Origin of the sequence: Rathayibacter sp. AY1F6 (assembly GCF_002932035.1) — a bacterium.
GTDB lineage: Bacteria > Actinomycetota > Actinomycetes > Actinomycetales > Microbacteriaceae > Rathayibacter.
Map to the genome: position 1 here is coordinate 56716 of NZ_PSVD01000004.1, position 54091 is coordinate 110806.

Here is a 54091-nt window from a genome sequence, read left to right on the forward strand (position 1 = left end):
CGGCACCGCGTTCAGCCCGCACTCGCTCGTCCACGAGGCCTACGACAACTCGAACCACGGGGAGGAGCGCGGCACCCTGGTCGGCTTCGTCTCGGACGAGAAGGCCGACCGCGTGCTCGCGCTCGACGAGGCGGAGCGGAAGGCCGCGATCCTCGACTCGCTCGCCGCCTACTTCGGCCCGGCCGCACTCGATCCGGTCGTCTACTACGAGAGCGACTGGGCGTCCGAGGAGTGGACGCAGGGCGCGTACGCCGCGAGCTTCGACCTGGGCGGGCTGACCCGGTACGGCGCGCTGCAGCTGGAGCCGGTGGGTCCGCTCCGCTTCGGCACGAGCGACCTCGCCGCCGAGGGCTACCAGCACGTCGACGGCGCCATCCGCGTCGGCAGGCGCCTGGCACAGGAGATCATCGACGAGGACGGCGCGACCGCACCGGCCCCCCAGCGCGAAGGAGCACAGCCCGCATGAGCACCCACTACGCCGTGATCGACCCGGCCACGGGGGAGACCCTCCGCGAGTACCCGACCCTCGGCGACGCCGAGCTGACCGCGGCGATCGGCTCGGCGCAGGACGCGTACTCCTCCTGGTCGCGGACCGTGCCCGTCGCGACCCGCGCGGCGCTGATCGCCCGCGTGGCAGAGCTGCACGTCGAGCGCGCCGACGAGCTCGCGGCGATCATCGTCCGCGAGATGGGCAAGCCGCTCGACCAGGCGCAGGGCGAGGTCGGCTTCGCCGCCGACATCTACCGCTACTACGCCGAGAACGGCGAGGCCTTCCTCGCCGACGAGCCGATCGAGCTCGCCGAGGGCACCGGCTCCGCGCTGATCCGCCGCGCCGGGCTGGGCGTGCTGCTGGGCATCATGCCGTGGAACTTCCCCTACTACCAGGTGGCCCGCTTCGCCGGCCCGAACGTGGTCGCGGGCAACACGATCCTGCTCAAGCACGCGCCGCAGTGCCCGGAGTCGGCCGCCGCCATCGCCGACATCTTCCATACCGCGGCCGAGGAGCTGGGCGCGCCCGCCGGCGTCTACGTGAACCTCTACGCCACGAACGAGCAGGCCGCGACCGTCATCGCCGACCCCCGGGTCCAGGGTGTCTCCGTCACCGGCTCCGAGCGGGCCGGCGCGGCCGTCGCGGAGCTCGCGGGCCGCCATCTGAAGAAGGTCGTGCTCGAGCTCGGCGGCTCCGACCCGTTCGTGCTCCTGTCGACCGACGACCTCGACAAGGCGGTCGAGGACGCGGTCGCCGCGCGCCTGGACAACAACGGCCAGTCCTGCAACGCCGCGAAGCGCTTCATCGTGATCGACGAGCTGTACGACGCGTTCGCCGAGAAGTTCACGGAGGCGTTCACCCGCGCCCAGCCGGCCGATCCGTTCGCGGAGGGCACCCTCCTCGGCCCGCTCTCCTCCTCCGCCGCGACGGAGCGCCTCGAGGCGCAGCTGGCGGCCGCGCGCGAGCAGGGGGCCACCGTCCGCGCCAGCGGCGAGGTGACCGGAAACTTCTTCCCGCCCGCCGTGCTCGAGGGCGTCACGCCCGCGATGGACGCCTACCGCGAGGAGTTCTTCGGCCCCGTCGCCGCGCTCTACCGCGTCCGTGACGAGGACGAGGCGATCGCCCTCGCGAACGACACCCCCTACGGCCTCGGCTCCTACCTCTACACGACCGACCAGGAGCAGGCGCTGCGCCTGGCGGACCGGATCGACGCCGGCATGGTCTGGATCAACCTCGTCCTCGGCGACGCGGCCGAGCTGCCCTTCGGCGGCGTGAAGCGCTCGGGCACCGGCCGCGAGATGGGCCGCCCCGCCCTCGAGGAGTTCGTGAACAAGAAGCTCATCCGCATCGCGTGAGACGGGCGCGGGCCGGGCCCCGGAGTCGATCCGGAGCCCGGCCCGCAGCCGCTCGGCCTGCGCCCGCTCACTTCTTCGTCAGCGACGACTCCTTGTGCGCGGCCTTCGCGTCGGTCTTGTCGCTCTGCACGATCCAGTAGGGCTCGTCGTCCGAGGCGTTGAACTTCTGCCCCTCGAACTGGAACTCCTTCGTCTTCTTCTCGACCAGCTCGCCGTGGGTCTCGCCCTGCGAGGTGTTCCAGCTGATCTTGTCGCCCTTCTTCACGAGGCGGCTCCTCTCTCTCGGTCGCGCCGGAGCGCGGTGGTCCCCTCGCGCGGAAGCGCGATGGTGGTGGTGACGTCGACGATCGCCGGAGCGGCGGGCGCCGACGAGAAGCCGAACCGCACGGGCGGCGAGAGCGGGCGCAGCGGGCCGAGGTCCTCCTCCGCCAGCACCGCGTGGACGCCCTCGACGCGGCGGATCGCCCGCACGCCGTAGTACTCGCGGCGTCCGTGCCCGGCCGACCCGGCCGTGCTCACTCCGCGGACGAGCAGGGAGGCGACCGGCGAGATCGCGGTCAGCCATGCCGGGTGCTCGGCGAGCGGTCGCGGAACGATCCGCAGCAGCCGGCCGAGCGCAGTGAGACCGCCGAGCTCCAGTCGCACCGCGAGCGGTCCGGCCGAGACGGACAGGCCGCCCGCGATCCTCCGCCACGACACCGGCGCGATCCGCACCTCGTCGAACGCGTACGTCGACCCGATGAAGTCCGCGACCTCGCGGGTCGGTGCGATCAGGAGGCGGTGGCCGTCGCCGTCCTCGACCATCGCGTCGGCGAACGGGCCGAAGGGGGTGTCCTCCCAGAGGCCCAGCACGATCCTCGTGCCCGAGGACGTGCCGAACCCCGCGATGCGCCCGCCGAAGCGGAGGAGCCGCGGGGTCCGGCCGGTCATCAGGAGGCCGAGCGCAGCAGCGTGAACGAGCCGTCGCGCACGATCAGCGTGGTGACCTCGCCCTCGACGACCTGCTCCGGGTCGCTCGAGGCGGCCAGCGTCCACTCGGCGCCGGGCGCCTCGGGAACGGTGAACTCGACGCCGTTCTCCGCCGCGTTCAGCAGCAGGGCGAAGCTCGCGCTGCCCTCGTGCTCGAACACGAAGGTGATCGAGCGGGCGTCGGGGTTGTCCCAGTCCTCGTCGGCGAAGCCCTGCGCGTCGGAGCGGAGGATGTCGACCGTGTCGGGGCCGCCGTCGCCGGGGGCGCGGCGGAACCACTTCGGGCGCAGCGCCGGCTCCGCGGCGCGGAGGGCGATCAGCTCGCGGGTGAAGGCGAGCAGCTCGCGGTCCGCGTTCTCCCAGTCGAACCACGAGATCTCGTCGTCCTGGCAGTAGGCGTTGTTGTTGCCGCCCTGCGTGCGGGCGATCTCGTCGCCGCCCAGGATCATCGGCACGCCGGCCGAGAGCAGCAGCGTCGCGAGGAAGTTGCGGCGCATGCGGTCGCGGCGCTCGTTGACCGCCTCGTTCTCGGTCGGACCCTCGGCGCCGTTGTTGGAGGAGCGGTTGTCGCTCTCGCCGTCGTTGTTGTCCTCACCGTTGGCCGCGTTGTGCTTGCGCGAGTAGGCGGTGAGGTCGGCGAGGGTGAAGCCGTCGTGCGCGGTGACGAAGTTGATGCTGGAGACCGGCGAGCGGCGGTCGGCCTCGTACACGTCGGGGGAGCCGAGGACGCGCTGCGCGGTCGTGCCGAGCACCGAGTCGGCGCCGTTCCAGAAGTCGCGCACGTCGTCGCGGAACTTCCCGTTCCACTCCGACCAGTCCGCGGGGAAGCCGCCGACCTGGTAGCCGGCGGTGTCCCACGGCTCGGCGATCATCTTGACGGGCGCGAGCACCGGGTCCTGCGCGATCAGGTCGAGGAAGGCGCTGTGCACCTCGGCCTCACCGGTCTGGCGGGTGAGGGTGGTGGCGAGGTCGAAGCGGAAGCCGTCGATGTGCATCTCGGTCACCCAGTAGCGCAGCGAGTCCATGATCAGGCCGAGCGCGGCCGGGTGCGCGACGTTGAGGCTGTTGCCGGTGCCGGTGGTGTCGAAGTAGTTCGCGCGGTCCTCCTCCACCAGGCGGTAGTAGGAGCCGTTGTCGATGCCCTTGAACGAGAGGGTGGGGCCCTTGTCGTTGCCCTCGGCGGTGTGGTTGTAGACCACGTCGAGGATGACCTCGAGGCCGGCCTCGTGGAACGCCTTGACCATGGCCTTGAACTCGTCGACCTGCGAGCCGTCGTCGCCGGCGTGCGAGTACTCGTTGTGCGGCGCGAAGAAGCCGAGGGAGTTGTAGCCCCAGTAGTTGCGCAGGCCCTTCTCCTCGAGGTGCGAGTCCTGCACGAACTGGTGCACGGGGAGCAGCTCGACCGAGGTCACGCCCAGGTCGGTGAAGTGCTTGATCGCGGCGGGGTGAGCGAGGCCGCGGTAGGTGCCGCGGATGTCCTCGGGCACGTCGGGGTGCAGCTTCGTGAAGCCCTTCACGTGCACCTCGTAGACGACGGTCTCCTCGAGCGGGATGCGCGGCGCGGTGTCGCCGCTCCAGTCGAAGGAGTCGGGGTCGGTGACGACGCAACGGGGGACCGCGTGCGCGGAGTCGGCGTCGTTGCGGGTGTCGGCGTCCTCGTAGAACTGGCCGAAGACGTCCTCGGACCAGGTGTACGAGCCCTCGATCGCGGTGGCGTGCGGGTCGAGGAGGAGCTTGGCGGCGTTGTGGCGGAGGCCGTTGGCGGGGTCCCAGGGGCCGTCGACGCGCAGCCCGTAGCGGGTGCCGATGCCCATCTCGGGGACGAGGCCGTGGAAGACGTGGCCGGTCCGCTCGGTGAGGGCGACGCGGGTCTCTGCTCCGGACTCGTCGAAGAGGCAGACCTCGACGCTGTCCGCGGTCTCGGAGTAGACGGCGACGTCGGCGCCGGCGTCGCCGCGGAGGGAGACGCCGAGGGGATACGGGAAGGAACGGGGGGATGCGGGCATGCGTCCATCCTGACCGGGCGGCTCCGGGAGCTTCGCGCCCTTGTCGCCGCGCCCGCCTCCCGCTAATCTTCCAGGCCCTCCCTTCGACACGGCGCCCTCCGCGGGCATATAGTCAGCTGGCTTACTAAATCTCGGAGGAGAGCGTCGTGCGCAACCGCAAGTGGATCGGGCTGGTCGTCATCAGCCTCGGAGTGGCGACGATCATCGTCGACTCGACCATCGTCAACGTCGCCATCCCGTCGATCGTCGCCGATCTCGGCATCACCTCGACCCAGGTGCAGTGGGTGCAGGAGTCGTACACGCTCGTGTTCGCCGCGCTCCTGCTGGTCTTCGGCACCCTCGCCGACCGCTGGGGCCGGCGCCGGATGCTGATCGTCGGCGTCTCGCTCTTCGCGCTCTCCTCCGTCGCGGCGGCCCTCGCTCCGACCGGCGACCTGCTGATCCTCTCCCGGGTCGTGCAGGGCGTCGGAGGAGCGATGGTGCTGCCGACGACCCTCTCGCTGATCAACGCCACCTTCCGCGGGCGCGAGCGCGCCATCGCCTTCGCCGTCTGGGGCTCGACCATCGGCGGCATGACCGCGGTCGGCCCGCTGCTCGGCGGCTGGCTCACCACCGACTTCTCCTGGCGCTGGGCGTTCGGCATCAACATCCCGCTCGGCGTGATCATCGTGGTCGGAGCGCTGCTGTTCGTCGACGAGTCGCGGCAGCCCGACGGGCGGAGGGTCGACCTCGTCGGCGCCGCGCTCTCGATCATCGCCTCCGCCTCCCTGGTGTTCGCCCTCATCGAGGGGCGCACCCTCGGCTGGTGGGGCGTCGACGAGCGCCTGAGCGTCGGCGGCTGGAGCTGGCCGCTCGGTCTCTCGCCGGTCCCGATCGCGTTCGCCGTCGCGGTGCTCGCCGGGGTCGCCTTCGTCCTCTGGGCGCGGGCCCGCGAGCGCGCCGGGCGCTCGGCGATGCTCGCGATCGGGCTCTTCCGCCTCGCCTCGTTCCGCAACGGCAACCTCGCCGCGATGATCGTCTCGCTCGGCGAGTTCGGGATCATCCTGGCGCTGCCGATCTGGCTCCAGAGCGTCCTCGGCTACACGGCCGTGCAGACCGGCCTGGTGCTCCTCGCGCTCGCGCTCGGCTCCTTCGTCGCCTCGGGCTTCGCCGGCGCCTTCGGCAACAGGGTCGCGCCGGTGCTGATCGTGCGGGTGGGTCTCGCGGCCGAGATCGTCGGCGTCGCGGGCATCGGCCTGGTCGTCTCCGACTCCACCCCGTGGTGGGCCCTCGTCCCGTTCCTCGCCGTCTACGGCTTCGGCGTCGGCCTCGCGACGGCGCAGCTGACCGGGGTCGTGCTCCGGGACGTGCCCGTCGAGCTCAGCGGGCAGGGCTCGGGCACGCAGTCGACCGCGCGGCAGATCGGCTCGGCGCTGGGCATCGCCGTGCTCGGGACGATCCTCTACACCTCGACCGCGGGGGTCCTCACGACCTCGCTCGAGCAGCAGGGCCTCCCCGCGGAGCAGGTCGCGAGCACCGTCGACGCGGTGGTCGACTCCTCCGGCGCCGCGATCGCCGGGCTGGCCGCCTCACCGGACACCGCCGACGCGGCCCGGGCGGCGGGCGAGGCGTTCTCGGACGGCACCCGCTACGCGGCCTTCGCGGCCGCCGGGTTCCTCGCCGTCGGCTTCCTGGCCACGCTCTCGCTCGGCCGCCCGGCAGAGGAGGAGGAGACGGTGGTCAGCTCAGCGGAGCCGAGTCGTCGGCGGTGAAGACGATCTTGCCGATCGTGCGGTCGGCGCCGGTCGCTCGGCGCGACAGCACGTCGACGACGTCGCCCAGCGGATGCACGGCGCCCGGCCGGGGCCGCAGCTCGCCGGAGGTGGCGAGCGAGACCGCGCGCCCGATCCGCTCCGCCGTCGCCACCACGATCATGTTGCGCACCCGCGGGCGGTCGCGGCGGACGAGGCCCGTCGCCTGCGAGACCAGCGCCGGACCGCTCGGCACCAGCGTCGCGATGCGCCCGCCCTCGGCCAGGAGGATCGCCGCGTCGTCGACCGGCAGGTGGCCGGAGACGTCGACGACCACGTCGAAGCGGCCGCCCAGCACCCCGAGGTCGAGCGCGCGGTAGTCGTGCGGCTCGGCGCCGAGCGAGCGGAGGAGGTCGGCGGAGGCGGCCGAGCCGGTGGCCGCGACCGTGCATCCCGCCCGCACCAGCAGCTGGATCGTCGGATCGCCGATGGCTCCCGAGCCGCCGCTGACGAGGACGCGCTCGCCGGCGCGCACGTGCAGTGCGTCCACCAGGCCCACCGCGGTGCCGCCCGACATCGCGAGCGTGACGGCCTCGACGAAGCCGAGGGAGTCGGGCATCGGGACGAGCGAGCGGCTGCGCGCGATGGACGCGTCGGCGAAGGCGTCGCCGTCGCGGGTCATCCCCACCACGCGGTCGCCGATCGCGACCGAGTGCGACCCCGGGCCGAGCGCCTCGACGGTGCCGGCGATGTCGAGGCCGAACCCGTAGGGACGGGAGCGGCCGACGGCCATGATCCGCGCGGAGCCGGACAGGATCTTCTCGTCGGTCGCGTTGATGCTCGCCGCGCGTGTGCGCACCAGGACCTCGCCGCGACCCGGCATGGGCACCGGCGCTTCCCGCCACGAGAGTAGATCGGGCCCGCCGAACCTGTCGTACCCGAGTCGTCGCATGTCGCTCCCGTCGTCCGTGCCAGCCCCCCGAGCCTAGGGCGTGGCCGCTGAGCGGAGGCGTCGCGGGCGCCCGGCGGAACCCCCTCCGGTGCTCGCGGGCCCGGTGCTACCGTGGCGGCCATGAGCGCAGACGACAGCCCCGAGTTCGCAGGCTTCGAGGCCACCCCCTCCACCGATGCGGAGAAGGCCGACGACGTCCGTCCCGCCGACGCCGAGGTCGAGGAGAACACGACGGCCGACGAGAGCCGCGACCCGGACCACGGCTACGACCCGATGAGCGAGAGCGGCTCCGAGAACGCCCCCGAGGTCGAGGTCGGCCCCCGCGAGGACGAGGAGGGCCTGCTTCCCCCCGGCAGCACCGCCGAGGGAGCCGGCACCGCGCTCGGCGCCGACGCCGTCGAGGGCGGCGAGCCCCTGGGCGAGAACGCGAGCGCCGGCACCCCCGGCCAGCTCGCCGACGAGCGCTGGCGCACCAACGGCATCAACCCGCTGGGGTGAGCCTTCTTTCGCGGCGGTCCCCGCCCGCCGCGGCGCAGTCGGCTACTCGGGATGGCCGGGCGGGTGGAGCGTCCTGCGTCCGGCTACGACGGAACGCTGACACGCGTTCCGCCGGTTCGCTTCGAGGACCCAGCGGCGGTGGACGCCCGGCCGCGCGGGCCATCGACTCCTCCGTCCACGGCCACGGCGGCGCGCCGTGAGGCGAACCGTCGAAACGCGTTCCAGCGTTTCGGCGTAGCCGGACGCGACATGCTCCACCTGCCCGACCGTCTGCGGGAGCCGACCGCGCCGCGGCGGGCGGGGACCGCCGCGGGAGTGAACATCGCCGGAGGCGAACCGTCGAAACGCGTTCCAGCGTTTCGGCGTAGCCGGTCGCGACACGCTCCACCTGCCCGGCCTTTCCTGGGAGCCGACCGCGCCGCGGCGGGCGGGGACCGCCGCGGGAGTGAACACCGCCGGAGGCGAACCGACGAAACGCGTTCCAGCGTTTCGGCGTAGCCGGTCGCGACCCGCTCCACCTGCCCGGCCACTCCTGGGAGCCGACCGCGCCGCGGCGGGCGGGGACCGCCGCGCAACAAACACAGCTGGCGTTCCGGTTGCTCGGAGGAGGAGCAGGGGTGGGCGCCGTAGCGTTCCGGGAGCGCGGCACGTCGGTCGCGCGGACGGGGAGTCCCATGTCGTTGTTCCTGAACCGCACTCGTGAGGTCCGATGGACCGAGGACGAGAGGCGGGCGCTGGCCGAGGCGGTGGCGGAGGACCGGGCCGACGCCTGGCGCGGAGTGGGTGCGCTGGATCGCACCGTCGTCGTCTCGACCGAGGATCCCGGCGTCCGCGGCGGCGCGCGCTGGCCCACCGATCACCGTGCGTTCCTGCGCGTCGACCGCGGCGCCTCCGTGGTGCTCGCGACCGACGGGCTGAGCGATCCCTTCGACCGGCTCGCGCATCCCGGCACCGGTCTCGGCCTCGAGCTGTGCCTCGAGACGTCCGCCGTCCGCGGCGTCCCCACCGCCGAGCTCTGGAACCACTGGCACTTCCGCCTGCTGTACGAGGCCGCCCGACGGGCCGCCCTCCAGGGGGTGTGCTGCCGCAGCTCCCTCGACACGGCGCGGCTCGCGAACGTCGCGGCGCCGCCCGCCTGGACCGATGAGCAGGGCACCGTCGGTGTCCTCCTGGGCCTGCGCAGCCCCGGCCTGCCCGAGCGGCTCGACCTGGCGACCGGTCACGCCGACCTGGTCACCCTCACGCCGCTGCGGCCGCAGGAGCACGCCCGGGCGTCGGTCGACGCAGGCGCCCGTGCCGAGATCGCCGAGCGCCTCGGGGCCCTGCCGCACGAGGAGCTCGTGCACACGGCCCGGCCGCTCGTGGTCTGAGGAGCGTCGCGGGTCAGGAGCCCTCGGCCGGCTCCGGCACCACGGTCATCTCGCCGGTGTTGTTCGCGCTCGCGATGAACTGCTCGATCCACAGGCGGTTGAGCGACGGGCGCTTGCTGCCGTGGAACCGGAAGTGCAGCGGAGTCGTCGGGTGCACCCAGACGGAGCTGCGGCCGTAGCCGGACGATTCCGGCTCGCTCCAGGAGAGGCTGAACGACTCGTTCCGCCGCATCTTGGTGAACATCGCGACCTTGAGGTGCGCGAGGAGCCGGTCCTCGAAGTCGATCTCGAGTGATTGCGGTCCGTAGATCAGTCGTCCCATTGTCTCCGCCGTGAAGTGGTGCCGACGCGCCGGAGTCCCGGACGGCGTCGCGGGCTCCGTGAGCTCGGGAGCCGCCACGGAGAGGATACCGATCCTGCGGCCCGGAGGGGTGGCACGGGTTTCGCCTCCGCCGGCCGGGGGCGTAATCACCCCGTCAACGACGGACGCCCCGCCGACCGGATCCGGGGATCCTGGTCGACGGGGCGTCGGAAGTCGGAGATTACTCGCCGACGCCGCGGATGTTCGCGGCCTGCGGGCCCTTGCGGCCCTGCTCGACGTCGTACTCGACGTGCTGGTTCTCGACGAGCTCGCGGTAGCCCTGCTTCGCGATGGCGGAGAAGTGCGCGAACACGTCGGCGCCTCCGTCGTCGGGAGCGATGAAGCCGAAGCCCTTTTCGGAGTTGAACCACTTAACGGTGCCAGTAGGCATTTCTTTTCCTTATGTGTTAATGACGCCGACCGGGGCCCGCGTCGTCAGAGTCCGCACGAGTGTGCGGTACCCGCTCGACTCGGCCTCCGCGGGTGAAACACGCGTCTGCCGGAGTCGTCCGGGTCGTCTAGGGGCTGAGCTCGCGCCTCCGGGGGAGGGCGGCTCTGCGGGGGAGAACGTCCCGCGGACCGGGCGAGCCGGTGGAGCGGGGGTCGAACGAGGAACGGCGCGGCTTCCGCGGCGTCCTGTGAAGGGCGGTACCCGCGTGCGAGGCGGGCGTTCGAACCGGACGACCGAGGACGATGCTCTCGGTCGGTGCGGTCTCTATCAGGGGCTGAGTCTCTTCGTCGTCGTGCGACTTCTCAGCCGTGGAATTCGGGCGATCGCCCAGGAGATGTCTCGACTCTACGGGATCACGGCCCCCGAGCGCGACCGCCCGCGTCATACGGCGCGCCGATCCGCGTGCGCGAGGCGGCCGGAACCGCTGTCCGGGCGGGTCGCGTTGTGCCACGATACGACTCGGATCGCGCCGTTCCCCGCCGCCGATCCCCGCCACAGCCTCCCCGCCACAGCCTCCCCGCCACCGTCGCCCCGGAACGAGCCCGGAGCCCGTCCTCCCGAGGTCACCGTGCCCCTGCCTCCCCGGCCCGCCGACGCCGCGGTGCTGCTGCGCGAGCAGCGCGAGGTCGGCGTGCTCTGCGCCCGGCGGGCGGGCGGGGTGCTGACCGCCGCCTCCGCGCTGCACCTGCTCGCCCTGACGCCCGCGCAGCTGACCACGGTGCTGCCGAGCCTGGCGCTGCTGGTCGTCTCGGCGCTCGTGCAGCTCGCGCCCGGCCGATCGGTCGCGACCGGAACGAGGGCCGTGATCCTGGGATCCGCGCTGGACGTCGCGGCACTCGCCGCCTTCCTCTCGCCGGGCGTCGACGCCTCCCTCCGCGCCGTTCTGGGCGGGATCACGATGCTCGCCTCGATGGCGCTGCCGTGCGCGCTGCTCGCCGTCGGCTCCTGGCGGGGCATGCCGTGGGCCGCGGTCCTCGCGCTGCTCCCGGTCCTCGCCCTCGGCGCGGCGGCGACGGGCGCGTCCGGGCGCGCTCCCTTCGTCCTGATCTCGGTCGTCGTCTGCTGGGCGCTGCTCCTGACCGCCGCGCGGTGGCTCGCGGGCTGCGTCGCGCGTGCGCACGTCGGCACCGCCCGCCTCCGGACCGCCCACGACGCCGAGCGCCGCTCGAGCGAGAGCGAGTCCCGGCACCGCGCCGACGCGCGGCTGATGCACGACACGATCCTGGCGACGCTGACGCTGGTGGCGCACCGGGGGGAGGGCGTACCCGCTCCCGTGCTGCGCGACCGGGCCGCCGCCGACCTGGCCCTCCTGCGCGGTCTGGAGACGGTGGAGGAGCCGGACCCGGACGGGGCGGCCGGGGTGCCGGAGGCGCTCCTCGCGCTCGGTCGGCGGTCGGCGGCGGTGGGCGTGGAGGTGCGCTGGCACGGCGGTGCGCAGCCGCGGATCCGACCCGAGGTGCTCGACGCCGTGGTGCGCGCGACCGGGGAGTGCCTCGAGAACGTGCGGCGCCACTCCGGAGCGGACCTGGCCCACGTGAGCGTGGCGGAGGAGGCGGGCTCGCTCCGCGTCGTCGTCTCGGACGAGGGGCGCGGTTTCGACCCGGCCGCGGTGGCGGCCGGACGCCTCGGCCTCGCGGAGTCGGTCGTCGGCCGGATCGAGGCGGTGGGCGGCGAGGTCCGGGTCTTCTCGGCGCCCGGGTCCGGCGCGACCGTGCTGCTGAGCGTGCCGCTGTGAGCGGGTCGCGGCAGGAGGAGGGGACGCTCCTGGAGCTGGTCCGGGCGGCGGACAGGAGCCCGGGCGCGCTGTGGAGCATCCGCGAGCGCCTCACCCGGCCGAACCGCCTGAGCGGGAGCTACCTCGGGCTGGGCTTCCTCACGATGGCGGTGCTGCTCGACATCCGCGGAGTGATCTCGTACCTCTGGTCCCTCGACGCGCGGTCCGCGACCTGGCTGAGCGGACTCTCCTGGCTGCTGGTCGTCGCCGCGAGCGCGGTGGGGGTCTCGATCGCCCTCCGCCGCCACGGCGAGCTGCCGCGCCGGGCCTTCGCGGGCGTCCTCGCTGTGGACGTGGCCGCGCTGCTGCTCGAGTTCGCCGACCACGCCCTGCCGACACCGGCTCCGATGTACTACCCGTCGGTCTGCGTGGGAGTGGGCGCGGGCGTGATCGCGCTGATCACCTTCCAGCCGCTCTCGCGCTCGTTCCTCGCTCTGGTGGTCCTGGTCGGGCTCACGGCGCTCGGCCTCGTCGGCCAGGCGCTCCTCGGCGACGGAGGCGCCGCCCTCGCGGTGAGCAACGTCCTCCTCGCCGTCGCGCCCGCGGCCGTGTGCGTCGTCGTGCTCACCTCGCTCGACCAGTACGTGCGGCGCACGCTCGACCGCAGCCTGGCCGACGGCACCGTCCACGCCGCGGACGACGAGTTCTCGCAGGTGGACGCCCGCATCGAGGAGCTCCTCGAACGGGTCCGGACGCCGGTGCCGCTGGACGAGGAGCTGGGCGAGCGGGCGCGGGTGCTCGGAGACGAGCTCCGCGAGGCGCTCGCCCGCAGCCACGACCGCACCTGGCTGAGGATCGCGGTGGAGGAGTCGGCGCTGCTGTCCTCCGCTGTCGCGATCGACGATCCGAGCGGGGCTGCGGCGCTGCTGGCCCCGCTCGACCGCTCGCGGCTGCTCTCGGTGCTCTGGCTGCTCACCGCCCCCGCGGGGAGGACTCCGCTCGCCGTCCGCCTGGAGCCGGGCCAGGGCGGCGGGGTGGAGCTCGCCCTGGTCGCCGCGGGCATCCGCGCCCGCGACCTCGACCGCTCGGTCTGGGGCATCCTCAGCGAGCTCGGCGAGCACCGCACGACGACCGACCACGGCGCGACGAGGATCCTCGTCGCCCACCGCCCCCGGAGGAGGACGACGACATGAGCGACGAGCCCGCGATCACGCTGGCCATCCTCGACGACCACCCGATCCTGCTGGCGGCGCTGGCGGAGTGGATCCGCCGCTCGGGCACGGACATCCGCGTGGCGGCGACGGCCGGCACCTGGACGGACCTGCTCGCTCACCCGGCCTTCCCGACCGACGTGGTGCTGCTCGACATCGACCTCGGCGACGAGCTCGACCTCGCCATGAAGATCCGGATCATCGCGGCCGCCGGCGCCGCCACGATCATCATCAGCACGCACTCCGAGCCGGGGACGATCAGCCGGGCGCTCGAGGCCGGGGCGCACGGCTACGTGGTCAAGAGCGAGCGGACCGAGACGATCCTCGCGGCGATCCGAGCGGCGGCGCGCGACGAGCGCTTCCTGACGGCGCAGACCAGGGAGCTGCTCGGGGCCGATCGCCCGGGCACCCTGACGCACCGCGAGCGGGAGATCGTGCGCCTCTTCGTCGACGGGATGCCGCTGAAGCAGGTCGCGACGCTCCTCGGCATCACCCAGGACGCCGCGCGGAGCTCGCTGCGCAGCGCCCGGGGCAAGTACCGGGCGGAGGGGCTGGCCGTCGGCACGAAGATCTCGCTCCGCCGGCAGGCGCTGCGCGACGGGATCGTCGAGCGCTAGGCCCGCGCTCGACGGTCCCGGGGGCCTAGACCGTCTCGGCGCGCTTCTGCCGCGCGGGCTCGGCGGGGTCGGAGGGCCCGTTCCAGATCGAGACGATGCCCCAGACGACGGCCGCGATCGGCACGGCCAGCACGGCGCCGACGATGCCGGCGAGGACGGTGCCCACGGTCAGGGCGATCAGGACGATCAGCGGGTGCAGCTTCAGCGAGCGCGCCATCACGACCGGCTGGAGGAAGTTGCCCTCGAGCTGGTTGACCCCGATGACGACCAGGATCACGATCAGCGCGGCGACCGGGCCGTTGGCCACCAGCGCGACGAGAGCGGCGAGGATGCCGGCGGCCGTGGCTCCGACGATCGGGATGAACGCGGTGAGGAAGACGATGACGGCCAGCGGGATCGCCAGCGGCACCTGGATGATCGCCAGCGCGACGCCGATGCCGATCGCGTCGACCGCCGCGACGGTCGCCGTTCCGCGGACGTAGCCGCCCAGCACGTCGACCGTCTTGTGCCCGACGCGCTTGGCGCGCTCGTAGCCCGAGCCGGTGAAGGGGCGCAGGAGGAACTCCCAGATCTTCGGGCCGTCCTTCATGAAGAAGAACAGCACCACGATCATCAGCACGAGGCCGGTGATGAAGTTCGCCGCCGCGGAGACGCCCGCGAGCGCGCCGTTGCCGAACGAGCTGGAGGTGAGGAAGTCGACGACCGACTGGCGGGCGGACTCGATCTGCTCGTCGGTGATCTGGAACGGCAGGTGCTGCACGTAGTCCTGCAGCGAGGTGATGCCGTCGGAGGCGCTGCTGACCAGCTCGTCCCACTGGTTGCGGACCGCGACCGTGATCAGCCAGCCGACCGCGCCGAGGATCGCGAGCAGCCCGATCAGCGCCAGCCAGGTCGCGAGGATCGACGGCACGCCCTTGCGCCGCATCCACGCCAGGACCGGGTGGATCGCCGCGGCGAGGATGAGCGCGATCATCACGGGGATGAGCACCAGCGTGAGCTGCGTCATCGCGAAGACGAGCACCGAGGCCAGCAGGAGGACGATGACCACCTGGAGGCAGCGGGTGGCGAACCGGCCGAGGCCGTCGCTCCAGACCCGCCGCTGCGGATCAGGTGCGCTCGGCTGCGGCGCTGCGGCGCTGGTCGAGGAGTCGTTGCGGTCGAAGAAGCCCATGGAGGGACGGTATCGGCTCGGGCCGACCTGCCGTCCCTCCTTGACACCCCGGCCGCGCCGCGGCGATCCGGGGGTCAGAGACCGGCGGGCTTCTCCGGCGTGCGCAGCCAGGTGTCGAAGAAGTCCGCCAGGTCGGAGCCGGAGACGTTCTCGGCCAGGGCCTGGAAGTCGGCGGTCGTCGCGTTCGAGTAGCGGTTGTCGGAGGCCCAGCGCTTCAGCAGCACGCCGAACGCGTCCGCGCCGATCCGGTCGCGGAGGGCGACGAGGGTCAGGCCGCCGCGGGCGTAGACGGGCGCGTCGAAGAGGCCCCCAGCTCCGGGGTCGGCGACGGCGGTCGACCAGAACGGGTCGTCGGCGGGAGCGGCGGCGACCCGGGCGGCGGACTCGGTGACGCTCGCGCCGCCGGTGTGCTCCTCCCAGAGCCACTCGGCGTAGGTCGCGAAGCCCTCGTTCAGCCAGATGTCGGACCAGGTCTCCGGCGTGACGCTGTCGCCGTACCACTGGTGCGCGGTCTCGTGCGCGACGGTCGACTCGTCCGCGCCGCCGGAGTAGAACGAGCGGCCCTGGGTCTCGAGGGCGTAGCCGATCCGCTCGTCGTCGACCACGGCTCCGGCCGAGCGGAACGGGTACGGGCCGAAGACGGAGGAGAAGTAGTCGATGATCGCGCCCTGCTTCGCGAGGGCCGCCTCGGTGCGGGCGCGGGTGTCGCCGGTGATGTCCCGGTCGATCGCGTCGATGGTCGTCACGCCGCCCTGGGTGGAGCGGACCAGGTCGTAGTCGCCGATGTTCACCATGGCGAGGTAGCTCGCCATCGGGCTGGTCTCGACCCAGCGGGAGGTCGTCCACCCCTTCGACGTGGTGGGGGAGCCGACCGGCAGGCCGTTCGCGACCACCGTCCGGCCCTCCGGGACCGTGATGCTGAAGGTGTAGCGCGCCTTGTCGGCGGGCGAGTCGTTGACGGGGTACCAGGTCGAGGCGCCGTCCGGTTCGCTGGCGACCAGGGCGCCGTCGTCCGTCGACCACCAGCCGAAGGGGGCCCCGGTGCCGTCGACGGGGTTCCCGGTGGTCCCGGCGTAGTCGATGCTCACCAGTGCGGGCAGGCCCTTCCGGAGGGTCCGGGCGGGCGTGACGGTCAGCTCGTCCCCCGACTGCGAGAACCGGGCGCCCCCGGCGTTGACGGTGACCTTCGAGACGGTGAGGCCGGTCAGGTCGAAGGAGAGCGAGCGCAGGTCCTTCTGGGGCGCGAGGGTGACCACGGCCCTGCCGCCGAGGGCCCGGGTCGCCGGATCGTACTTCAGGACGAGGCTGTAGGTGAGGGCGTCGAAGCCGCTGCTGCCGAGGCCGGGGAAGTAGGGATCGCCGGCGCTGGTGCCCCCGTCGACGGCGCCCGCGCGGGCGGCGGGGGAGGCGATGGCGGCGGGTGCGAGGAGGAGGGAGGAGGCCACGAGCGCGCTGAGCGCGGCTGACGCACGGAATGTCATGTGCGCACGCTAGCGGGCGGGCGTTTCGTGCGCGTGTCGGCACCGTGCCGAGGAGAAGCCCCGTCGATCGACGGACGGGCGATCACGTTCCTGCCGGGGCGAGTCAGCTGCGGAATCCGTCGCGGTCACGGAGCATCGCACGGTGGAATTACCCATTCGAGCCGCCGGAGCCCCGCGGATCGTTGCGTCGGCGACGGATTCCGCACTACAGTCGCCGTGTTCATGCAGGTGCATGGGGTGCGGTACCCGAAGCCGCACTGCACCGCCCTGCTCGGAGCAGACGCCTCCGCCGGGAGGGATGACGATCCTCTCTCCCGGCGGGAGGCGGACCGGGCGGATCCGCCCGGCCGCCGCCGGCGCTACGCCGGGACGCGCACCGTCAGCCCGCCGGGCTCGATCCAGGTGCGGAACGCCGAGGTCGAGCCGAACGGATCGCCGTCGAGCTCGATCTCCTGCGCGTGCTCGAGGCGGACCGTGAGGTCGCGGCCCTTCACGTACCGCAGGGCCGACACCTCCTTGGTCAGGCCCATCAGCTTCTTGCCGACGACGCCGCTGCGGCGGAGCACGCCGTTCTCCCACACCACCTTGAAGATGATCTGCACCCAGCCGAAGAAGCCCTCGGGGCGCAGCAGCACGATGTCGAACTCGCCGTCGTCGACGGCCGCGTCCGGCAGCAGGAGGATGTTCGCCGGCAGGGCGCCGCAGTTGCCCACGATGATCGTGTGCGCGCGCACCTTGCGGGTCCTCGAGCCGTCGAGGCGGTAGCGGAACTCGAGCTGGTTCTTGTCGAGCAGGGCCTTCCGCAGCGCGTCCACGTAGGCGAGCCAGCCGGCCCGCTTCTTGAGGTCGTCGTCGGTGTTGGCGAGCATCTTCGCGTCGATCCCGAGGCCCGCCATCACGACGTAGGCGTGGCGGTCGCGGCCCGTGGAGGTCTCGATGTCGATCATCCCGACGTCGATCGCCCGGTCCTGTCCGGAGAACGCGACGGTCAGGGAGTTGTCGATGTCGTCGAGCGTGAGGTTCAGGTTGCGGGCGAGCAGGTTGCCGGTGCCGGAGGGCAGCAGCGCGAGCGAGGCGTCGGAGCCGCGGAGGGCCTCCGCCACGACGCGGACCGTCCCGTCGCCGCCGGCCGCGATCACGACGTCGGCGCCCGCGGCGAGGGCCTCCTCCGTCTGACCGGCTCCGGGGTCCTCGACGGAGGTCTCGTACCAGAGCGTCTCCTCCCAGCCGGCGGCCTCCTCGGCGCGCTTCACAGCGGCCTTCACGGACTCCAGGTCGACCTTGACGGGGTTGTAGACGAGGGCGGCACGGCGGCGCTCAGGCATCGTCGCGGCCCTCGTCGAGCTCGTCGCCGTTCTCGTCGACACGGCCCGGTCGCACGGCGGCGTCCTCGCGGATGTCGATGCGGGTGTCGCCGGCCTCGGTGGTGGAGACCTCGATGCGCGGGGCCGCGTCGGCCTCCGTCGCCTTCGGGGCGCTGGTCAGCTGGTCGTGGCGGTCGTCCGCGCTCTGGTCGGTCATGCCTGGACGGTAGCAGCGGGCGATCCGCGCACGCGCGGGCTTGCGTCAGCGGCTGCGTGCCGCCTGAAGACCCCAGAGTACGAGCGGGATCTGGAGCGGGAGGCGCAGCAGCGTGATCACCCGGGTCCGAGGCCGACGGGCGTCCCGCGCCATCTGCACGTTGCCGGGGAGGACGGCGGCCATCAGGGCGGCGGAGGCGAGACCGCCGGCCGCGCGGGTCCGCGGGTGCAGCGTCGCGGCCGCGCAGACCAGCTCCGCCGCTCCCGAGACGAGGACCCATCCGCGCGCCGAGCCGGGCATCCCTCGCGGGACGACCGCGTCGAAGGTCCGCGGGTGCACCAGGTGCACGACTCCCGAGACCGCCATCGCCGACACGAGCACGAGCGGGCCCGCGCCCAGGCGGCTCATCGGCCCTCCGCCCCGCGCTCGAGCGGAGCGACGTGGTCGAGGATCCGGCGCCACTCGCGCACGAGCGCCAGCCGGCCGGCTCCGTCGACCGTCACGGTGCGCGCCCGCGCGAGGCGGCCGCGGTACCAGCGGCCGTCCTCGGCGCTCGCCACCGGGTCCGCGTCGCCGTGGACCAGGAGCGTCTCGGCGGTCACCCGGTCGAGGTCGTCGGCCCAGGAGCCGTCGCGGAGCGCCGCGAGGTCGGTCGCGGCGCCGCTCGAGCCCTGCCGCCAGCCCTCGGCGAGCATCCGCTCCAGCCGGTTGCGCAGTCCGCCGTGGGTGGCGAGCACCGGGTCGTCGGAGTCGATCCCGAGCGCGTCCAGGCCCGGCTGCGTCTGCGGGAGGGCGGCGGCGATCGCGTCGGCGTCCTCTCCGCGGAGGGTCTCGCGCCGCTCCCACGCGCTGGTGGGGTGCACGATCACGCCGGCCTGCGGGGGCGCGGGGGTGCCGACCAGCGCGAGGCGGTCCACGAGGTCGGGGTGCCGGGCCGCGAGCGAGAGCGCGAACGCACCGCCGGAGCCCCAGCCGACCACGCCGACGCTGCCGAAGCGGGCGCCCTCGACCATGCGGGCGGTGCGCTCGGAGCGGCGCAGGTACTCGGCGAGGTCGTCCGCGCGGTCCTCGACGCGGCCGTGAGCGGCGTCGACCGGGTCCGAGGCGCCGTAGCCGGGGCGGTCGAGGATCAGCAGGTGCAGACCCCACGGACCGGTGACGGTCGGGTCGGGGTCGAAGCCGCCCGCTCCGGGAGTGGGGTGGCAGAACACCACCAGCCGGTCGGCGACGGGATCGCCCGCCGCCGAGACGCCCATCCCGCGGCCGGACCGCAGCTCGAAACGGTGGTTCGCCATGTCGCCTCCCGGGTGCGCCGAGGGTCGGCGCGTCGCCCCCAGTCAAGCGGAGACGGCGGCCCGCGCGCTGGGCCTTGTGCCGGAGCGGGAGCAGTCGGACGCGTCTGGAGCGGGCGTGCTCGATGCGGGTGGTGCGACCGTCGTCAACCCCGGTGACGCGCCCTCCGCCGTCCGGTGGACTGGACGGTCCCTCGAGGAAGGACCACCCGTGATCCGCACAGCACTGCCCGCGACCGTCGACGACGTGGAGCTCGACCCGGTCGGCGACGACGGCTGGCGGGTCCGCGCCCGCACCGAGGACCCGCGGGAGCCGGAGGCCGTGCTCGGCTTCATCACGCCGGTCGACGGCGGCTTCGAGGCGCACCGCCTCGGGCTGCCGCAGGAGGACGTGACCTGCCCGTCGCTCGAGGACGCGCTCTCGAGGTACGTCGCCGAGGAGCCGCTGCCCGCGTGGATCCGCACCGCCCGGACGGAACCGCGCACCGGCTTCCTCGGCGAGCGGGAGGTCGTGGTCGGCACCCCCGAGGCCGAGGGGGCGGGCCTCCTGGTCGTGCACGTCGACGGCGAGCTCGCCGGGCACGTCGTCGCGACCACCCCGATCGCCTTCGTCGCCGAGCGCGGCGACCTCCCGCCCCTCGTCGTCGAGTCGATGGACGGGCTCCTCGCGCTCGTCTCGGGACTGCGCCGGTAACCCCTGCCCCCCGCGGAGGTCGACCCCCGTGGCAGGCGGCCGGCGGCCGCCTAGCGTGCTGGGAGCGGGTCGGCACCGCCGCCGCCCCGCACCAAGGACGACGAAGGGAATCACCATGACCGACTTCACTGACCGCACCGCGATCATCACCGGCGGCGCCGGAGGCATCGGCCTCGCGACCGCCCGCGCGCTCCTGGACGCCGGAGCCCGCGTCGTGCTGGTCGACATCGACCAGTCGGCGCTCGACGAGGCGGCCGCGGGCCTCGAGGCGGAGGGGCGCGTCCTCACCGTCCGCGCCGACGTCTCCGACCCCGACGACGTCGACCGCTACGTGAGCGCGACCGTCGACGCCTTCGGCGGGATCGACGTCTTCTTCAACAACGCCGGCATCGAGGGGAGGGTGGCGTCGATCGTCGACACGGCCCTCGAGGACTTCGACCGCGTCATCGGCATCAACCTGCGCGGTGCCTTCCTCGGGCTCCGCTCCGTGCTGCCGCGGATGATCGAGCAGGGGCGGGGCAGCGTGATCAACACCTCCTCCGTCGCCGGGCTCGACGGCGCCCCGGACCTCAGCCCCTACGTCGCCTCGAAGCACGGGGTCGCCGGGCTCACCAAGAGCGCGGCCCTCGAGGTCGCGGGCACCGGCGTCCGGGTCAACTCGATCCACCCGTCGCCCGTGAACACGCGGATGATGCGCTCGATCGAGGCGGGCGGCGGCGACGCTGAGAAGCAGCGTGCCGCCTACGAGGCCGGGATCCCGCTCGGACGCTACGCCGAGGCCTCGGACATCGCCGCGCTGGTGCTCTTCCTCGCCTCGGACGAGAGCTCGTTCATCACGGGCGCCCAGTACCGGATCGACGGCGGGATGGGCGCCGGGCAGTAGCGGCGCGGGCCGGGCCGCGGGCGGGAGCCGTCGTCGCCGACGCACCGTCCGTTCGCCCCATGTTCACGTGACGCCGCGGAGAAGGGGAGCGAGGATGGGGGCGTGTCCCGTCGCCTCCTCCTCCCCGTCGCCGGCGTCCTCGCCGCGGCCCTCGCCGCCGGCGGGCTGACGCTCCTCGTCTGGACGATCGACGAGACGCCGTTCGCACGGCCCGACGCCGGCTTCGACCGTCTGACGAGCGAGGTCGCCGCGGTGCCCGGAGTCTCCCTCGACGGCGCCGAGCGCTGGGTCGAGGCGCCGGCGTTCGGCCCGCCGACCTCCTGGGTCGGGGTCGCGGTCGAGGAGCCGGCGCTCGCCGACGCCCTCGCGACGGCCTGTGCGACCGAGTACGCGGATCCGGTGCTGTGGTCGTTCCGGGCGACGTCCGCAGGCGGGAACACCCTCTCCTTCGCGGGCGCGGAGGAGCCGACCGCCGCGTGCCCCGCTCCCGCTGTCGACGCGTCGGCCCTGCTCGAGCGGATCGACGGGCTCGGCCGCGGCCTGGAGCTGCACGCGTCGCTCCGCGAGGGGGCCTTCGCCCTCGACTCCTTCGAGGACGTCTCCGGCGGGCTGCCCGCGCTGCTCCCGATCGTCCGGGCGGCGGAGGACCTGCGGGACGCTGCGGGCGCGGAGCGGGGCGCCCCGGTCGAGATCTCCGGTCCCTGGGCCGCGATCACCGTCGGTCCCGGCGAGCAGGAGCGGACCGCCGCGCTGCTCACGACCCTCGTCGAGGAGCACGGCGTCACCGCCTACTGGGCGACCGAGGACGGCCTGCGGATCGTCGCGCCCGACGGCGGGCACGCCGCGATCGAGGCCGCCGTGCGCGACTCCGGGCTGCCGGTGGCCGACCGGTCCCTGCGCTTCGAGGCCGACGAGTCCTGACGCCGGGCGGCCGTGAACGGGTGCGGCCTGGCTCAGACCTCGGTGGCGGGTGCTCGACGGGCTCCCCGGCTCACGACGGGAGGCACCTCCAAGACGGGGACTGCACGCTTCATGAACCGGTCGAAGTCCGGAACAGTGAACGCGGCGTACCCGTGCTCGGGAGTGAACAGGAGCCATATCCCGATCAGCTCCGCGCGGACCGATCCGAGCTGAGTGGACGCGCGCTCCAGAAGCGCCGCGACGTCGCCCGCTTTCTGGGGCTCTGGTCCGAGCTCCGCCATGGCTCGCATGTACGCGGTCTGAAGTGGACTCGCCCGATCGAATCGCACGCGGAAGAAGGAGCTGTCCAGCTTCGCCTCGTAGGCCTCCCTCGCCAGTTCGACGTCCTCCCGGTGGATGTGATCGTTCTCAGCCACCGTCCAGACCTGGTAGCCCAGTTCCTGGATGAAAGAGGGGTATCCGGTCGTGATCTCGACTGCGAGTTCAACAGCGTCGTCGTCGTAGACCGCGCCCTCGGCCGCTGCCGGCTCTCGGAGAGCCGCTACCGCTTCGTCGTGATCGAGCGAGTCGATCCGCGGAAAGGTGAAGAGCCGCTCGGCGTACGATCTCGCATCGCCCACCAGCTCGGCGATCTGCGGAAGACCGGCACCGACGAACGTGACGGGGAGGCTCCGCTGCACGGTCTTGTGGATGGCTTGGATGAGCGCTTCGAGCTGCGGTGAGTCGAGGAACTGGACCTCGTCGATGAGCAGGACGATCCCCTCGCCCTGCTCGGCCGCCGCTTCACCCACGGCGACGAGGACGTCCGTCAGGTCCAGTCCGAGATCCCGATGATCGGCCACTCCTTCTGCCGGCGGTACATCCCATCCGATGGACCACTCGCCGTCCGCTCCGACAGACACCGCGAAGGCGCTCAAGACCGCGGCGGCGTGCCTCCCGCGGTCGGTCCATCTCGCGCGGGGAGACAGGCGGAGGAGTGCCGCCTTGAGCTGGGATGCCAGCACCTGGCGGAACCGGCCCTCGTCGTGCTTGACCGCCTCGAACTCGATCACTTCCCCGTTCTCCTCCTGGGCGATCGTCCGGAAGCTGTTGAGAAGGAATGTCTTTTCGACGCCCCGCAGCCCCGTGATGGTCATCGACTGGTTCGTGCGGCCCCGTCGCAGGCGCGTCAGCAGGGTGCGGAACGCCTGGGTCTGCTCGTCTCTGCCGATGAGGATCTCCGGTCGCGCTCCCGCGTTCGGCGTGTAGGGATTGTCGACGGCATCCATACGGGCCGGTTCAGGAGTCTTACTGTGCTTTATCCAGATCGAGTGAAGCGCAGTAAAGCCATCGAACGGCGCCCGTCACGCGCGCCAGGCCGCCAGCTCCTCCGCAGCCGCCAGGACGCGGTGGGTCGGCGAGAGGTCGAGGACGCGCGCGCCTGAGCGGCTGCGAGGCCCGGATCCCGCCTCCTGGACCCGCGACCCAGGGAACGCTGGCAGGATGTACGGGACGGTCGGTGCGCGAGAGCGCGCCGCACGGACGGCGCCGCCCGCTGAGAGGGGCCCCGCCCGGCCCCGTCCCGCACACCTCCACCCGCTCCCGACAGCGCTCACAGCGCCGGAGCGACACATCACCGCGGCCCGACCGGGCGCGCGGTCGGACCCTGCGCCGCGCGCCCGCGTCCAGCCACTCCCTCCCGGAAGAACCGCATGAGAAACGCCAGAACCGCCAAGCCCGCCCGCCACCACCTCGAGCTCCCCAAGCCCAAGCCCCTCGAGAAGGGCGCCATGCGGATCACTCCGCTCGGCGGCCTCGGCGAGATCGGCCGCAACATGACCGTCTTCGAGCACAAGGGCAAGCTGCTCATCGTCGACTGCGGCGTCCTCTTCCCCGAGGAGAACCAGCCCGGCATCGACGTGATCCTCCCCGACTTCGCCGCGATCCGCTCGCGCCTGAAGGACATCGAGGCCATCGTCCTCACCCACGGCCACGAGGACCACATCGGCGGCGTGCCGTACCTCCTCAAGGAGCGCGGCGACATCCCGATCATCGCCTCGACCTTCACCCTCGCGCTGATCAGCGCGAAGCTGCAGGAGCACCGCATCACCCCGCGCACGCGCCCGGTGAAGGAGGGCGACCGGATCGACGCCGGCGTCTTCGACCTCGAGTTCCTCGCCGTGAACCACTCCATCCCGGACGGGCTCGCCGTCGCGATCCGCACCGAGGCCGGCCTCGTGCTGCACACGGGCGACTTCAAGATGGACCAGTTCCCGCTCGACGGGCGCACCACCGACCTCCCCGGCTTCGCGCGCCTCGGCGACGAGGGCGTCGACCTGTTCCTGGTCGACTCCACGAACGCCGACGTCCCCGGCTTCGCGATCTCGGAGGGCGACCTCGCCCCCGCGATCGACCAGGTGTTCCGCACCGCGCCGCGCCGCATCGTCGTGTCCAGCTTCGCGAGCCACGTGCACCGCATCCAGCAGGTCCTCGACGCCGCGCAGCGCCACGGCCGCAAGGTCGCCTTCGTCGGCCGCTCGATGGTCCGCAACATGGGCATCGCCGCCGACCTGGGCTACCTCAAGATCCCGGCCGGCCTCGTCGTCGACATGAAGGTGCTCGAGAAGCTCCCCGCGACCGAGATCGTGATGATCTGCACCGGTTCGCAGGGCGAGCCGATGGCGGCGCTCTCGCGCATGGCCAACAAGGACCACATCATCGACATCGGCCCCGGCGACACCGTGCTGCTGGCCAGCTCGCTGATCCCCGGCAACGAGAACGCGATCTACCGGATCATCAACGCCTTCACCCGCTGGGGCGCCACGGTCGTGCACAAGGGCAACGCCAAGGTGCACGTCTCGGGTCACGCCAGCGCGGGCGAGCTCGCCTACTGCTACAACATCCTCCGCCCCACCGCGGTGCTCCCCGTGCACGGCGAGTGGCGCCACCTCACCGCGAACGCGGCGATCGCGACCCGCACCGGGATCGACGAGAAGGACGTCTTCGTCATCGAGGACGGCGTCTCGATCGACCTGGTGAAGGGCCGCTCGCGCATCAGCGGGCGCATCCCGGCCGACCAGATCCTGGTCGACGGCACCACGATGGGCGTCGCCACCGAGGACGCGATGAACGACCGCATCGTCCTCGCCGAGGAGGGGGCCATCACGGTCCTCGCCATCGCCGACCTCGACCGCGGCACGCTCGGCGAGCCCGTCGAGTTCTTCACCCGCGGCTTCGTCGAGGAGCCGGGCTGGAAGGCCAACGCGAGCAAGGCGATCGACGACGCCGTCCTGCAGGCCGCGGGCAAGCCGGTCGAGCTCGAGGCCATGGAGGCGCTGATCACGCGCACCCTCGGCCGCTGGCTGACCCGCCGCCACCGCCGGAACCCGGTCATCACCACCATCGTCGTCGAGGAGTAGGCGCCTTCCACGCCGCCCTCCGCCTCCGCTACCCCCTGCCCCGCGAGGCGCGGGCGGAGCAGAGTGGGAGGGTCGGCAGGTCGCCGACGCGAAGGGAGAGCGCCATGAGCACCGACCGCACCACGGGTGAGGACACCGAGAAGACCGAGGACCTCCCCGACGGCACCGGGACGGACACCTCCTCCGGTGGCGGCGACACCGACACCGTCTCCGGCGGCGAGCCGGACGAGCCCGCCGAGTAGGGCCGTGAACGACGAAGGGCGGGACCGCTAGGTCCCGCCCTTCGTCGTTCCGCCGATCAGATCAGCGGGCCGTCGCTCTCGCTCGAGCGGCGGGTGACCTGCTCGCCGCTGGCCGGGTCGACGGCCGAGCGCGTGGTCGAGACGGCCTGGCGGCGGCGCGTCAGCAGGACCAGCCCGAGGATCAGGCCGACCGCTCCGGCCGCCATGAGGATGTAGCCGACCAGCTTCAGGTCGATCCCGGACACCTGCACGTCCACCGCGAAGGCGAGGACCGCGCCGACGACGAGGAGGAAGATCCCTGCTCCGATGCTCATTGCGTGCTCCTTCTGACTGCCGCCGGAGCGCACGCGGGAAGCGCGCAGGGGCACCGGCGATCGCCCCACGGTAGACCCCGGGTCCGGCGGCCCCCAGGCCTTCCGGCGGGAGCCTCCGGGGGTGTAGGGCGGTGCGGGTCAGCGGTCGGAGACGCGGAGCATCACGCGGGTGCGGTCGGCGCGGGTGACCAGGCCCTCGATCAGGAGGAACACGCGGTACTCGAGCCGGTACTTCGCCAGGAACACGCGGCCCAGGCGCTCGACCTCGCCTGGGTCGGCGTCGATCTCCGCGGCGGCCTCGACCGGCACCGCGTAGTCGGAGACGCGGCCGCGGCGGTCGCACGGGACGAGGGTCACCCGCGCGTCGTTGCGGAGGCGCTTCACCTTGCCGCTGCGGCGGGGAGTGGTGACGATCAGCTCGTGGCCGTCGCGGGCGATCCAGACCGGGGTCGAGACGGCGTCCCCGGACTTCCGGAACGTGGTGAGCGAGACGAAGCGCTCGTCGGCGAGGGCGGTGAGGTCCTGGGAGAGGGGCATGTCCGAAGTAGAGCGGCCGGGAGCGGTCACCGCAAGCCTCCGTGGCACCTCGATCCGCCCCCGTAGGGTGGAGTGATGACCGACGCGACGCCTCTGATCGGCCCGACCGAGGCGCCCGATCTGCACGTGATGACCTACAACATCCGCCGGCGGATGCCGCGCCTCACCTCCCGCGCCGTCGACCAGTGGGACCGGCGCCGCCCGCTCGTCCAGCGGGTGCTGGAGCAGGAGCGCCCCTCGATCCTCGCCGTGCAGGAGGCGCTGCCGGACCAGTCGGCCGCCGTGCACGAGGCGCTGGGCTCCTCCTTCGAGGCGATGGGCTTCGGCCGGGACGCGGACCGCGGCGGCGAGCGCGTGATGCTCTTCGTCGACCGCAGCCGCTACGCCGTCCGGCACTGGACCCAGATCGCCCTCTCGGACACCCCGGACGTCGCCGGCTCGCGCAGCTGGGGCAACCGCATCCCGCGCACCGCCGTGATCGCGGAGCTGACCGATCACGCGACCAGCCGCGAGCTCACCGTGGTCTCGACCCACTTCGACCACATCTCGCGGCGCTCGCGCCAGCGCTCCGCCGAGCTGATCGCCCGCCGCGTCCTCGAGCTCGGACGCCCCGCGATCGTGATGGGCGACACCAACACCGACGTCGACACCGTCCCCTACCGGACGATCCTCGAGGAGGGCCGCCTCGCGGACGCGTGGGAGACGGCGGAGAAGCACCTCACCCACTCGTGGAGCACCTTCTCGAACTACCGCCCGCCGGCGCCGGGCAAGCGGATCGACTGGCTGCTCGTCAGCGAGGGCGCGTTCGAGGTCGTCTCCGCGGGGATCAACGCCGTCCGCTACGGGGGAGCGGCGCCCTCCGACCACGAGCCGGTCCAGGCCGTGCTGCGCTTCACGAACCCGTGAGCGGCTCCGCCCTCGTCGAGACATTCCTGGTGCCCCCGCGCACCCGCGGGGAGTGGACGGCCGACGGCATCCGCGCGATCGGGGCGGCGAGCATCGTGGCGGCCGCGATCGGCTGGGACCTGGTCGACGTGGCGGTGCTCGCGCTCGCGGCGATCGGGCTGGTGCTGCCGCGCTTCCTCGGCATCCGTCCGGCGCTCGACGCCCTCTTCGGGCTCGCGCTGCTCGTGGCGTCCTGGAGCAGCGTCCTCGGCCTCTACGAGGCCTGGCCGCAGTGGGACCTGGTCGTGCACTGCGTGCTCAACGGGCTGATCGCCGCGGTGGCCTACATCGTCGCCGCGCGGGCCGGAGTCGTGCCTGCCGTCGCGGGCGATCGCGGGCCGCTGCTCCCGGCGGTCGTGCTCTGCGCCTGCTTCGGGACGACGGCGGGCGTCCTGTGGGAGTGGGGCGAGTGGGCGGGGCACCGCTTCATCGACTCCTCGATCTTCGTCGGCTACGAGGACACGCTCGGCGACCTCGCCGCAGGTGCGCTGGGCTCGATCCTCGCCGGCGCGCTGATGCGCTTCTGGTCCGCGAAGTCCCGGGTGGTCGGACCGGGCGCCTCGCTTGGCGTCGGAGGTGCGGCGTAGCCTGTCCCGCATGTGCGGCCGCTTCGCGATGGACTCCGAGACCGATGAGCTGATCCGCGAGTTCGTCGCCGCGGGCGGGCGCGCCGAGGACTGGGCGCCCGACTACAGCGTCGCTCCCACCGACGTCGCGCCGATCGTCCGCGAGCGGCTCCACGACGGCGAGCGGGAGCGCGAGCTGGAGCTCGCGTCCTGGGGCTTCACCCCGTCCTGGTCGAAGGGCAGGGGGCCCTCGCCGATCAACGCGCGCCTCGAGTCGGTCGCGACGAACGGCCTGTTCCGCGGGGCGTTCGCCAAGCAGCGCGCGATCGTCCCGATGCGCGGGTACTACGAGTGGGAGACCCGCGCCTACGGCAAGCAGCCCTGGTTCCTGCAGGGCGAGGAGCCGATCCTCGCCGCGGCCGGCCTCTACACGGCCCGCAAGGAGGGCGACGACTGGCGCGTCTCCTTCACGATCATCACCCGCGAGGCGCGCGACGCCTCCGGCGAAGTGCACGACCGGATGCCCGTGTTCCTCACGCCCGACGTGCGCGACGCCTGGCTCGACCCGGCTCCGCTCGCCTCCGCCGAGGAGATGCTCGCCACCCTCGACCGGGCGTCCGTCGCGATGGCCTCGACCGTCACGGCCCACCCGGTCGACCGCCGCGTGAACAACTCCCGCACCGTCGACCGCCGCGACCCGGGCCTGCTGACGCCGGTCGCCTGAGGCCGTTCGCTCGGAAGGCGCGGGACGATCCGCGCGATCTGCGGAACCCCCCGGGCGAGGGCGGACGACGGGTGGTGGGCGGACCGGAGAGCACGGGAGGGGCGGAGCCGCGGCCCCGCCCCTCCCGGGCGTCCTACTTCGTGCCCGCGTGACCCGGGAACGGCTTGCCGTTCAGCGAGACCTCGTCGGGGTCGACCTCGACGTCGCCCACGTCGTCCGGGCCGCCCGTGCCGGGCACGGCCTTCACCTCGGCCGAGCCGGAGACTTCGGTGCGGCTCTCCGCCGGATCCGAGTCCTGCTTGGCCTCGGTCTCGCGCTCGCTGCCGGGCGACTCCGAGATGTCCTTCTCGATGGCCTCGCTCTCGGAGGAGGTGGCGGGCGCCGCCCCGTCCGGCTTGCCGATGGTCGAGCCCTGGTCGTCCTGCTCCGTGCGGTCCTGGTCCATGTCGTCGCCTTTCGTCGGGACCTCTGACGCTACGTCGGGGCGCGCGCGGGGGCACCCGCTTGACAGCCCGGCCGGGGGAGGGCGGCGTGCAGGGTCGACGTACTACCCTGGGTCGACGGTCGCACCGGGGGGCGCGGCACACCCGCCGCCGACCGCGAGGAGGACCCGTGGCATCCCACCGGACAGGCGACACCCGCATCGTCGGGACGACGGTCGACGGCCGGTACACGATCGAGGAGCTCATCGGCCGCGGCGGCATGGCCACGGTCTACCGGGCGCGAGACGGCGTCCTCGGCCGCTCCGTCGCGCTGAAGATGTTCGCCCCCGGCATCGACGACGCGCAGGACCTGCAGCGCAAGGCGTCCGAGATCCGGCTGCTCGCGGCGCTCAACCACCCCGCCCTCGTCACCCTCTACGACGCGCACGACGGCGGCGACGACACCAACGGCCAGGCCTACATGGTGATGGAGCTCGCCGAGGGGCCGAGCCTGTCCGAGCGGCTCGCCGAGGGCCCGGTCGCGCCGAACGACGTCGCCTCGATGGCGGGCGACCTCGGCGAGGCCCTGCACACGGTCCACGCGGCCGGAGTCGTGCACCGCGACGTGAAGCCGTCGAACGTGCTGCTCGTCCCGAGCCCGCTGACCAGCCGCGAGTTCCGCCCGAAGCTGGCCGACTTCGGCATCGCCTCCCTCATCGACGCGACGCGGATCACCGCGCCCGGCACCCTCATCGGCACCGCCGCCTACCTCAGCCCCGAGCAGGCGCACGGCGACCCGGTCACCTCGGCGAGCGACATCTACTCCCTCGGCCTGGTGCTCCTGGAGTCGCTGACCGGCCGCCGCCCGTTCACGGGCTCGGCGATCGAGGTCACGCTCGCCCGCCTGCTCCGCGACCCCGAGGTCTCGGAGTCGCTCGGCAGCGGCTGGACCTCGCTCCTGACCTCGATGACGCGGCGCGAGCCCGGCGAGCGTCCCGCCGCGCTCCAGGTGGCGGAGTCGGCACGCCGCCTGATCGATCCGCGGCGCGACTCCCCGCCGGCGGCCATCGTCGTCCCCGACGTCCCCGCCACCCGGGTGATGTCGACGGAGCCGCTCGCCGAGACCGAGCCGATCACGCGGACGGAGGCGCTCGACCCGACCCGCCGGCTCGCGGCCGACGCCTACCCGGCCACGGAGGCGATCGCTCCGACGCAGCGCTTCACCGCGACCGAGCGGATCGCTCCGGCACCGCGGATCGCTCCGGCACCGCAGACCGCTCCGGCGCCGCGCACGGCTCCGCTCCGCCCCGCGGCCGCCCCTCCGCGGCGCCGCGGCCCGAGCCCGTGGCTGATCGTGCTGGTGCTCGCGCTGGTCGCGGTCGCCGTCGGGCTCGCGATCATCCTGATCGACGGTCCCCAGTCGCCTCTGCCGCAGGTGGACGGCGAGCTGGGCGACCACCTCCGTCTGCTGCGCGAGAGCATCCGCTCGTGAGGGGCCTCCGACTGCGCGCCGCCGGCGCCGTGCTCGCCTCGGTCCTGCTGCTGAGCGGATGCTCCTCCGCGCCGCAGGGCATCGACGAGGGCACCGCCCAGACCCTCGACGACGCTGTGGTGGCCGTCGCCGAGAAGGCCTCGGCCGACGACTACCAGGGCGCTCTCACCGAGCTCGCCTCGCTGCAGTCGGCGCTCGACGCCGCGCTCGCCGAGGGATCCGTCAGCTCCGACCGCGCAGCGACGGTGCAGGCGCAGGTCGACGTCGTCCGCGGCGACCTCGAGGCCCTGATCGCGGGAGCCCCGGAGCCGGCACCGGCCGAGACGACTGAACCGGCTCCCGAGGAGACGACCCCGGTCGAGGAGGAGCCGGAGGACACGCCGGCCCCCGTCGAGACCGAGGACGACCCCGCCCCCTCGCCCGAGGAGTCGGAGCCGGAGGAGACGCCGACCGAGCCGGAGGAGCCCGCGGAGGAGACCCCGGCCGCTCCCGGCGAGGACGCTCCGGGCAACAGCGGCGACGCTCCGGGGAACAGCGGCGACGCACCCGGCAACAGCGGGAACGCTCCCGGCAACGGCAACGGCAACGGCAACGGCAACGGCAACGGCAACGCGGGCGGCAACGGCCCGGGCGCTCGCGGTGCGGCGACCGGAGTCGGCGCCCCCGCGGGCAGCGGTGCCGCGCCCGGGGCCGCGAAGGGCCCCGGCGGCCGCTAGAGCGCTATTCCTGCGTCGAGAGCACGGCGAACGCGGCGTCGAGCTCGACGTCCACATCCGTGCCGTCCTCGCGGGTGACCTCCACCTCGAAGGCGTGGTCGGCGTCGTCGCTGCGCTCGGCCTCGGTGACGGTCCCGGAGCCGACGGCGCCCAGCGCCGCCTCGCTCGCGCGGGCCAGGTCGTCGCCGGTGAGGTCGTCCGGGTCCACGGCGGCCGCGGTCGGGTCGCCGGCAGGCACGCCGTCGTCGCCCGAGCCGGCCTGGAGGGCGCGGTCGTCGGGGTCCACGGACACGACGGCGAAGGAGTCGTCGAGGCGCACCTCGTACTCGAGGCCGTCGCGGTCGGTCAGGTCCAGCTCGTAGCCGGTGGCGCCGTCGTCGTCGCGCTCGGCCGAGGTGACGGTCCCGCCGCCGATCTCGGCGAGCGCGTCCTCGCTCGCGCGGTCCAGGTCGCTGCCGGTGAGGGAGTCGGACCCCTCGAAGCCGTCGGTCGCGGCGTAGGCGATGCCCGTCCCGGCTCCGATCAGCACGACCGCTCCGGCGATCCCGGCGATGATCTTCGTCTTCTTCTGCACGATGGCTCCGTCCCGGCGCCGCTCGTCGACGCCTCCAGCACTCTCGCGGTCGGGCGCTGAAGCAGGCCTGAAGCGCCCGCTCAGCGGACGAGCGGCACCCGCACCTCGACCCGGGCGCCGCCCAGCGCCGAGTCGCCGACGACGACCCGTCCGCCGTGGGCCCGGGCGATCCCGGCGACGATCGCCAGGCCGAGGCCCGAGCCTCCGGCGTCGCGCGCCCGGCCCTCGTCGAGGCGAACGAAGCGCTCGAGCACCCGCTCGCGCTCCGCCGCCGGGATCCCCGGCCCGTCGTCGTCCACCGCGAGCACCGCCTCCGCTCCGTCGATCCGGGTCGAGAGCGCCAGCTGCGAGGAGCGGTGCCGCACCGCGTTGTCGACCAGGTTCCGCAGCGCCCGCGAGAGCAGGGCCTCGTCGGCCACCGCCTGCACGGGCGAGATCCCGCTCGCGTCGACCCGGGCTCCGGAGTCGCGCAGGCGCCGCACCTCGCCGAGGGCGAGGTCGTCGAGGTCCACGGGAGCCGCCGCCACGGCCAGGCGCGCCTCGTCCGCCCGGGCGAGCAGCAGCAGGCCCTCGATCAGCCCGCCGAGCCGCACCGACTCCTCCGCGACCGTCCTCGCCAGCCGGGCGGAGTCGAGCCGGTCCGGGTGCGCGAGCGCCACCTCCGCGGTCTGGCGCAGCGCCGCGACGGGGGAGCGCAGCTCGTGCGAGGCGTCCGAGACGAAGCGCCGCTGCCGCTCCTGCCCGCTCTGCAGCCGATCGAGCATCCGGTTGAGGGTGTGCGCCAGCCGGTCGACCTCGTCGCCGGAGCCGGGAGCGGCGATCCGGCGGTCCAGGGCGGAGGAGGTGACCGCCTCGGCCTCCGCGCGCATCCGCTCCACGGGGCGCAGCGCCCGGCCGACGACGACGGCGCACACCACCGCCACCAGCGCGATCAGCAGTGGGACGGCGACCGCGAGCAGCCCGATCGTCGTGGACACCGCCTCCTCGCGGCCCTCGTCGGGGACGCCGACCACGACGAGGGAGTCGTCGTCGAGCTCGCGGGCGGCGACCACCACCGCCCCCTCGTCGTCCACGTCGACCGTGACCGGGTCGTCGCTCTCGGCCAGCGCGAGCGGAGGGAGGTCCTCCGCGTCCTCGCCCGCGGCGGTCACCCGCCCGTCGACCACGAGCTGGACCAGTCCCTCCGAGCCGCGGACGGCCTCCGGGCCGCCCTGCTCGACCAGCGCCGCGACCCGCTCCGCCTCGGCGTCGGCGGCGGAGGCGGCGCTCGAGGCGAGCACGGAGGAGAGGACCAGGACGAAGAGCACGCTCCCGAGGAGCGCGGCGGCGGCCACCACGGCGGTCGCGGCCGCGGTGATGCGGGTCCGCAGGCTCCGGCGGCTCACCCGGCCACCAGCGTGTAGCCCGCCCCGCGCCGGGTGCGGAGGGTGTCGCGGCCGAAGGGCCGGTCGATCTTGTTGCGCAGGGTGCGGACGTAGACCTCGACGATGTTCGGGTCGCCGTCGTAGTCGAAGTCCCAGACGGCTCCGAGGACGTCGCGTTTGGAGACGACCTCGCCCGCCCGCGAGACGAAGTACTCGAGGACGCTGAACTCGCGCGCGGTCAGCGGCACGGCGACTCCGCCCCGCTCGACGGTCCGGGACGCCGGATCCAGCACGAGATCGCCGACGACGCGCACCGTGGGCCGCTCGGCGGCTCCGCGGCGGATGAGGGCGCGCAGCCGCGCGACGAGCACCGGGAACGAGAACGGCTTGGTGAGGTAGTCGTCGGCGCCGGTGTCGAGGGCCTCGACCTGGTCGAGGTCGCCGTCCTTCGCGGTGAGCATCAGGATCGGGGTCCAGTCCTCGGCGGCGCGCAGCCGCTCGCAGACGCGGAAGCCGCTGACGTCCGGGAGCATCAGGTCGAGGACGATGGCGGCGTAGTCGGCCTCCTGCGCGTACCAGAGGGCGTCGGTGCCGGTGGTGGCGGTGTCCACGGCGAAGCCCTCGGCCTCCAGGCCCGTCTCGAGGGCGCGGAGCAGGTTGATCTCGTCGTCGACGACCAGGATGCGGATGGCGGCCTCCCCGGGCTCGGCGCGCGGGGCCCCGCGCGAGCCCAGGCTAGCCGCGGCCCCGCTGAAGCCCGCCTGAAGGGCCGGCGGACCACCGCGTCCCGCCGAGGCGCCGGCTCCCCGCCGGGACACCGGCCGGAGCGCGGTGTCCCGGCGGGACGCGCGGCGCCCGGGCGCGGGTCACTCGTCGCGGTCGGTGTACTCGCCCTCGCCCTCGGCGGAGGTGCCCGCGGCGCTGGTGTCGACGTAGCTGCCCTTGTCGGCGGTGCTCTGCTCGTTGACCGAGGTGTCGACGTAGCTGCCCTCGGCCTCGCCGGCGGTGTGCGAGACGCCCTCCGTCGAGGTGTACTCGCCGCCTTCGGTGTCCTCGGTGCTCGTGCCCTCGGCGACGTGACGGCCGTGGCCGGCGGTGTGCTCGTCGTGACCCTCGTGGTGGTCGTGGTGCTCGTGACCCTCGTGGTGCTCGTTGTCGTGGTCGTGGTGGGCCATGGCGGCCTCCTCGCTTCGTCGCGTCGGTGCGCGGTCGGATCCGCCGCGCTCGCTCCGAGACTTCTGCATCGGGGGCGGGGGTGCAAGACGTGGCGGCTGCACATCCGTGCCGCGCAACTCCTACCGGCGCCGGATCCGTCCGCCTAGCCTCCGAGGATGAGCAGACCCCCTCGCACCCGCTGGAGCGTCATCGGCCAGCTCGGCCCTGCCTTCGACGACGGCGGTCCGATGCTGCTGGTCGAGGCCCGATCGGCGTTCGGGCGCCGCCCGATGCACCGCGCCAAGGCGCAGCTGCTGCTGTCGGCGCTCCGCCACCGCGCCCGCGAGCTCGGGGACCGCGCCGAGTACGTCCGCTCCGAGACCTTCGGCGAGGCCCTCGCCGGGCGCGACGACCTCGAGGTGATCGACCCGCCGACCCGCGGCGGCCGCCGCCTCGCCCGCAGGCTCGGCATGAGCGTCCTGCCCAGCCGCGGCTTCATCACGGCCGAGGAGGACTTCCGCGAGTGGGCGCTCTCCCGCTCGGGCAAGCGCCTGCTGCTGGAGGACTTCTACCGGTGGAGCCGCGAGCGCACCGGCGTGCTGATGCGCGGCGACCAGCCCGAGGGCGGCCGCTGGAACTACGACCACGACAACCGCCAGCCTCCGCCCAAGGGCGCCTCCCGGCTCGGCCTGCCGGACCCGTGGTGGCCGGAGGAGGACGACATCGACGAGGAGGTGCGCGCCGACCTCGCGCGCTGGGAGGCCGAGGGGGCGGTCCGCCTGGTCGGCGCCGACGGTCCGCGCCGCTTCGCCGCGACGCCCGCCGAGGCAGAGGCGGCGCTCGCCGACTTCGTGTCGTCGCGGCTGGGCGACTTCGGGACCTACGAGGACGCGATGCTCTCGGGCGACTGGACGATGGCGCACTCGCTGCTCAGCGCCCCGATGAACCTCGGCGTGCTCGATCCGCGGACGGTCGTCGAGGCGGCCGAGGCGGAGTACGCCGCCGGGGGCGCGCCGATCGCGGCGACGGAGGGGTTCATCCGCCAGATCCTCGGCTGGCGCGACTACGTCTGGAACCTGTTCTGGCACCTCGGGCCGGAGTACCGGAACCGCAGCCGCGCGCTCGGCGCCTCCACGCCGCTGCCCGCCGGGCTGCTCGCGCTCGACCCGAGCGGCATCGAGGCGAACTGCCTGCACGAGACGCTCGACGACGTGCACCGGCACGGCTGGGCGCACCACATCCAGCGCCTGATGGTGCTCGGCAACTGGGGACTGCAGCGGGGGTGGGATCCGGCGGAGCTCAACGACTGGTTCGTGGACGTCTTCGTCGACGGCACGGAGTGGGTGATGCCCGCGAACGTGATCGGGATGTCCCAGCACGCCGACGGCGGCGTCGTCGCGACGAAGCCGTACGCCTCGGGCGGCGCCTACATCAACCGGATGTCCGACTACTGCGGCGGCTGCCGCTTCGACCCGAAGGTGCGCCTGGGCGAGAACGCCTGCCCGGTGACCGCCGGGTACTGGGCCTTCCTCGACCGGGCCGAGCCGGTCCTCCGCGGCAACCACCGGATGGCCCAGCCCCTCGCGGGCCTGCGCCGCCTCGCGGACCGCGAAGCGGTGGTCGACCAGGAGCGCCTGCGCGAGACGTACTGACGCGGGGTCGGCGGCACGCCCGCCGCTACTCCGCGCGCACGAAGCGCGACACGGTGACCGCGACCGTCACCGCGGTCGTCCCCTCCACCGCCGCGAGCCGAGCGTCCAGCGCCTCGGGATCCACGTGGTGGGCACTCGGCCCCATCAGCACCTCGGCGCGCAGCTCGTCGACGCTCATCAGCACCGTCGTGTCGAGCTCGATGCGCTCCTCGAGCGCGAACCCCGCCAGCTGCTCGTCGAGCCGCTCCGCCTTGCCGGCGTCGATGCCCAGCATCCCGAACCGCTCGCGGATCTCGTGCAGGTGCCTCTCGCGCGGAGTGACGACGACGGCGACGCCGCCCGGACGGAGCACCCGCCGCATCTCCGGGGCGTTCCGCGGCGCGAAGACGGTGAGCAGCGCGTCGGCGGAGGCGTCGGCCAGCGGGAGGGGCTGCCAGAGGTCCGCGGTCGCGATCGCCGCCCGGGGATGCGCGCGGGCGGCGCGGCGGGCGGCCGGGGCCGAGAGGTCCAGGCCCAGCCCGTCCGCCGCCGGATGCGCCTCGAGCACGGCCGCGAGGTACGCCCCGGTGCCGCAGCCCAGGTCGACCACGAGCCGTGCGCCGGCGGGGACGGCCGCGGCGACCGCGTCCTGGATCACCCGGTAGTGGCCGGAGCCGAGCAGGTCGGCGCGGGCCTGCACCATCGCCGTGGTGTCGCCCGAGGTCGCGTGCCTCCCGCGCAGGAGCGAGGCGTAGCCCTGGCGCGCGAGGTCGGAGCTGTGCCCGAGGGGGCAGCGGAGCGAGGAGGGGCGGGGCAGCGCGTCGGGGGCGAGCGCGCCGCCGCAGACCGGGCAGGCGAGGGCGGGCAGCACCGTCGATCCGGGTCGGGCGGCCGGATCGAACGCGCTCACTCCGCTCCGGGCGCGCGCGCCCGCATGGCGGTGACCGCCGCGTTCAGCGTCGCGATGGTCGGCACCGCGAACAGCGCCCCGGCGAGCCCGGCCACCTCGAGCCCGGTCGCGACTCCGAGCACCACGGCGAGCGGATGCACCTTCACGGCGGTCCCGAGGATGAGCGGCTGCAGCACGTGCCCCTCGAGCAGGTGCACCAGGATCACGACGCCGACCATCACCAGCGCGGCGACGGGCCCGCTGAACAGCAGAGCGACCAGTGCGGCGAGCGCACCGGTCACGATCGCGCCGAGGATCGGGACGAACGAGCCGAGGAACACCACGATCGCGATCGGCACGACGAGCGGCAGCTGCAGCGCGAGCGCGCCGATGCCGATGCCGACGGCGTTGATCCCGGCGACGCCGAGCTGCGCGATCACGAACTGGCTGAGGGTCCGCCAGCCGGCGGCGCCGCCGCGCTCCATCGCGGGGCGCGCGCGGCGGGGGAGGAGGCGGAGGAACCAGTGCCAGATCCGGCGGCCGTCGAGGAGCAGGAAGATCAGCGAGAACAGGGTGAGGAGGGTTCCGGCGAAGACCTCGGCCAGCTGGGAGCCGACGGCGAGGGCCCCGGACGCGATCGTCGACGCCTGCGCGTCGGCCCAGTCGACCGCGCGCTGCGCCCAGTCCGAGAGCTGGACGTCCGAGAACGACAGCGGCGGGCTCCGCAGCCACGCCTCGACGCCGTCGACCGCGTCGAGAGCGCGCTGCCCCACTCCGCTGAAGCCGGAGCGCGACTGCACGATCACCAGCCCGACGAGGCCGGTCAGCAGGAGGAGCATCAGGACGATCGAGACCAGGACCGCGAGCGGGCGGGGGAGCCGCAGGCGCTCGAGCCGGTTCCGCAGCGGGGTGAGGAGCGCGGTGAGCAGCAGCGCGATCAGCACCGGCACGACGATCACGGGCAGCAGCGAGACGAGGCGCACGAGGAGGTAGAGGAGCCCGGCGACGGCGAGGAAGCGCCACGACCAGGCGGCGGCGATCCGCATCCCGGTCGAGACGTCGCCCGAGGCGTCGTCCGGCGAGTCCGAGGGGGCCGGAGCCGTGACCGCAGCCGGGGGAGCGGCGGCCGCAGGCGGACTCGCCGCCGTGCCGTGCCGCTTGTCGCGCGCTCGCCGTCCCCGCATGACCCCTCCGATCCTCTCGCAGTGTACGGCGGAGCGGCCGTCCGGGACCGGGAGGGAGCCCGGGGGCGCCCCGCCTGGAGGGATCCGGGCGCCGGATGTGCCGGCAGCGGCTCGTCCGGAGGGCGGAACGCGCCGGATCGCGCCGTCTCCGCCCCGTTCCCCGTCTCGGCCGCGGGAGGCCGGTCCGCGCCGGTAGCGTTGTGCGGGTCGATGCCGAGCGAGGAGGGCGACGGATGCTGGAGGCGGTTCTCGCGATCGCCGCGTGGTGCGCGGGCGCGGTGCTCGTCGTCAGCGGCGCCCTGAAGCTCGGCCGCACGGAGCGGTTCCGGGCGAGCCTCGAGGCGCTCGGGGTCCCCCTCCTCCTCCGGCGCCGCGGCTGGTTCGCGGCCGCCTTCCCCGTCGTCGAGATCGCGCTGGGCGCCGCGGTGGTGCTGGCGCCCGCTCCGGCGCACCGTGCCGCCCTCGTGCCGGTGGCGCTCCTCGACGCCGTGTTCCTCGTCGTCGCCGTCCGTGCGGTCCGCGCGACGGAGGACGTCGACTGCGAGTGCTTCGGCGGGCTGGGCTCGGCACGGATGACCGGACACACCGTCGCGAGGAACGCGGTGCTGCTCGCGCTCGCGGTCGCCGGGGCCCTCGGCGGGCTCGCTCCGGCCGCGCTGCTCGGCGGCGGCGGTGCCTCGGCGGCGGCGTCCGGGCTCGCCGCCGCTCTCGCCGCGGTCTCGCTCGTGCTGGTGCGCGACCGCCTTGCGGCGTCGACGGCCGCTCGCGTCCGGGCGGCCGCCCGCCTGTCCGCAGCCGACAGGGAGTCCGCGCCGGGGCGCGCGCCCGAGGGCGACCTCTCGGCCGCCGACCTCGCGTTCGTCACAGTGGCCGGCGAGCTCCTGACGCTCGAGGAGTTGTCCCGCCCGGCGACGCACCTCGTCTTCTTCTCGCCCTCGTGCGCCGCCTGCCACGCGCTCGTCGAGCGCTTCCGCTGGTGGCCCCACGGCCTGCGCCCGGGCGAGGAGCTGCTGCCCGTCCTCCTCGGCAGCCGCGAGGACTTCGCGGTGCACGCCGTCTACGGGCCGCTCGTCGACCACGCCCTCTACGATCCGGAGGGCCGCGTCGCCGCCGCCCTCGGCCGAGCGGGGACGCCGGGCCACGTGCTGCTCACGCCCGAGCGTCCGCTCGGCGACGGCTGGACCTCGGGAGCCGCGTCGATCGAGGCACGCGTGCTCCGGCCCGGATTCCTCGCCGAGCTGCAGGCGGCCGGCCCGGACCCGGCTCCGGCGGCCGGCGGCGCGGTACCGGCGGGGTGACGACGGCCGGCGGGCGGAACGGTGCCGCCGGGCTGTCGACGACCGACCGACGGCGGCCGGGCTCAGCGGCGCTCGAACTCGCCGGACATCGAGCCGTGCACGGGGTGGGCGGGATCGTCACCCACGGCGCGGGCGGGATCGTCGATCTCCACGGCGCGGGACGGGGGCTCCTCGTCGCTCGCGTCGAGGCCGAAGCCGTCCTCGAGCAGCTCCTGGGCGATGCGGCTCGACAGGCCGCTCCTCTCGCCCGGTCCGGGGTCGCTCTCCGGGTCGACGGGGGCGGCGAACGCCTGCTCGAGTCCGGACGCCGGCATCCCGGCGTCGTCGATCGAGTCGGCTCGCCCGTCGAAGGGTCCTCGTGCAGGTCTCGGCATGCGCCCGAGCGTAGAGGACGGGCCCCCGGAGGTCGACGCTCCGTCGCGCACTGCCGGGCCGCCCGCGCGCCGGGTCAGTCGTGCAGCGACCAGGAGTGGGGAGCGACCTGGACGCCGCCGACGGTCGCCGTCTCGTCGCCGATGTTCAGCGCGAGCCGCGCGGTGCGTCCCTCCGGGCCCTCCGCCACGAGCATCACGGCGGTGTTGGAGAGGTCGACCGTGCGGGTGCTCGCGCCGACCAGCCACGGGTTCCGTCGGCGGAACGCGACGACCTCCTGGTGGGCCCGGTAGGCCTCCCCGCCCGGCCACTCGGCGGGCTCGGCCGGGAACTCCGGGCGGATCGCGTCGTCGCCGCCGATCCGCTCCTCCTTGACGCCGCGCAGGCCCCGCTCGTCGCCGGAGTAGATGCTCGGCACGCCGGCGACGAAGCCGAGGATTGCCGTGGCGTGGCCGTGGTGGCGCTCGTCGCTGACGGCGCTGGCGATCCGGGTCACGTCGTGGTTGCCGACGAAGGTCAGGGGCAGGAACTCGCGGACGAAGTCGTCGTGGCGCTTCAGGGACCAGGCCAGCTCGAAGAGGTTCGCCTCCTCGAGGGAGTTTCGGACGGCCTTCCAGAGCTCGTACTGCGTGACCGAGTCGAGCCCCGACTCCCGCACGTAGCCGGTGTAGTCGCCGTGGATGACCTCGCCGACGAACCACGCGTCGGGGAAGCGCTGCCGCACCGGGTCGATCGCCGCGTGCCAGGCCGCCGGCGCGACCGCGTACGCCGCGTCGAGCCGCCAGCCGTCGATGCCCCGCTCGAGCCAGTGCGCGAGCACGGAGGACACGTGCTCCGCGACCTCGGGGTTCCCGTTGTCGAGCTCGACCAGGGCGTCGTGCCCCTCGAACACGTCGACGCGGAGGCCGTCGACCTCCTGCGACCGCTCGCTGCGGGAGAAGCGCGCCGCCTCGGGGGAGCCCTCGCCGGCCGCGACGGCGGCACGCCACCAGGGGTGCTCCCGTCCCACGTGGTTGAAGACCCCGTCGAGCAGCACCCGGATCCCGCGCTCGCGGCACGCGGCGATCAGCGCGTCGAGGTCTGCCTCGTCGCCGAGGCGGGGATCGACCCGGAAGTGGTCGACCGTGTCGTAGCCGTGGGTGGAGGAGGCGAAGACCGGCCCCAGCAGCAGCCCGTTGCAGCCCAGCGCCAGCAGGTCGTCGAGCCAGGGGAGCAGGGCGCGGAGGCGGTGCTGCGGCTCGTCGTCCGGGCCCGGACCCTCCGAGGCGCTCGCCTCGGCGCCCGTGAAGCCGAGCGGGTAGACGTGCCACCAGATCGCCGTCGAGATCCAACCGTCCGTCTGAGCCATCGTGGCCGTCCTCCCGGCCCGCTCGGGCGCGGGCCGCCGTCACTGTAGCGAGGCGGGCTGGACCGGAGCCGCGCCCGCTCACGAGCCGGGCCGCAGGGCGGCGATCCAGGCCAGCACGGCGAGGCCCGCCCGCACGGAGGCGGGTGCCGTGACGGTGCAGACGAGCAGCGCGAGAGCCGCGCAGGCGAGCCCGGCCACCGCGCTCCTCCGCTCGCCCGCCCACCGCAGCGCCCGCACGGACGCGATCACCGCGGCGACCGCCACGGCGACGGCGGGGAGGGCCCAGAGCGGATGCACGGAGGACGCGAGCGCGAGCAGGCCCAGCGCGAGCGCGGCGAGGCCGGGCTCGTACGGCCGGCGAGCGGGAGGGTGCCGCCGGGGCGGCCGGGGGAGGGCCGCGTCGGCCGGAGCGGATGGAGGGAGGAGTGCCGTCGTCGTCATGAGCCGATCCTCGTCAGGCGGCGGACTCTGCGGAGTGGCGATCGGCGGATCGGTGGACGAGAGGCGCCGAGCGCCTCCTGTGGAGGGACCGACCGGCGCGATCGGCGTCGTTCCGGGCGTCTCGAGGCCGGAATCGCCGGAGATCCGGGGCGGGGCTGGTAGGTTACCGACGGTCCGACCGGTTGAGGACGTCCGTCCCCGGCCGAGGACGATCCATCGAAACCAGCTGTTCCGACAGCGAGAACGTCCTGGGAGGACACTCCATGGCTGACAAGTCGCTCAACCGCACCGAGCTCGTCGCGAAGATCGCCGCCGACTCCGGCCAGAGCCAGGCCGCCGTCAACGGCGTCCTCGACTCGCTCTTCACCACCCTCGCCGACTCCGTGTCGAACGACGTGAAGGTCACCATCCCCGGCTGGATCGCCGTCGAGCGCACCTCCCGCGCCGCGCGCACCGGCCGCAACCCGCAGACCGGCGAGACCATCCAGATCGCCGCCGGCCACTCGGTCAAGGTCTCCGCGGGCACCAAGCTCAAGGCCGCCGCGAAGTAGTCGCGCCCTCCGACACGGCCCCGGCACTGCGCCGGGGCCGTCGTCGTCCGCGGACGCGGCTGCCGATCAGCCGCGGAACGTAGGCTGGACCGGTGAATCGAACCGTCCGGATCGTCGGCCCTGCGCTCGTGCTCGTCGCCGCAGCGCTCGTCGCCCTTCTCGCGGCCCTGGCCTTCGGCGGGGGAGCCGCGGCTCCGCTGCTGAACGATCCCGGCCCCGTGGTCCGCTACGGCCTCCCGATCGCCAAGCTGGCCGTCAATCTCGGCGCCGCGGGCATGATCGGCTCGCTCGTGCTGACGCTGTTCGCGCTGAGCCCCCGCGCCGCCGCTGCCCGCGACGCCCGATCCTCGTCCCGCGCCTCGACCGCTCACGCCTCCTCGCGCGGCGGCCAGTCCTCGCGCGGCGGCCAGTCCTCCTCCCGCGCCGGATCGACGCGCACCGCGGTCGCCCCCGCGCGCCCCGCGCCCGGCGAGGCCGCGCCCGAGCCGCGCACCGAGTTCTCGATCGCCCTCGACGTCGCCGCCGCCAGCGCCGCCTTCTTCGCGGCGGCCAGCGCGGTGACCGGGTTCCTCACCTTCCTCAACGTCACGCAGACGCCCCTGAGCCTCGACCGCGACTTCGGCACCAAGCTCAGCTACTTCATCGGCAGCATCGAGGTCGGCCAGGCCTGGCTCATCACGACGCTGCTCGCGGCCGTCGTCACCGTCCTCTGCTTCGCCGTCCGCAACCAGACCGCGCTCGTCTTCGTCACGGGCCTGGCCCTGCTCACGCTGCTGCCGATGGCGCAGCAGGGGCACGCGGCGGGAGCGAGCGGGCACGACGCCGCCGTCACGGCGCTGGGCCTGCACCTCGTCTTCGCGGCGATCTGGCTGGGCGGCCTCATCACCGTCATCGCCCTGCGGCCCCTGCTCGGCGGCTCCCGCCTGCTGCCCGTGATCGAGCGCTACTCCAGCCTCGCGCTCGTGAGCTTCGTCGTGGTCGCGGCGTCCGGGTACGTCAGCGCCGAGCTCCGGCTCGCCACTCTCGACAACCTGCTGACCGGCTACGGGATCCTCGTGCTGGTCAAGGTCGCGGCGCTGGTCGCGCTGGGCCTGTTCGGCGTGCTGCAGCGCCGCTACCTCATCGAGCGGATGCGGAAGGCCGGCGGTGTCGGCGGCCGCAGCTTCTGGTGGCTCGTCGGCGCCGAGATCGCCTTCATGGGGATCGCCTCCGGAGTCGCTGCGGCGCTCGCGCGCACCGCGACCCCGGTCGACCAGATCGCCGCCAGCCAGCTCACGGATCCGACCCCGGCCCAGCTGCTGACGGGCGAGCCCCTGCCGCCGCCCGCGAGCGCGATGAACTTCCTCACGCTCTGGAACATCGACCTGGTCTGGCTCCTGGTCTGCTCCTTCGCCATCGCGTTCTACGTCGCCGGAGTGGTGCGCCTGCACCGCCGCGGCGACCGCTGGCCCCTGCACCGCACGATCCTCTGGATCGCGGGCATGCTCCTCCTGGCCTACATCACGAACGGCGGGGTGAACGCGTACGAGAAGTACCTGTTCAGCGCCCACATGCTCTCGCACATGGTCCTCACCATGGCGGTGCCGCTGCTGCTCGTCCCGGCGGCACCGGTCACGCTCATCGCCCGCGCCGCCGCCCGCCGCACCGACGGCTCCCGCGGTGCCCGCGAGTGGGTGCTGCTCGCCGTGCACTCGCGCTTCGCCACCGCGATCTCGCACCCGATCGTCGCCGCCCTGCTGTTCGTCGGGTCGCTCTGGGGCTTCTACTACTCCCCGCTGTTCCGCTGGGCCACCACGGACCACATCGGCCACGAGTGGATGATCGTCCACTTCCTGATCACCGGGTACCTCTTCGTCAGCGTCCTGATCGGAGTGGACCCGAGCGTGCACCGCGTGCCCTTCGCGATGCGCCTGCTGCTGCTGCTGGGCACCATGGCGTTCCACGCCTTCTTCGGCCTCGCACTGATGACGGGGGAGGGGCTGCTCCTCGCCGACTGGTACGGAGCGATGGGCTGGGGCACCTCCGCGCTCGCCGATCAGCAGGCGGCCGGCGGCATCGCGTGGAGCATCGGCGAGATCCCCACCCTCGCGCTCGCGATCGTCGTCGCGATGATGTGGAGCCGCTCCGACGCCCGCGAGACCAAGCGCCGCGACCGCCAGGCCGACCGCACCGGAGAGGCCGAGCTCACGGCCTACAACGACCGCCTGGCCGCCCTCCAGAAGCGCGGCTGATCCGCGCCCGGGCCCCGGGGTCCCGGCGGCCCGCGGGTACAGTGGAGCGGTGACTCAGCCGACCCTCTCCGACGAGCAGCAGCGGGTCTTCGACCTCATCGAGAACACGCGCGAGCACCTGTTCGTCACGGGTCGCGCGGGCACGGGCAAGTCCACCCTGCTCAACCACCTGAGCTGGAACACCGACAAGCAGATCGTCATCTGCGCCCCCACCGGCGTCGCGGCGCTGAACGTCGGCGGCCAGACCATCCACTCGCTCTTCCGACTGCCGATCGGCGTCATCGCCGACTCCGACCTCGACCAGCCGCCCGAGCTGCGCAAGCTCCTCAACACCATCGACACGCTCGTCATCGACGAGATCTCCATGGTCAACGCCGACCTGCTCGACGGGATCGACCGCAGCCTCCGGCAGGCGCGGCAGCGGCGCTCCGAGCCGTTCGGGGGCGTGCAGGTCGTCCTCTTCGGCGACCCGTTCCAGCTCGCACCCGTGCCCGGCGATCCGGAGGAGCGCGCCTACTTCGCCGACCGCTACCGCTCGCTGTGGTTCTTCGACGCCCTCGTCTGGCAGGAGGCGCCGCTGCGGATCGTCGAGCTCGGCCGGATCCACCGGCAGAGCGATGAGCGCTTCAAGTGGATGCTCAACGCGGTCCGCTTCGGCATGGTGACGAAGGAGATCGCCGACGTTCTGAACGCGGCGGGCGCGCGGACGCCTCCGGCCGACGACGCGATCACGCTCGCGACCCGCAATGACACGGTCAACCGCATCAACCAGGCGGCGCTCGCGCGGCTGAAGGGCCCGCTGAAGACCGCGTCGGCCGAGATCAGCGGCGACTTCGGCGGGCGCGCCTATCCGGCGGACCAGAACCTCGAGCTCAAGATCGGCGCGCACGTGATGTTCCTGCGCAACGACTCCGAGCAGCGCTGGGTGAACGGCACGATCGGCCGGGTGACGAAGGTCGCGGGGACGGTGTGGGTCGAGGTGGACGGCGAGGTCCACGAGGTCGAGCCCGCGACCTGGGAGCGCTACCGCTACTCCTACTCCGCCGCGACGAAGAAGCTCACCCGCGAGATCGTCGCCGAGTTCGCGCAGTTCCCGCTCCGCCTGGCGTGGGCGGTCACGATCCACAAGTCGCAGGGCAAGACCTACGACTCCGCCGTGGTCGACCTCGGGCAGCGCGCCTTCGCGCCCGGGCAGACCTACGTGGCGCTCAGCCGCATCACGAGCCTCGAGGGGCTCTACCTGACGCGGCCGCTCCGGCCGAGCGACATCATCGTCGACAAGGACGTGCTGCGCTTCATGTCCGAACGGCGAGCCGAGCCGGCCGCCGTCGCGGAGGCGTCCGCGGATTGACGCCCCGCGGAGGAGGTCGGAGCAGGCCCTCAGGCCGCCGCGCAGGTCCGGGCGAGATCGCGGAACAGCTCCGTCGTCAGCCGGTACGCCTCCGCGACCTCCGCGATGACCCGCTCGCGCTCCTCCTCGTCCCAGCCCGCGGCGTCGAGCTGCTCGCGGTAGGTGGCGCGGAAGGCCGACGGTGCGGCGATCTCGCCGAAGAGGAAGAAGCCGACGCCGTTGGTCTCGAAGCCGAACCGCCGCTGCAGCAGCCCGCGGACGATCGCGCAGCCGGAGAGGTCGCCGAGGTAGCGCGTGTAGTGGTGGGCGACGAAGCCGCCGCTCCAGCCCGCGGCCACGGTGCGGATCCGGTCGACGTAGGCGCCGGTCGAGGGCAGCGGGCGGATGCGCTCCCGCCAGTCCTCGCCGACGAGGAAGCGCAGGTCCTCCGCGATCGCGGGGAGCCGGGTGAGCTTGGCCGAGAGGAAGGGCTCCGCGACCGGATCGCCGGCCATGTCCTCCGCCCCGGCCTCGAGGGCCTCGTAGACGAAGTAGTGCTGCGAGATGAGCGCGATGTAGTCGTCGCGGCTGCCGGAGCCGGTCATCAGCGAGGTCATGAAGGCGGCGCCCTCGTCGTCCGCGCCGGACTGCCCGATGCGCAGGCGCAGGGCCTCGGAGAACGGGATGACGTTCGACACGGTGGCCTCCCTCGGCGACTGAGGTCTGCCTTACCTTAGCCGAGCGGGGCCGCCGGGACCAGAGGGCGTCAGTGCCCGTGTCCGCCGTCGACGACGGAGTGCATCATCCCGCCCATGTCGCCCGAGCCGCCCGAGGATGCGGCCATGGCGGGGGTGGCGAGGGCGGAGACGGTGAGCGCGCCGGCCAGGAGTCCGACGAGAGCTCGCGACGGCGAGACGGCCTTCTCCTCGACGCGCGGAGAGCGGAGCGAGACGGCCACCACGGCGACCGCGATCAGCTGGAGGACCGCGGCGGCCAGCGCGGGGAGGGGCTCGGCGAGTGCGCCGAGGGCCAGAGCGAGGGCGAACGCCGCCAGGGAGGCGACCGCGACGACCAGCGCGGAGCGCGGCACGACGATCCGGCCGCGTGCCAGGACGAGGACCGCCCAGAGGATCTCGACAGCACCGAGCGCTCCGATCACCGGAGCCTGCACGCCCTCGCCGCCGGCGGCGAGCGAGAGGTGGACGAGCCCGGCGCCGAGTCCGGCGAAAGCGGCGTTGCAGCGGGCCACGGTGGTCATGGCGGCTCCTTCGCTGGATCGGGGAAGAAGAGGAGGCCCCGGATCGACACACCGCATCGTGTCGTCCGGGGCCGTTCAGTCCGTCCGCCGCGGAAAACGGCGGGCCCACGGCGGACGGAGTAGAGGGGGGCGGCGGGTGCCGCCCTGGTCAGGCGGTCGCGGCGGTGCGCGTCCTCGCCGTCTTCTCGGTGCCGAGTCCGACTCCCAGGAGCACCAGCGCGCTGGCCAGGTGCAGGAAGTGGTCGGCGGTGTTCAGCGCCAGCACGTTCAGAGCGGTGTCGACCAGGAAGAAGCCGACGATGCCGAGCAGCAGGTACACCGCTCCGACGGTCACGTTGACGGTCTTCGCCGCGGCGACGGTCGACAGGCCCGCGATCAACAGCGCGCCTCCGATGAGCAGGTGGGCGATGTTGTGCAGCGGGTTCACCTCGAAGATGCCGAGCAGGAGCCCGCCTTCGGTCGAGAGGAACTGCACGCCTCCGGTCACGACGAAGCCGAGCAGCCCGACGACGACGTAGACGGCTCCGAAGAGAGTCGCCAGCAGTCGATTGGGGGATCTGCGCATGGTCTCTTACCTCCTTCGAGCAGCGCCTCTGCGCTGTACTCCCTCTCTTCGTAACCGGGCGCCTGCCGGTTTGGGAACGGGGTGGACTCCGCCGGTCACGGTCAGGACACGAATCGCGATCGGGCGCTCAGCGGCCCTCTCCGGCCCGACGGAGCCCCCGTACAGTGGTGCCGTTCGCAGACGACGGGGGAGTCGCACGGCATGGGATCTCGCAGACGGACGCGGACGGGACTGCTCGTCGTCCCGGTCCTCGTGCTCGCACTGGCCGGCTGCACGCCCGCCGGCGCCTCGCGCGTGGCGGAGGCGCCCGCGCAGGCGGCGTCGGAGGAGCTCGCCTCCGCCCTGTCGGGGTTCCTCGACGAGACGGTCGGCGTCGCCGGCGCGACCGGAGCGGTCGCCGGGGTCTGGTCGCCGTGGGGCGGCAGCTGGGAGGGCGCGGTCGGCTGGGAGTCGGACGAGCGCACCACCGCCCTCACCACCGACGCGCACCTGCGGCTCGGCACCGGCGGCACCGAGGCGATGACCTGCGACGTGGTCCTCGCCCTCGCCGACTCCGGCCGGGTCGACCTCGACGCCGACGTCGGCGAGACGCTGCGCTCCCTGCCCGGCATCGACGGGCTCACCCTGCGCGAGCTCTGCGCGCACACCTCAGGCCTGGCCGACTTCCGCTCGGCGCTCTGGCCGACCGTGCTCCAGAACCCCCCGCGGCAGTGGCCGACGCTCGAGCTGCTCGCCGCGGCCCAGGTGCGCGGTGCCTCGGCCGAGCCCGGAGCGGCGTGGTCCGACTCCGCCACCGGTCCGCTGCTCGCCGGCATCGTCGCCGCGCAGGTGACCGGTCGGAGCATCGGGGAGCTCTACGACCAGTACGTGGTGCCGCGGTACGGGCTGCGGAGCACGGAGCTGCCCGGCGCCTCCGAGGTCGACCTGCCCGCTCCGTCCCCCCGCGGCTATGCGGTCACGCTCGACCCGGCGACCGGGGAGAAGCGCTGCGACGTGCGCCTCGACGTCACCGCCGCGTCCCCGTCCGCCCTCGGCGCCGCCGGCGGAGCACTGACCGATCTGGAGGACCTCCGGCGGCTGGCGACGGGTCTCGCGGCCGATCCCGCGGACGACGCCATGTGGCGGGACCCGGTCGTCCAGGGCCAGGGCCGCGCCGACTACCTCCGCGCCGGGCTCGGCGGGCACGAGGCGGGACCCCTCCGCGGCTTCTCAGGCCTCGCGCCCGGCTTCGTCACCGCGGCGTACTCCGACCCGGTCTCGGGCCTGACCGTGGCCGTCTCGATCAACAGCTCGACGCCCGGCGGGGACTTCGCCGCGACGGTCGCCCGCACCCTGGCCGCCATCGCGGTCGAGCAGGGAGCCGCGGCGGGAGCCGAGGGCCTGCCCCAGCTCCCGTGGACGGCCGACGGCGAGCGCGGCGCCGTGCAGGGGACCCCGACGCGCTGCTGATCCGGCGGCGCCCTACTCTGGTGCCATGCCGATCACTCCCGACACCAAGGACTGGACCTGGGTCCTCGAGCGCCCCTGCCTCGAGTGCGGTTTCGACGCCTCGCTCGTCGACGCCGACGAGGTCGCCGAGCTCATCCGCGAGAACGCCGCCGCCTGGCCCTACGTGCTCGACCGCGACGATGCGGCGGGCCGGCCCGACGACGAGACCTGGTCGCCGCTCGAGTACGCCGCGCACGTGCGCGACGTGCACCGCATCTACCGCACCCGCGTGCAGCTGATGCTCGCCGGCGACGACCCGCTCTACCCCAACTGGGACCAGGACGTCACCGCCGTGGAGGAGCGCTACGACCAGCAGGACCCCGCGACGGTCGGCCGCGAGCTGGTCGAGGCGGCCGAGCGCATCGCCGAGGTGTTCGACTCCGTCGCCGGCGCCCAGTGGCAGCGCCGAGGCCGCCGAAGCGACGGCGCGGCGTTCACGGTCGACACGATCGCCCGCTACTACCTGCACGACGTCCAGCACCACCTGCACGACGTGCAGGGCTGAGCTCAGGTGTCGATGAGCTGGGGATTGAGGAACGAGAGCGTCCGCGCGTAGGCGAGCGCCGCGGAGGCGGGGCTGACCGCGTCGCGCAGGTTGCCGTTCGCGAAGTGCCGCTGCGTGTCCGGGTAGGTGTGCGCCGTGACCGGCGTCCCCGACTCCTTCAGCCGCCCGACGAACGACTCCGGGTCGTCGCCCGCGGGCCACTCGTCGCTCTGCGCGTAGTGCAGGAGGGTGGGGCACGGGACCAGCACGTGCTCCTCCCCACCGAGGGTGGCGTAGTACGCGACCACCGCGTCCACGAGCCCGGTGCCCGCGGCGAGCAGCCCGAGGCGGCCGCCGAAGCCGAAGCCGATGACGGCGCTGCGCGGCGCCCCGGCCGCGACTCCGGTGCCGACCGCCTCGGCGACGGCGGCGAGGGTGCGGTCCTGCGCGGCCATCGCGGCGAGGTCGCGCGCGTCCTCCGGGGCGAGCGTGGCCCAGCCGTCGTAGAGGTCGGGCACGAGCACGTGGTAGCCGTGCTTCGCCACGGCCTCGGCGAACGGCTCCAGCCACGGCAGGCGCCCGAACACGTCGTGCAGCACGACCACCACGGGCCGGCCGGGGTGCCCGTACTCGAGGGCGACGCCCGGCGACGGGATCTGGACGAGCTCTGTCACCCCTCCACCCTGCCCTCTGCGTCCCGCGATCCCGCGCGCTGCCGCGGATCCGCCCGGCGTGTCGCGTCGAAACGCCGCGCGGGCGCCTCACCGCTCCGCGCGGCCGTGCGGCTTCAGCGGCAGGACGACCTGCTCGCGCAGGTGCTCGTAGACGACCGAGGTGCGCACGTCGGCGACCTCGCGGCGCTGCGTCAGCTCGTCGATGACGAAGGCGTAGAGGTCCTGGTTGTCGCGGACGGCGACATGGATGATGAAGTCCTCCGAGCCGGAGGTGACGAACACGCCGACCGTCTCGTCGAGGCCGGCGACCCAGTCGCGGAAGGCCTCGATGATCTCGCGCGACGGCGGACGGATGCGGACCGCGATCAGCGCCTGCACGCCGCGCCCGAGGGCCGCGAAGTCGAGAGTGAGCGTCGCGCCGGTGATCACGCCGCGGCGCCGGAGGCTCCTCGTGCGGTCGAGGGCGGTGGTCGGCGAGACGTGCACGGCGGCTGCGAGGTCACGGTTCGTGATCCGTGCATCCGACTGCAGGACCTGCAGGATCCGGACGTCGAGTTCGTCGAGTGCCGCTCCTGGGCCGTTCTGCTGGTCGTTCATACGGAGATCCTGCCGAAGGGGAGCCCTCCTGCCTACTGTTCGTAACGTCGCTGCGCACGAACCGAGGAGCAGCATGACCATCCCCGCCCCCGACGCCGTCGGCTTCCACCCCGACGAGATCGACACCGCCGCGCCCACCCGCTCGGCCCGCCTCAAGTGGGTGGTCGTCGTCGACGAGTCCCTCCCCGCCGGCCGCGCCGTGAACGCCGCGATCTGCGTGGGCGCCGCGACGGCCGCGCACGTCGCGGGACTGCTCGGACCGAGCCCCGCCGACGCGTCCGGATCGCTGCATCCCGGTCTGCCGTGGGCCGGCTGCACGGTCCTCGCCGCCGACGCGGCGACCCTGCTCGCGATCCGCGCGAAGGCCGAGGCGCACGACGGGACGTTCGTCGCCGACATGCCCGCGTCGGCGCAGGCCACCCGGGTGTACGACGAGTACCGGGAGGCGGTGGCGGCGAGCGGCTCCGACGAGCTGCAGTACCTCGCGGTCAGCCTGGTGGGGCCGAGGAACCGGATCGACAGGATCGTCGGGCGGCTGCCGCTGCTGGGCTGACGGACACCGCGGGGCTGCCGGACGCCGCTGCGCTGACGGACGCCGCTGCAGCGCCGGAGGAGGAGCCGCTCGCGTCGGGCCGGAGGACCGGCCGCAGACGAGGGGGGGGGGAGGAGAGCGAGTGACGGGAATCGAACCCGCGCCATCTGCTTGGGAAGCAGAAGTTCTACCATTGAACTACACTCGCGCGGCGCCGCTCGGGCGCACCAGGACATCGTAGCAAGGCCCGGAGCCGGCCCATGCCCCGGGTCGCGCCACGCCCTAGGATCGCAGCGTGCTCCTCTCCGACCGCGACATCTCGCTCGAACTCGCCTCCGGCCGCGTGGGGCTCGCCCCGCACGATCCGTCGATGCTGCAGCCGTCGTCCGTCGATGTGCGCCTCGACCGCTTCTTCCGGCTGTTCGACAACCACCGCTACCCGTACATCGATCCGGCCGAGGACCAGCCCGAGCTGACCCGCCTGGTCCAGACGCCGCAGGGCGAGCCGTTCATCCTCCACCCGGGAGAGTTCGTGCTCGGCTCGACCTACGAGGAGGTGTCGCTGCCGGACGACATCGCGGCGCGCCTCGAGGGCAAGAGCTCTCTCGGACGGCTCGGGCTGCTGACCCACTCGACCGCCGGATTCATCGATCCGGGCTTCACCGGCCACGTCACCCTCGAGCTCAGCAACGTCGCGACGCTCCCCATCACGCTCTGGCCGGGGATGAAGATCGGCCAGATGTGCTTCTTCCGCCTCAGCTCGCCCGCCGAGAAGCCCTACGGCTCGGCGGAGTACAGCTCGCGGTACCAGGGCCAGCGCGGTCCGACCGCGTCGCGCTCGGCGCTCAACTTCCACCGCACGGACGTCTACACCGACTGACTCCGGCGCAGGGATCAGGGCGCGGGGGTCAGCCCAGCAGGCGGGGGAGCTGCAGCACGAGCCAGGGGGAGAACGCCCAGGGGGTCGAGCGGACGGCGGCGAGCGTCGCCTCGGCGTCGACCCACTCGTAGTCCATGACCTCGTCGAGGCGCGGATCGAGGGCGTCGCGGCTCGACAGCGTCGCCGTGTAGACGGGGCAGATCTCGTTCTCGACGACGCCGGACGCGTCGACCGCGCGGTAGCGGAAGTCCGGCAGGGCGACCTCCAGCGTGGCCAGCCGGGCGCCGAGCTCGCGCTCGGCCCGGCGGACGACGGCGTCCTCGATCCGCTCGCCCGGGGCGGGGTGCCCGCAGAAGGAGTTGGTCCAGACGCCCGGCCAGGTGCGCTTCTCGAGTGCGCGGCGGGTCACCAGAAGCGCGCCGTCCGGGGAGAAGACGTGGCAGGAGAACGCGAGGTGCAGGGGAGTGGCCGTGTCGTGCACGGTCGCCTTGTCGGCGACCCCCACGGCGTTCCCTGCCTCGTCGAGGAGGACCACCTGCTCGATCCGGTCCGTCTGCACAGTGGCGGCTGGCGAAGTCATACCCGCAAGTCAAGCACGCCGCAACACATCAGCCGGCTTATCGTCCTGGTTCTCCCCTTTGTTAGCCTTCCCACGTGGATACGCGCGACCCCGTGGTTCTGTCCCGGTTGAGGCAGGAGCACGTCGATGCCGTCCTGGACAGGTTCTTCTCGTTGGCGAGGTCCCGGGCGGTGCGTCTCGGACCCCGCTACCTGACCCTCTGGCAGACGCTGGAGGCCAACACCCGCGGCGGCAAGCGCTTCCGCCCGCTGATGGTGATCTCCGCGTACGAGGCCCACGGCGGCCAGGATCCGGAGGCCGCCGCCCATCTCGGCGCGGCGTTCGAGCTGCTGCACACCGCGCTGATCGTGCACGACGACGTGATCGACCGCGACTTCGTGCGCCGCGGCGGCCCGAACGTCTCGGGCAGCTACCGCGACGAGGCGACGACCGCGGGCCTCTCCATCCCGATCGCCGAGCACCGGGGCACCTCGGTGGCCGTGATCGCCGGGGACCTCGCCCTCACCGGCGCCCACCGCCTCGTCGAGGGCGTCGGCGCCTCCGACGGCGTGCGGGCCCGCCTGCTCACCCTGCTCGACGAGGCCGTCTTCGCCTCCGCCGCGGGTGAGCTGGCCGATGTGGACTTCTCCCTCATGCCGGGCATGCCCTCGGTCGACGAGGTGCTCGAGATGGAGCGCCTCAAGACGGCCGTCTACTCGTTCGAGGCGCCGCTGCAGGCCGGAGCGATCCTCGCCGGGGCCTCGGACGCCGCGGTGGACGCCCTCGGCGAGTTCGGCCGCTGGATCGGCATCGCCTACCAGATCGTCGACGACCTGCTCGGGGTCTTCGGCTCGGAGGGGCAGACCGGCAAGACCACGCTGGGCGACCTCCGCGAGGGCAAGCGCACCGTCCTCATCGCCCACGCGGCCGGCACCGACTGCTGGCCCGACATCGAGGCGCTGATCGGCGACGAGCACCTCGCGCCCGAGACCGCGGAGAAGGTGCGCGGCATCCTCGAGGAGTGCGGCGCCCGCAGCTACGCCGAGGGGCTCGCGAACCAGTTCGCCGATCGCGCCTGGGCGGCTCTGGAGACGCCCGCGGTGTCGGAGGCCTTCCGCAACGAGGTCCGCCCGCTCGTGGCCAGCGTGGTCGGGCGCACCCGATGAGCGCTATCCGCCACGCGCGGATGCGCGCGACGATGCGCTCCGCCCGGCCGAGCCCCCGTACGGTGGCACGATGAGCCGCCAGAGCGAACTGTACGACCGCGTCGCGCACGAGTCGTCCGCGCAGGTGATCCGCCGCTACTCCACCTCCTTCGGGCTGGCCACGCGCCTGCTCGCCCCGGGCGTCCGCGAGCGGGTGGAGGACGTCTACGCCCTCGTGCGCGTCGCCGACGAGATCGTCGACGGCGTCGCCGAGGAGGCCCGTCTCGACCGGGCCGCGGTGGAGGAGTCCCTCGACGCCTTCGAGGCAGAGACCGAGCGCGCGCTCGCCTCCGGCTACAGCTCCAACCTCGTGATCCACGCCTTCGCGCGGACCGCGCGGGCGACCGGATTCGGCACCGAGCTCACCCGGCCGTTCTTCGCGTCGATGCGCGCCGACCTCCGCGAGACCGAGCACACCCCCGAGTCCTTCGAGGCCTA

Annotated in this window: 60 protein-coding genes and 1 tRNA gene (2 of these 61 running past the window's edge); 29 read left to right on the plus strand and 32 right to left on the minus strand. The window is 73.5% G+C overall.

The window, feature by feature from the left end; all coding sequences use genetic code 11:
* Positions 1 to 466 carry the end of an NAD(P)/FAD-dependent oxidoreductase gene (locus C5C44_RS05265; protein WP_104335464.1) on the plus strand. The gene continues 935 nt to the left of window position 1, outside the view, so only the last 466 of its 1401 coding nucleotides appear in the window; its start codon lies beyond the left edge, outside the window; its stop codon occupies positions 464 to 466.
* Complete coding sequence (locus tag C5C44_RS05270; RefSeq protein ID WP_104335465.1) at positions 463 to 1845, plus strand: NAD-dependent succinate-semialdehyde dehydrogenase; 1383 nt, start codon at positions 463 to 465, stop codon at positions 1843 to 1845. The genes C5C44_RS05265 and C5C44_RS05270 overlap by 4 nt, the downstream gene beginning before the upstream one ends.
* A gap of 67 nt (positions 1846 to 1912) precedes the next feature.
* Here the strand turns inward: C5C44_RS05270 and C5C44_RS05275 are convergent, their stop codons facing one another.
* Genes C5C44_RS05275 through glgX form a run of 3 tightly spaced genes read right to left on the minus strand, consistent with a single transcriptional unit; the run spans position 1913 to position 4820 of the window.
* Complete coding sequence (locus C5C44_RS05275; RefSeq protein WP_056866275.1) at positions 1913 to 2110, minus strand: DUF2945 domain-containing protein; 198 nt, start codon at positions 2108 to 2110, stop codon at positions 1913 to 1915.
* Complete coding sequence (locus C5C44_RS05280; protein WP_104308328.1) at positions 2107 to 2775, minus strand: hypothetical protein; 669 nt, start codon at positions 2773 to 2775, stop codon at positions 2107 to 2109. The genes C5C44_RS05275 and C5C44_RS05280 overlap by 4 nt, the downstream gene beginning before the upstream one ends.
* Entirely contained in the window at positions 2775 to 4820 is a 2046-nt protein-coding gene (gene glgX, locus C5C44_RS05285; RefSeq protein ID WP_104246955.1) for a glycogen debranching protein GlgX, read from the minus strand. The genes C5C44_RS05280 and glgX overlap by 1 nt, the downstream gene beginning before the upstream one ends.
* A 146-nt stretch (positions 4821 to 4966) precedes the next feature.
* On the opposite strand from glgX, the gene C5C44_RS05290 reads away from it, so the two are divergent.
* The gene (locus tag C5C44_RS05290) at positions 4967 to 6571 is read left to right on the plus strand and encodes a DHA2 family efflux MFS transporter permease subunit (RefSeq protein ID WP_104335466.1); all 1605 of its coding nucleotides are present in this window, start codon (positions 4967 to 4969) and stop codon (positions 6569 to 6571) included.
* On the opposite strand, the gene C5C44_RS05295 is transcribed toward C5C44_RS05290, so the two are convergent.
* Positions 6540 to 7502, minus strand: coding sequence for an NADP-dependent oxidoreductase (locus C5C44_RS05295; RefSeq protein ID WP_104267194.1), 963 nt, complete (start codon positions 7500 to 7502; stop codon positions 6540 to 6542). The genes C5C44_RS05290 and C5C44_RS05295 overlap by 32 nt on opposite strands.
* A 120-nt stretch (positions 7503 to 7622) precedes the next feature.
* Here C5C44_RS05295 and C5C44_RS05300 point away from each other — a divergent pair, with 120 nt between their 5' ends.
* Positions 7623 to 8000: a hypothetical protein gene (locus C5C44_RS05300; RefSeq protein ID WP_146084310.1), complete on the plus strand. Its 378-nt coding sequence runs from the start codon at positions 7623 to 7625 to the stop codon at positions 7998 to 8000.
* 674 nt (positions 8001 to 8674) lie between these two features.
* Complete coding sequence (locus C5C44_RS05305) at positions 8675 to 9370, plus strand: hypothetical protein (protein WP_104257992.1); 696 nt, start codon at positions 8675 to 8677, stop codon at positions 9368 to 9370.
* A gap of 13 nt (positions 9371 to 9383) precedes the next feature.
* Here C5C44_RS05305 and C5C44_RS05310 read toward each other — a convergent pair whose 3' ends face one another.
* Both C5C44_RS05310 and C5C44_RS05315 read right to left on the minus strand, forming a co-directional pair.
* A complete protein-coding gene (locus tag C5C44_RS05310; protein WP_258066673.1) occupies positions 9384 to 9770 on the minus strand; it encodes a hypothetical protein in 387 nt (128 codons plus the stop codon).
* A gap of 142 nt (positions 9771 to 9912) precedes the next feature.
* Positions 9913 to 10122: a cold-shock protein gene (locus tag C5C44_RS05315; RefSeq protein WP_055786246.1), complete on the minus strand. Its 210-nt coding sequence runs from the start codon at positions 10120 to 10122 to the stop codon at positions 9913 to 9915.
* Positions 10123 to 10750: 628 nt separating this feature from the next.
* Between C5C44_RS05315 and C5C44_RS05320 the strand changes: the two genes are divergently transcribed.
* The 3 genes from C5C44_RS05320 to C5C44_RS05330 are packed head-to-tail and all read left to right on the plus strand — an operon-like array spanning position 10751 to position 13724.
* The gene (locus C5C44_RS05320) at positions 10751 to 11917 is read left to right on the plus strand and encodes a sensor histidine kinase (RefSeq protein ID WP_104335468.1); all 1167 of its coding nucleotides are present in this window, start codon (positions 10751 to 10753) and stop codon (positions 11915 to 11917) included.
* Positions 11914 to 13089, plus strand: a complete 1176-nt coding sequence (locus tag C5C44_RS05325; protein WP_104273765.1) for a hypothetical protein — start codon at positions 11914 to 11916, stop codon at positions 13087 to 13089. The genes C5C44_RS05320 and C5C44_RS05325 overlap by 4 nt, the downstream gene beginning before the upstream one ends.
* Positions 13086 to 13724, plus strand: coding sequence for a response regulator (locus tag C5C44_RS05330; RefSeq protein WP_104246949.1), 639 nt, complete (start codon positions 13086 to 13088; stop codon positions 13722 to 13724). Before C5C44_RS05325 ends, C5C44_RS05330 begins: the two co-directional genes overlap by 4 nt.
* A gap of 25 nt (positions 13725 to 13749) precedes the next feature.
* On the opposite strand, the gene C5C44_RS05335 is transcribed toward C5C44_RS05330, so the two are convergent.
* From C5C44_RS05335 to C5C44_RS05360, 6 genes are all read right to left on the minus strand, one after another.
* A complete protein-coding gene (locus C5C44_RS05335) occupies positions 13750 to 14895 on the minus strand; it encodes an AI-2E family transporter (RefSeq protein ID WP_104226105.1) in 1146 nt (381 codons plus the stop codon).
* 74 nt (positions 14896 to 14969) lie between these two features.
* Positions 14970 to 16376: a M1 family metallopeptidase gene (locus C5C44_RS05340; RefSeq protein WP_104335469.1), complete on the minus strand. Its 1407-nt coding sequence runs from the start codon at positions 16374 to 16376 to the stop codon at positions 14970 to 14972.
* A 359-nt stretch (positions 16377 to 16735) separates the two neighbouring features.
* A complete protein-coding gene (locus C5C44_RS05345) occupies positions 16736 to 17701 on the minus strand; it encodes a diacylglycerol kinase family protein (protein ID WP_104335470.1) in 966 nt (321 codons plus the stop codon).
* The gene (locus C5C44_RS05350; RefSeq protein ID WP_104335471.1) at positions 17694 to 17897 is read right to left on the minus strand and encodes a multidrug transporter; all 204 of its coding nucleotides are present in this window, start codon (positions 17895 to 17897) and stop codon (positions 17694 to 17696) included. The genes C5C44_RS05345 and C5C44_RS05350 overlap by 8 nt, the downstream gene beginning before the upstream one ends.
* Positions 17898 to 17942: 45 nt before the next feature.
* Positions 17943 to 18305, minus strand: a complete 363-nt coding sequence (locus C5C44_RS05355) for a hypothetical protein (RefSeq protein WP_104222929.1) — start codon at positions 18303 to 18305, stop codon at positions 17943 to 17945.
* Entirely contained in the window at positions 18302 to 19192 is an 891-nt protein-coding gene (locus C5C44_RS05360) for an alpha/beta fold hydrolase (protein WP_104246947.1), read from the minus strand. The genes C5C44_RS05355 and C5C44_RS05360 overlap by 4 nt, the downstream gene beginning before the upstream one ends.
* Before the next feature lie 208 nt (positions 19193 to 19400).
* Between C5C44_RS05360 and C5C44_RS05365 the strand changes: the two genes are divergently transcribed.
* From C5C44_RS05365 to C5C44_RS05375, 3 genes are all read left to right on the plus strand, one after another.
* Positions 19401 to 19883, plus strand: a complete 483-nt coding sequence (locus tag C5C44_RS05365) for a hypothetical protein (RefSeq protein WP_104226109.1) — start codon at positions 19401 to 19403, stop codon at positions 19881 to 19883.
* Between the two features lie 115 nt (positions 19884 to 19998).
* Positions 19999 to 20766 (plus strand): SDR family NAD(P)-dependent oxidoreductase, encoded by a 768-nt coding sequence (locus C5C44_RS05370; protein WP_104335472.1) that lies wholly within the window; start codon positions 19999 to 20001, stop codon positions 20764 to 20766.
* A gap of 102 nt (positions 20767 to 20868) precedes the next feature.
* Positions 20869 to 21687, plus strand: coding sequence for a hypothetical protein (locus C5C44_RS05375; RefSeq protein WP_104323656.1), 819 nt, complete (start codon positions 20869 to 20871; stop codon positions 21685 to 21687).
* A 32-nt stretch (positions 21688 to 21719) separates the two neighbouring features.
* On the opposite strand, the gene C5C44_RS05380 is transcribed toward C5C44_RS05375, so the two are convergent.
* Positions 21720 to 22955, minus strand: a complete 1236-nt coding sequence (locus C5C44_RS05380; protein WP_104335473.1) for an ATP-binding protein — start codon at positions 22953 to 22955, stop codon at positions 21720 to 21722.
* A 423-nt stretch (positions 22956 to 23378) separates the two neighbouring features.
* Between C5C44_RS05380 and C5C44_RS05385 the strand changes: the two genes are divergently transcribed.
* Positions 23379 to 25085 carry a ribonuclease J gene (locus tag C5C44_RS05385; RefSeq protein ID WP_104222925.1) on the plus strand — a complete coding sequence of 569 codons (1707 nt, stop codon included), beginning with the start codon at positions 23379 to 23381 and terminating at the stop codon, positions 25083 to 25085.
* Positions 25086 to 25189: 104 nt separating this feature from the next.
* A complete protein-coding gene (locus C5C44_RS16960) occupies positions 25190 to 25327 on the plus strand; it encodes a hypothetical protein (protein ID WP_159940924.1) in 138 nt (45 codons plus the stop codon).
* Between the two features lie 56 nt (positions 25328 to 25383).
* Here the strand turns inward: C5C44_RS16960 and C5C44_RS05390 are convergent, their stop codons facing one another.
* Both C5C44_RS05390 and C5C44_RS05395 read right to left on the minus strand, forming a co-directional pair.
* Positions 25384 to 25641: a DUF6458 family protein gene (locus tag C5C44_RS05390; protein WP_104222924.1), complete on the minus strand. Its 258-nt coding sequence runs from the start codon at positions 25639 to 25641 to the stop codon at positions 25384 to 25386.
* Between the two features lie 138 nt (positions 25642 to 25779).
* On the minus strand, positions 25780 to 26178 hold the full coding sequence (locus C5C44_RS05395) for a PPOX class F420-dependent oxidoreductase (protein WP_104246944.1): 399 nt from the start codon (positions 26176 to 26178) through the stop codon (positions 25780 to 25782).
* A gap of 75 nt (positions 26179 to 26253) precedes the next feature.
* On the opposite strand from C5C44_RS05395, the gene C5C44_RS05400 reads away from it, so the two are divergent.
* From C5C44_RS05400 to C5C44_RS05410, 3 genes are read left to right on the plus strand one after another with little or no spacing between them, the layout of a single operon-like run.
* Positions 26254 to 27084, plus strand: coding sequence for an endonuclease/exonuclease/phosphatase family protein (locus C5C44_RS05400; protein ID WP_104262773.1), 831 nt, complete (start codon positions 26254 to 26256; stop codon positions 27082 to 27084).
* Between the two features lie 29 nt (positions 27085 to 27113).
* On the plus strand, positions 27114 to 27710 hold the full coding sequence (locus tag C5C44_RS05405; RefSeq protein ID WP_146084311.1) for a hypothetical protein: 597 nt from the start codon (positions 27114 to 27116) through the stop codon (positions 27708 to 27710).
* Between the two features lie 10 nt (positions 27711 to 27720).
* Positions 27721 to 28413: an SOS response-associated peptidase gene (locus tag C5C44_RS05410; RefSeq protein WP_104335475.1), complete on the plus strand. Its 693-nt coding sequence runs from the start codon at positions 27721 to 27723 to the stop codon at positions 28411 to 28413.
* Positions 28414 to 28546: 133 nt separating this feature from the next.
* Here the strand turns inward: C5C44_RS05410 and C5C44_RS05415 are convergent, their stop codons facing one another.
* Positions 28547 to 28858 carry a hypothetical protein gene (locus tag C5C44_RS05415; protein WP_104335476.1) on the minus strand — a complete coding sequence of 104 codons (312 nt, stop codon included), beginning with the start codon at positions 28856 to 28858 and terminating at the stop codon, positions 28547 to 28549.
* Between the two features lie 167 nt (positions 28859 to 29025).
* On the opposite strand from C5C44_RS05415, the gene C5C44_RS05420 reads away from it, so the two are divergent.
* Together C5C44_RS05420 and C5C44_RS05425 are read left to right on the plus strand one after the other, a co-directional pair.
* Positions 29026 to 30327 (plus strand): serine/threonine-protein kinase, encoded by a 1302-nt coding sequence (locus C5C44_RS05420; RefSeq protein WP_104335477.1) that lies wholly within the window; start codon positions 29026 to 29028, stop codon positions 30325 to 30327.
* On the plus strand, positions 30324 to 31043 hold the full coding sequence (locus C5C44_RS05425; protein ID WP_104335478.1) for a hypothetical protein: 720 nt from the start codon (positions 30324 to 30326) through the stop codon (positions 31041 to 31043). The genes C5C44_RS05420 and C5C44_RS05425 overlap by 4 nt, the downstream gene beginning before the upstream one ends.
* A gap of 4 nt (positions 31044 to 31047) precedes the next feature.
* On the opposite strand, the gene C5C44_RS05430 is transcribed toward C5C44_RS05425, so the two are convergent.
* The 4 genes from C5C44_RS05430 to C5C44_RS16965 all read right to left on the minus strand — a co-directional run bounded on the left by C5C44_RS05430 (position 31048) and on the right by C5C44_RS16965 (position 34156).
* The gene (locus C5C44_RS05430) at positions 31048 to 31617 is read right to left on the minus strand and encodes a PepSY domain-containing protein (RefSeq protein WP_104335479.1); all 570 of its coding nucleotides are present in this window, start codon (positions 31615 to 31617) and stop codon (positions 31048 to 31050) included.
* 80 nt (positions 31618 to 31697) lie between these two features.
* The gene (locus C5C44_RS05435) at positions 31698 to 33002 is read right to left on the minus strand and encodes a cell wall metabolism sensor histidine kinase WalK (RefSeq protein WP_104222916.1); all 1305 of its coding nucleotides are present in this window, start codon (positions 33000 to 33002) and stop codon (positions 31698 to 31700) included.
* Positions 32999 to 33670 (minus strand): response regulator transcription factor, encoded by a 672-nt coding sequence (locus tag C5C44_RS05440; protein ID WP_104249963.1) that lies wholly within the window; start codon positions 33668 to 33670, stop codon positions 32999 to 33001. The genes C5C44_RS05435 and C5C44_RS05440 overlap by 4 nt, the downstream gene beginning before the upstream one ends.
* A gap of 177 nt (positions 33671 to 33847) precedes the next feature.
* Complete coding sequence (locus C5C44_RS16965) at positions 33848 to 34156, minus strand: hypothetical protein (RefSeq protein WP_181027115.1); 309 nt, start codon at positions 34154 to 34156, stop codon at positions 33848 to 33850.
* A 156-nt stretch (positions 34157 to 34312) separates the two neighbouring features.
* Here C5C44_RS16965 and C5C44_RS05450 point away from each other — a divergent pair, with 156 nt between their 5' ends.
* Positions 34313 to 35788 carry a cryptochrome/photolyase family protein gene (locus C5C44_RS05450; RefSeq protein ID WP_104258008.1) on the plus strand — a complete coding sequence of 492 codons (1476 nt, stop codon included), beginning with the start codon at positions 34313 to 34315 and terminating at the stop codon, positions 35786 to 35788.
* 25 nt (positions 35789 to 35813) lie between these two features.
* Here the strand turns inward: C5C44_RS05450 and C5C44_RS05455 are convergent, their stop codons facing one another.
* Positions 35814 to 36638: a methyltransferase domain-containing protein gene (locus C5C44_RS05455; protein WP_374953256.1), complete on the minus strand. Its 825-nt coding sequence runs from the start codon at positions 36636 to 36638 to the stop codon at positions 35814 to 35816.
* Between the two features lie 35 nt (positions 36639 to 36673).
* On the minus strand, positions 36674 to 37840 hold the full coding sequence (locus C5C44_RS05460; RefSeq protein ID WP_104335480.1) for an AI-2E family transporter: 1167 nt from the start codon (positions 37838 to 37840) through the stop codon (positions 36674 to 36676).
* A 233-nt stretch (positions 37841 to 38073) separates the two neighbouring features.
* On the opposite strand from C5C44_RS05460, the gene C5C44_RS17300 reads away from it, so the two are divergent.
* The gene (locus C5C44_RS17300) at positions 38074 to 39138 is read left to right on the plus strand and encodes a MauE/DoxX family redox-associated membrane protein (protein ID WP_104260428.1); all 1065 of its coding nucleotides are present in this window, start codon (positions 38074 to 38076) and stop codon (positions 39136 to 39138) included.
* Between the two features lie 62 nt (positions 39139 to 39200).
* On the opposite strand, the gene C5C44_RS17305 is transcribed toward C5C44_RS17300, so the two are convergent.
* From C5C44_RS17305 to C5C44_RS05480, 3 genes are all read right to left on the minus strand, one after another.
* A complete protein-coding gene (locus C5C44_RS17305) occupies positions 39201 to 39512 on the minus strand; it encodes a hypothetical protein (protein WP_146076888.1) in 312 nt (103 codons plus the stop codon).
* Between the two features lie 74 nt (positions 39513 to 39586).
* Complete coding sequence (locus C5C44_RS05475; protein ID WP_104260427.1) at positions 39587 to 40858, minus strand: alpha-amylase family glycosyl hydrolase; 1272 nt, start codon at positions 40856 to 40858, stop codon at positions 39587 to 39589.
* Between the two features lie 78 nt (positions 40859 to 40936).
* On the minus strand, positions 40937 to 41299 hold the full coding sequence (locus C5C44_RS05480; RefSeq protein WP_104222909.1) for a hypothetical protein: 363 nt from the start codon (positions 41297 to 41299) through the stop codon (positions 40937 to 40939).
* A gap of 263 nt (positions 41300 to 41562) precedes the next feature.
* On the opposite strand from C5C44_RS05480, the gene C5C44_RS05485 reads away from it, so the two are divergent.
* From C5C44_RS05485 to C5C44_RS05495, 3 genes are all read left to right on the plus strand, one after another.
* Positions 41563 to 41850 (plus strand): HU family DNA-binding protein, encoded by a 288-nt coding sequence (locus C5C44_RS05485; protein WP_056037903.1) that lies wholly within the window; start codon positions 41563 to 41565, stop codon positions 41848 to 41850.
* Between the two features lie 92 nt (positions 41851 to 41942).
* Positions 41943 to 44081 carry a bifunctional copper resistance protein CopD/cytochrome c oxidase assembly protein gene (locus C5C44_RS05490; RefSeq protein ID WP_258062207.1) on the plus strand — a complete coding sequence of 713 codons (2139 nt, stop codon included), beginning with the start codon at positions 41943 to 41945 and terminating at the stop codon, positions 44079 to 44081.
* A 49-nt stretch (positions 44082 to 44130) separates the two neighbouring features.
* The gene (locus C5C44_RS05495; RefSeq protein ID WP_104222908.1) at positions 44131 to 45432 is read left to right on the plus strand and encodes an ATP-dependent RecD-like DNA helicase; all 1302 of its coding nucleotides are present in this window, start codon (positions 44131 to 44133) and stop codon (positions 45430 to 45432) included.
* A gap of 29 nt (positions 45433 to 45461) precedes the next feature.
* Here C5C44_RS05495 and C5C44_RS05500 read toward each other — a convergent pair whose 3' ends face one another.
* The 3 genes from C5C44_RS05500 to C5C44_RS05510 form a co-directional block, all read right to left on the minus strand.
* Positions 45462 to 46109, minus strand: coding sequence for a heme oxygenase (biliverdin-producing) (locus C5C44_RS05500; protein WP_104335481.1), 648 nt, complete (start codon positions 46107 to 46109; stop codon positions 45462 to 45464).
* A 68-nt stretch (positions 46110 to 46177) separates the two neighbouring features.
* Positions 46178 to 46669, minus strand: a complete 492-nt coding sequence (locus C5C44_RS05505; protein WP_104267179.1) for a hypothetical protein — start codon at positions 46667 to 46669, stop codon at positions 46178 to 46180.
* A gap of 148 nt (positions 46670 to 46817) precedes the next feature.
* On the minus strand, positions 46818 to 47234 hold the full coding sequence (locus tag C5C44_RS05510; RefSeq protein ID WP_104246935.1) for a DUF4383 domain-containing protein: 417 nt from the start codon (positions 47232 to 47234) through the stop codon (positions 46818 to 46820).
* 201 nt (positions 47235 to 47435) lie between these two features.
* On the opposite strand from C5C44_RS05510, the gene C5C44_RS05515 reads away from it, so the two are divergent.
* Entirely contained in the window at positions 47436 to 48683 is a 1248-nt protein-coding gene (locus C5C44_RS05515) for a serine hydrolase (protein WP_104335482.1), read from the plus strand.
* A 25-nt stretch (positions 48684 to 48708) separates the two neighbouring features.
* Positions 48709 to 49227 carry a DinB family protein gene (locus C5C44_RS05520; protein ID WP_104222903.1) on the plus strand — a complete coding sequence of 173 codons (519 nt, stop codon included), beginning with the start codon at positions 48709 to 48711 and terminating at the stop codon, positions 49225 to 49227.
* 2 nt (positions 49228 to 49229) lie between these two features.
* On the opposite strand, the gene C5C44_RS05525 is transcribed toward C5C44_RS05520, so the two are convergent.
* The gene (locus C5C44_RS05525) at positions 49230 to 49880 is read right to left on the minus strand and encodes a dienelactone hydrolase family protein (RefSeq protein ID WP_104233076.1); all 651 of its coding nucleotides are present in this window, start codon (positions 49878 to 49880) and stop codon (positions 49230 to 49232) included.
* An 87-nt stretch (positions 49881 to 49967) separates the two neighbouring features.
* On the minus strand, positions 49968 to 50477 hold the full coding sequence (locus C5C44_RS05530; RefSeq protein ID WP_104226130.1) for an Lrp/AsnC family transcriptional regulator: 510 nt from the start codon (positions 50475 to 50477) through the stop codon (positions 49968 to 49970).
* A gap of 73 nt (positions 50478 to 50550) precedes the next feature.
* Between C5C44_RS05530 and C5C44_RS05535 the strand changes: the two genes are divergently transcribed.
* Complete coding sequence (locus C5C44_RS05535; RefSeq protein ID WP_104222899.1) at positions 50551 to 51030, plus strand: DUF2000 domain-containing protein; 480 nt, start codon at positions 50551 to 50553, stop codon at positions 51028 to 51030.
* A gap of 116 nt (positions 51031 to 51146) precedes the next feature.
* On the opposite strand, the gene C5C44_RS05540 is transcribed toward C5C44_RS05535, so the two are convergent.
* Positions 51147 to 51217 (minus strand) — tRNA-Gly (locus tag C5C44_RS05540).
* An 87-nt stretch (positions 51218 to 51304) separates the two neighbouring features.
* On the opposite strand from C5C44_RS05540, the gene dcd reads away from it, so the two are divergent.
* Entirely contained in the window at positions 51305 to 51889 is a 585-nt protein-coding gene (gene dcd, locus C5C44_RS05545) for a dCTP deaminase (RefSeq protein ID WP_104335483.1), read from the plus strand.
* Between the two features lie 28 nt (positions 51890 to 51917).
* Here the strand turns inward: dcd and idi are convergent, their stop codons facing one another.
* A complete protein-coding gene (idi, locus tag C5C44_RS05550) occupies positions 51918 to 52469 on the minus strand; it encodes an isopentenyl-diphosphate Delta-isomerase (protein WP_104222897.1) in 552 nt (183 codons plus the stop codon).
* 170 nt (positions 52470 to 52639) lie between these two features.
* Between idi and C5C44_RS05555 the strand changes: the two genes are divergently transcribed.
* Positions 52640 to 53614, plus strand: a complete 975-nt coding sequence (locus C5C44_RS05555; RefSeq protein ID WP_244229492.1) for a polyprenyl synthetase family protein — start codon at positions 52640 to 52642, stop codon at positions 53612 to 53614.
* Between the two features lie 70 nt (positions 53615 to 53684).
* Positions 53685 to 54091 carry the start of a phytoene desaturase family protein gene (gene crtI / locus C5C44_RS05560; protein WP_104335484.1) on the plus strand. 2119 nt of this gene lie beyond the right edge of the window, so 407 of the gene's 2526 nt are visible here — the first part of the coding sequence; the start codon lies at positions 53685 to 53687; its stop codon lies beyond the right edge, outside the window.

Excerpts from the sequence above, each read along its gene's own strand:
- C5C44_RS05415 (WP_104335476.1), bottom strand. The coding sequence starts at position 28,858 with ATGGACCAGGACCGCACGGAGCAGGACGACCAGGGCTCGACCATCGGC.
- C5C44_RS05295 (WP_104267194.1), bottom strand. The coding sequence starts at position 7,502 with ATGCGACGACTCGGGTACGACAGGTTCGGCGGGCCCGATCTACTCTCG.
- C5C44_RS05410 (WP_104335475.1), top strand. The coding sequence starts at position 27,721 with ATGTGCGGCCGCTTCGCGATGGACTCCGAGACCGATGAGCTGATCCGC.
- C5C44_RS05390 (WP_104222924.1), bottom strand. The coding sequence starts at position 25,641 with ATGAGCATCGGAGCAGGGATCTTCCTCCTCGTCGTCGGCGCGGTCCTC.
- C5C44_RS16965 (WP_181027115.1), bottom strand. The coding sequence starts at position 34,156 with ATGGCCCACCACGACCACGACAACGAGCACCACGAGGGTCACGAGCAC.
- C5C44_RS05300 (WP_146084310.1), top strand. The coding sequence starts at position 7,623 with ATGAGCGCAGACGACAGCCCCGAGTTCGCAGGCTTCGAGGCCACCCCC.
- C5C44_RS05395 (WP_104246944.1), bottom strand. The coding sequence starts at position 26,178 with ATGCCCCTCTCCCAGGACCTCACCGCCCTCGCCGACGAGCGCTTCGTC.
- C5C44_RS05360 (WP_104246947.1), bottom strand. The coding sequence starts at position 19,192 with ATGGCGAACCACCGTTTCGAGCTGCGGTCCGGCCGCGGGATGGGCGTC.
- C5C44_RS05330 (WP_104246949.1), top strand. The coding sequence starts at position 13,086 with ATGAGCGACGAGCCCGCGATCACGCTGGCCATCCTCGACGACCACCCG.
- C5C44_RS05340 (WP_104335469.1), bottom strand. The coding sequence starts at position 16,376 with ATGACATTCCGTGCGTCAGCCGCGCTCAGCGCGCTCGTGGCCTCCTCC.
- glgX (WP_104246955.1), bottom strand. The coding sequence starts at position 4,820 with ATGCCCGCATCCCCCCGTTCCTTCCCGTATCCCCTCGGCGTCTCCCTC.
- C5C44_RS05460 (WP_104335480.1), bottom strand. The coding sequence starts at position 37,840 with ATGCGGGGACGGCGAGCGCGCGACAAGCGGCACGGCACGGCGGCGAGT.
- C5C44_RS05370 (WP_104335472.1), top strand. The coding sequence starts at position 19,999 with ATGACCGACTTCACTGACCGCACCGCGATCATCACCGGCGGCGCCGGA.
- idi (WP_104222897.1), bottom strand. The coding sequence starts at position 52,469 with ATGACTTCGCCAGCCGCCACTGTGCAGACGGACCGGATCGAGCAGGTG.
- C5C44_RS05380 (WP_104335473.1), bottom strand. The coding sequence starts at position 22,955 with ATGGATGCCGTCGACAATCCCTACACGCCGAACGCGGGAGCGCGACCG.
- C5C44_RS05345 (WP_104335470.1), bottom strand. The coding sequence starts at position 17,701 with ATGCCTGAGCGCCGCCGTGCCGCCCTCGTCTACAACCCCGTCAAGGTC.
- C5C44_RS05520 (WP_104222903.1), top strand. The coding sequence starts at position 48,709 with ATGCCGATCACTCCCGACACCAAGGACTGGACCTGGGTCCTCGAGCGC.
- C5C44_RS16960 (WP_159940924.1), top strand. The coding sequence starts at position 25,190 with ATGAGCACCGACCGCACCACGGGTGAGGACACCGAGAAGACCGAGGAC.
- C5C44_RS05385 (WP_104222925.1), top strand. The coding sequence starts at position 23,379 with ATGAGAAACGCCAGAACCGCCAAGCCCGCCCGCCACCACCTCGAGCTC.
- C5C44_RS05400 (WP_104262773.1), top strand. The coding sequence starts at position 26,254 with ATGACCGACGCGACGCCTCTGATCGGCCCGACCGAGGCGCCCGATCTG.
- C5C44_RS05315 (WP_055786246.1), bottom strand. The coding sequence starts at position 10,122 with ATGCCTACTGGCACCGTTAAGTGGTTCAACTCCGAAAAGGGCTTCGGC.
- C5C44_RS05515 (WP_104335482.1), top strand. The coding sequence starts at position 47,436 with ATGGGATCTCGCAGACGGACGCGGACGGGACTGCTCGTCGTCCCGGTC.
- C5C44_RS05270 (WP_104335465.1), top strand. The coding sequence starts at position 463 with ATGAGCACCCACTACGCCGTGATCGACCCGGCCACGGGGGAGACCCTC.
- C5C44_RS05280 (WP_104308328.1), bottom strand. The coding sequence starts at position 2,775 with ATGACCGGCCGGACCCCGCGGCTCCTCCGCTTCGGCGGGCGCATCGCG.
- C5C44_RS05485 (WP_056037903.1), top strand. The coding sequence starts at position 41,563 with ATGGCTGACAAGTCGCTCAACCGCACCGAGCTCGTCGCGAAGATCGCC.
- C5C44_RS17300 (WP_104260428.1), top strand. The coding sequence starts at position 38,074 with ATGCTGGAGGCGGTTCTCGCGATCGCCGCGTGGTGCGCGGGCGCGGTG.
- C5C44_RS05335 (WP_104226105.1), bottom strand. The coding sequence starts at position 14,895 with ATGGGCTTCTTCGACCGCAACGACTCCTCGACCAGCGCCGCAGCGCCG.
- C5C44_RS17305 (WP_146076888.1), bottom strand. The coding sequence starts at position 39,512 with ATGCCGAGACCTGCACGAGGACCCTTCGACGGGCGAGCCGACTCGATC.
- C5C44_RS05510 (WP_104246935.1), bottom strand. The coding sequence starts at position 47,234 with ATGCGCAGATCCCCCAATCGACTGCTGGCGACTCTCTTCGGAGCCGTC.
- C5C44_RS05530 (WP_104226130.1), bottom strand. The coding sequence starts at position 50,477 with ATGAACGACCAGCAGAACGGCCCAGGAGCGGCACTCGACGAACTCGAC.
- C5C44_RS05480 (WP_104222909.1), bottom strand. The coding sequence starts at position 41,299 with ATGACGACGACGGCACTCCTCCCTCCATCCGCTCCGGCCGACGCGGCC.
- C5C44_RS05355 (WP_104222929.1), bottom strand. The coding sequence starts at position 18,305 with ATGAGCCGCCTGGGCGCGGGCCCGCTCGTGCTCGTGTCGGCGATGGCG.
- C5C44_RS05305 (WP_104257992.1), top strand. The coding sequence starts at position 8,675 with ATGTCGTTGTTCCTGAACCGCACTCGTGAGGTCCGATGGACCGAGGAC.
- C5C44_RS05450 (WP_104258008.1), top strand. The coding sequence starts at position 34,313 with ATGAGCAGACCCCCTCGCACCCGCTGGAGCGTCATCGGCCAGCTCGGC.
- C5C44_RS05505 (WP_104267179.1), bottom strand. The coding sequence starts at position 46,669 with ATGACCACCGTGGCCCGCTGCAACGCCGCTTTCGCCGGACTCGGCGCC.
- C5C44_RS05535 (WP_104222899.1), top strand. The coding sequence starts at position 50,551 with ATGACCATCCCCGCCCCCGACGCCGTCGGCTTCCACCCCGACGAGATC.
- C5C44_RS05350 (WP_104335471.1), bottom strand. The coding sequence starts at position 17,897 with ATGACCGACCAGAGCGCGGACGACCGCCACGACCAGCTGACCAGCGCC.
- C5C44_RS05475 (WP_104260427.1), bottom strand. The coding sequence starts at position 40,858 with ATGGCTCAGACGGACGGTTGGATCTCGACGGCGATCTGGTGGCACGTC.